The organism is Paenibacillus sp. FSL E2-0177 (assembly GCF_037992975.1).
Lineage (GTDB): Bacteria > Bacillota > Bacilli > Paenibacillales > Paenibacillaceae > Paenibacillus_AQ > Paenibacillus_AQ odorifer.
Genome location: NZ_CP150307.1, coordinates 4,440,707 through 4,498,377, shown reverse-complemented (window position 1 = coordinate 4,498,377; position 57,671 = coordinate 4,440,707). Strand labels below are relative to the sequence as shown.

The 57,671-nt window shown below is 42.7% G+C and carries 54 protein-coding genes (2 of these 54 running past the window's edge); 41 read left to right on the top strand and 13 right to left on the bottom strand.

The features are described from left to right. Positions 1-577, bottom strand: partial view of an ATP-binding protein gene (locus MHI25_RS20085; RefSeq protein ID WP_248548557.1) — the beginning only. 887 nt of this gene lie to the left of the window's left edge; only the first 577 of its 1,464 coding nucleotides appear in the window; it begins with the start codon at positions 575-577; its stop codon lies beyond the left edge, outside the window. A 197-nt stretch (positions 578-774) separates the two neighbouring features. Between MHI25_RS20085 and MHI25_RS20080 the strand changes: the two genes are divergently transcribed. After that, complete coding sequence (locus MHI25_RS20080) at positions 775-1,497, top strand: MOSC domain-containing protein (RefSeq protein ID WP_076276121.1); 723 nt, start codon at positions 775-777, stop codon at positions 1,495-1,497. Between the two features lie 92 nt (positions 1,498-1,589). Continuing rightward, positions 1,590-3,662, top strand: a complete 2,073-nt coding sequence (locus tag MHI25_RS20075; protein ID WP_076182972.1) for a serine hydrolase domain-containing protein — start codon at positions 1,590-1,592, stop codon at positions 3,660-3,662. Between the two features lie 56 nt (positions 3,663-3,718). On the opposite strand, the gene MHI25_RS20070 is transcribed toward MHI25_RS20075, so the two are convergent. Next, positions 3,719-4,150, bottom strand: a complete 432-nt coding sequence (locus MHI25_RS20070) for a flavodoxin domain-containing protein (protein ID WP_076190655.1) — start codon at positions 4,148-4,150, stop codon at positions 3,719-3,721. Between the two features lie 427 nt (positions 4,151-4,577). Between MHI25_RS20070 and MHI25_RS20065 the strand changes: the two genes are divergently transcribed. Further along, positions 4,578-4,919: a DUF4181 domain-containing protein gene (locus tag MHI25_RS20065; RefSeq protein WP_076127294.1), complete on the top strand. Its 342-nt coding sequence runs from the start codon at positions 4,578-4,580 to the stop codon at positions 4,917-4,919. A gap of 302 nt (positions 4,920-5,221) precedes the next feature. Here the strand turns inward: MHI25_RS20065 and MHI25_RS20060 are convergent, their stop codons facing one another. Further along, on the bottom strand, positions 5,222-6,031 hold the full coding sequence (locus MHI25_RS20060; RefSeq protein ID WP_340010605.1) for a lipase family protein: 810 nt from the start codon (positions 6,029-6,031) through the stop codon (positions 5,222-5,224). Positions 6,032-6,164: 133 nt separating this feature from the next. Here MHI25_RS20060 and MHI25_RS20055 point away from each other — a divergent pair, with 133 nt between their 5' ends. The 5 genes from MHI25_RS20055 to nagA all read left to right on the top strand — a co-directional run bounded on the left by MHI25_RS20055 (position 6,165) and on the right by nagA (position 11,773). Continuing rightward, on the top strand, positions 6,165-7,454 hold the full coding sequence (locus MHI25_RS20055; RefSeq protein ID WP_340394073.1) for an L-serine ammonia-lyase, iron-sulfur-dependent, subunit alpha: 1,290 nt from the start codon (positions 6,165-6,167) through the stop codon (positions 7,452-7,454). 199 nt (positions 7,455-7,653) lie between these two features. Next, a complete protein-coding gene (locus tag MHI25_RS20050) occupies positions 7,654-9,120 on the top strand; it encodes a YdiU family protein (RefSeq protein ID WP_340394072.1) in 1,467 nt (488 codons plus the stop codon). Between the two features lie 38 nt (positions 9,121-9,158). Next, positions 9,159-9,641, top strand: a complete 483-nt coding sequence (locus tag MHI25_RS20045) for a DinB family protein (RefSeq protein WP_076190662.1) — start codon at positions 9,159-9,161, stop codon at positions 9,639-9,641. A 175-nt stretch (positions 9,642-9,816) separates the two neighbouring features. Next, positions 9,817-10,602 carry a DeoR/GlpR family DNA-binding transcription regulator gene (locus tag MHI25_RS20040; RefSeq protein WP_340394071.1) on the top strand — a complete coding sequence of 262 codons (786 nt, stop codon included), beginning with the start codon at positions 9,817-9,819 and terminating at the stop codon, positions 10,600-10,602. Between the two features lie 22 nt (positions 10,603-10,624). Beyond that, entirely contained in the window at positions 10,625-11,773 is a 1,149-nt protein-coding gene (gene nagA / locus MHI25_RS20035) for an N-acetylglucosamine-6-phosphate deacetylase (protein ID WP_340394070.1), read from the top strand. Here nagA and MHI25_RS20030 read toward each other — a convergent pair. After that, positions 11,762-12,532 (bottom strand): AraC family transcriptional regulator, encoded by a 771-nt coding sequence (locus tag MHI25_RS20030; RefSeq protein WP_076127284.1) that lies wholly within the window; start codon positions 12,530-12,532, stop codon positions 11,762-11,764. The two genes, nagA and MHI25_RS20030, sit on opposite strands and share 12 nt — an antisense overlap. Before the next feature lie 19 nt (positions 12,533-12,551). Further along, positions 12,552-13,133 (bottom strand): LysE family transporter, encoded by a 582-nt coding sequence (locus tag MHI25_RS20025; RefSeq protein ID WP_038572164.1) that lies wholly within the window; start codon positions 13,131-13,133, stop codon positions 12,552-12,554. Positions 13,134-13,249: 116 nt separating this feature from the next. On the opposite strand from MHI25_RS20025, the gene MHI25_RS20020 reads away from it, so the two are divergent. From MHI25_RS20020 to MHI25_RS19955, 14 genes are all read left to right on the top strand, one after another. Continuing rightward, a complete protein-coding gene (locus MHI25_RS20020) occupies positions 13,250-13,804 on the top strand; it encodes a GNAT family N-acetyltransferase (protein WP_076304893.1) in 555 nt (184 codons plus the stop codon). Positions 13,805-14,009: 205 nt separating this feature from the next. Then, positions 14,010-14,489 (top strand): DUF6530 family protein, encoded by a 480-nt coding sequence (locus MHI25_RS20015; RefSeq protein ID WP_038572158.1) that lies wholly within the window; start codon positions 14,010-14,012, stop codon positions 14,487-14,489. Positions 14,490-14,531: 42 nt separating this feature from the next. Next, positions 14,532-14,891 carry a GIY-YIG nuclease family protein gene (locus tag MHI25_RS20010; RefSeq protein WP_038572157.1) on the top strand — a complete coding sequence of 120 codons (360 nt, stop codon included), beginning with the start codon at positions 14,532-14,534 and terminating at the stop codon, positions 14,889-14,891. Positions 14,892-15,080: 189 nt separating this feature from the next. Then, positions 15,081-16,079: a Gfo/Idh/MocA family oxidoreductase gene (locus MHI25_RS20005; RefSeq protein ID WP_340394067.1), complete on the top strand. Its 999-nt coding sequence runs from the start codon at positions 15,081-15,083 to the stop codon at positions 16,077-16,079. Between the two features lie 2 nt (positions 16,080-16,081). Next, positions 16,082-16,999 (top strand): AraC family transcriptional regulator, encoded by a 918-nt coding sequence (locus MHI25_RS20000; protein WP_340394064.1) that lies wholly within the window; start codon positions 16,082-16,084, stop codon positions 16,997-16,999. A gap of 17 nt (positions 17,000-17,016) precedes the next feature. Then, on the top strand, positions 17,017-18,099 hold the full coding sequence (locus MHI25_RS19995) for a Gfo/Idh/MocA family oxidoreductase (protein ID WP_076127277.1): 1,083 nt from the start codon (positions 17,017-17,019) through the stop codon (positions 18,097-18,099). Positions 18,100-18,236: 137 nt separating this feature from the next. Beyond that, positions 18,237-18,941 carry a response regulator transcription factor gene (locus MHI25_RS19990; RefSeq protein WP_076127275.1) on the top strand — a complete coding sequence of 235 codons (705 nt, stop codon included), beginning with the start codon at positions 18,237-18,239 and terminating at the stop codon, positions 18,939-18,941. Positions 18,942-18,944: 3 nt separating this feature from the next. Then, positions 18,945-20,330 carry a HAMP domain-containing sensor histidine kinase gene (locus MHI25_RS19985; protein WP_340394062.1) on the top strand — a complete coding sequence of 462 codons (1,386 nt, stop codon included), beginning with the start codon at positions 18,945-18,947 and terminating at the stop codon, positions 20,328-20,330. 60 nt (positions 20,331-20,390) lie between these two features. Further along, positions 20,391-20,954, top strand: coding sequence for a hypothetical protein (locus MHI25_RS19980; protein ID WP_339187646.1), 564 nt, complete (start codon positions 20,391-20,393; stop codon positions 20,952-20,954). Between the two features lie 138 nt (positions 20,955-21,092). Continuing rightward, positions 21,093-22,214 carry an FtsW/RodA/SpoVE family cell cycle protein gene (locus MHI25_RS19975; RefSeq protein WP_076127270.1) on the top strand — a complete coding sequence of 374 codons (1,122 nt, stop codon included), beginning with the start codon at positions 21,093-21,095 and terminating at the stop codon, positions 22,212-22,214. Between the two features lie 30 nt (positions 22,215-22,244). Next, on the top strand, positions 22,245-23,264 hold the full coding sequence (locus MHI25_RS19970) for an LCP family protein (RefSeq protein ID WP_076182929.1): 1,020 nt from the start codon (positions 22,245-22,247) through the stop codon (positions 23,262-23,264). Between the two features lie 179 nt (positions 23,265-23,443). Further along, complete coding sequence (locus MHI25_RS19965) at positions 23,444-24,619, top strand: MFS transporter (protein ID WP_076201547.1); 1,176 nt, start codon at positions 23,444-23,446, stop codon at positions 24,617-24,619. Between the two features lie 252 nt (positions 24,620-24,871). After that, positions 24,872-28,042 (top strand): GNAT family N-acetyltransferase, encoded by a 3,171-nt coding sequence (locus tag MHI25_RS19960; protein ID WP_340394061.1) that lies wholly within the window; start codon positions 24,872-24,874, stop codon positions 28,040-28,042. Further along, positions 28,029-28,904: an amidohydrolase family protein gene (locus MHI25_RS19955; protein ID WP_076104960.1), complete on the top strand. Its 876-nt coding sequence runs from the start codon at positions 28,029-28,031 to the stop codon at positions 28,902-28,904. The genes MHI25_RS19960 and MHI25_RS19955 overlap by 14 nt, the downstream gene beginning before the upstream one ends. 136 nt (positions 28,905-29,040) lie before the next feature. On the opposite strand, the gene MHI25_RS19950 is transcribed toward MHI25_RS19955, so the two are convergent. After that, entirely contained in the window at positions 29,041-29,430 is a 390-nt protein-coding gene (locus MHI25_RS19950; RefSeq protein WP_076127262.1) for a hypothetical protein, read from the bottom strand. A gap of 275 nt (positions 29,431-29,705) precedes the next feature. Between MHI25_RS19950 and MHI25_RS19945 the strand changes: the two genes are divergently transcribed. Both MHI25_RS19945 and MHI25_RS19940 read left to right on the top strand, forming a co-directional pair. Beyond that, positions 29,706-30,095, top strand: a complete 390-nt coding sequence (locus MHI25_RS19945; protein WP_076143756.1) for a BlaI/MecI/CopY family transcriptional regulator — start codon at positions 29,706-29,708, stop codon at positions 30,093-30,095. Further along, the gene (locus MHI25_RS19940) at positions 30,095-31,924 is read left to right on the top strand and encodes a M56 family metallopeptidase (RefSeq protein WP_340394059.1); all 1,830 of its coding nucleotides are present in this window, start codon (positions 30,095-30,097) and stop codon (positions 31,922-31,924) included. Before MHI25_RS19945 ends, MHI25_RS19940 begins: the two co-directional genes overlap by 1 nt. Before the next feature lie 671 nt (positions 31,925-32,595). On the opposite strand, the gene MHI25_RS19935 is transcribed toward MHI25_RS19940, so the two are convergent. Further along, positions 32,596-33,222: a glycoside hydrolase domain-containing protein gene (locus MHI25_RS19935; RefSeq protein WP_076190697.1), complete on the bottom strand. Its 627-nt coding sequence runs from the start codon at positions 33,220-33,222 to the stop codon at positions 32,596-32,598. A gap of 254 nt (positions 33,223-33,476) precedes the next feature. Between MHI25_RS19935 and MHI25_RS19930 the strand changes: the two genes are divergently transcribed. Then, positions 33,477-34,595, top strand: coding sequence for a copper amine oxidase N-terminal domain-containing protein (locus tag MHI25_RS19930; protein ID WP_340394058.1), 1,119 nt, complete (start codon positions 33,477-33,479; stop codon positions 34,593-34,595). 77 nt (positions 34,596-34,672) lie between these two features. On the opposite strand, the gene MHI25_RS19925 is transcribed toward MHI25_RS19930, so the two are convergent. Continuing rightward, complete coding sequence (locus tag MHI25_RS19925; RefSeq protein WP_076127257.1) at positions 34,673-35,227, bottom strand: XRE family transcriptional regulator; 555 nt, start codon at positions 35,225-35,227, stop codon at positions 34,673-34,675. 114 nt (positions 35,228-35,341) lie between these two features. Between MHI25_RS19925 and MHI25_RS19920 the strand changes: the two genes are divergently transcribed. After that, positions 35,342-35,923 carry a LysE family transporter gene (locus tag MHI25_RS19920; RefSeq protein ID WP_340394056.1) on the top strand — a complete coding sequence of 194 codons (582 nt, stop codon included), beginning with the start codon at positions 35,342-35,344 and terminating at the stop codon, positions 35,921-35,923. A 17-nt stretch (positions 35,924-35,940) separates the two neighbouring features. On the opposite strand, the gene MHI25_RS19915 is transcribed toward MHI25_RS19920, so the two are convergent. Beyond that, on the bottom strand, positions 35,941-36,930 hold the full coding sequence (locus tag MHI25_RS19915; RefSeq protein WP_076127253.1) for a ketoacyl-ACP synthase III: 990 nt from the start codon (positions 36,928-36,930) through the stop codon (positions 35,941-35,943). Positions 36,931-37,365: 435 nt separating this feature from the next. On the opposite strand from MHI25_RS19915, the gene MHI25_RS19910 reads away from it, so the two are divergent. Next, positions 37,366-38,031 carry a CAP domain-containing protein gene (locus tag MHI25_RS19910; RefSeq protein WP_081383225.1) on the top strand — a complete coding sequence of 222 codons (666 nt, stop codon included), beginning with the start codon at positions 37,366-37,368 and terminating at the stop codon, positions 38,029-38,031. Between the two features lie 424 nt (positions 38,032-38,455). On the opposite strand, the gene MHI25_RS19905 is transcribed toward MHI25_RS19910, so the two are convergent. The 3 genes from MHI25_RS19905 to MHI25_RS19895 form a co-directional block, all read right to left on the bottom strand. Further along, positions 38,456-39,562: an endospore germination permease gene (locus tag MHI25_RS19905; protein ID WP_076217872.1), complete on the bottom strand. Its 1,107-nt coding sequence runs from the start codon at positions 39,560-39,562 to the stop codon at positions 38,456-38,458. 268 nt (positions 39,563-39,830) lie between these two features. Further along, positions 39,831-41,000, bottom strand: a complete 1,170-nt coding sequence (locus tag MHI25_RS19900) for a Ger(x)C family spore germination protein (RefSeq protein ID WP_179088771.1) — start codon at positions 40,998-41,000, stop codon at positions 39,831-39,833. A gap of 5 nt (positions 41,001-41,005) precedes the next feature. Next, the gene (locus MHI25_RS19895) at positions 41,006-42,586 is read right to left on the bottom strand and encodes a spore germination protein (protein WP_340394055.1); all 1,581 of its coding nucleotides are present in this window, start codon (positions 42,584-42,586) and stop codon (positions 41,006-41,008) included. A gap of 336 nt (positions 42,587-42,922) precedes the next feature. On the opposite strand from MHI25_RS19895, the gene MHI25_RS19890 reads away from it, so the two are divergent. From MHI25_RS19890 to hcp, 7 genes are all read left to right on the top strand, one after another. Next, positions 42,923-44,137: an MFS transporter gene (locus MHI25_RS19890; RefSeq protein WP_340394053.1), complete on the top strand. Its 1,215-nt coding sequence runs from the start codon at positions 42,923-42,925 to the stop codon at positions 44,135-44,137. A 129-nt stretch (positions 44,138-44,266) separates the two neighbouring features. After that, positions 44,267-44,992, top strand: coding sequence for a LytTR family DNA-binding domain-containing protein (locus MHI25_RS19885; RefSeq protein ID WP_076190714.1), 726 nt, complete (start codon positions 44,267-44,269; stop codon positions 44,990-44,992). Beyond that, positions 44,993-46,315: a GHKL domain-containing protein gene (locus MHI25_RS19880; protein WP_340394051.1), complete on the top strand. Its 1,323-nt coding sequence runs from the start codon at positions 44,993-44,995 to the stop codon at positions 46,313-46,315. Positions 46,316-46,425: 110 nt separating this feature from the next. Continuing rightward, positions 46,426-47,034, top strand: a complete 609-nt coding sequence (locus MHI25_RS19875) for a CPBP family intramembrane glutamic endopeptidase (RefSeq protein WP_076190720.1) — start codon at positions 46,426-46,428, stop codon at positions 47,032-47,034. Positions 47,035-47,235: 201 nt separating this feature from the next. Next, positions 47,236-47,793, top strand: coding sequence for a cysteine hydrolase family protein (locus tag MHI25_RS19870; RefSeq protein WP_076127240.1), 558 nt, complete (start codon positions 47,236-47,238; stop codon positions 47,791-47,793). A gap of 188 nt (positions 47,794-47,981) precedes the next feature. Further along, complete coding sequence (locus tag MHI25_RS19865) at positions 47,982-49,382, top strand: MFS transporter (protein WP_340394049.1); 1,401 nt, start codon at positions 47,982-47,984, stop codon at positions 49,380-49,382. A 93-nt stretch (positions 49,383-49,475) separates the two neighbouring features. Continuing rightward, the gene (gene hcp, locus MHI25_RS19860; protein WP_340395696.1) at positions 49,476-50,768 is read left to right on the top strand and encodes a hydroxylamine reductase; all 1,293 of its coding nucleotides are present in this window, start codon (positions 49,476-49,478) and stop codon (positions 50,766-50,768) included. A gap of 137 nt (positions 50,769-50,905) precedes the next feature. On the opposite strand, the gene MHI25_RS19855 is transcribed toward hcp, so the two are convergent. After that, a complete protein-coding gene (locus tag MHI25_RS19855; protein WP_340394048.1) occupies positions 50,906-51,664 on the bottom strand; it encodes an SDR family NAD(P)-dependent oxidoreductase in 759 nt (252 codons plus the stop codon). 135 nt (positions 51,665-51,799) lie between these two features. Between MHI25_RS19855 and MHI25_RS19850 the strand changes: the two genes are divergently transcribed. The 7 genes from MHI25_RS19850 to MHI25_RS19820 form a co-directional block, all read left to right on the top strand. Then, positions 51,800-52,171: a MerR family transcriptional regulator gene (locus MHI25_RS19850; protein ID WP_076182898.1), complete on the top strand. Its 372-nt coding sequence runs from the start codon at positions 51,800-51,802 to the stop codon at positions 52,169-52,171. 288 nt (positions 52,172-52,459) lie between these two features. Beyond that, positions 52,460-54,391, top strand: coding sequence for an AraC family transcriptional regulator (locus tag MHI25_RS19845; RefSeq protein ID WP_340394047.1), 1,932 nt, complete (start codon positions 52,460-52,462; stop codon positions 54,389-54,391). A gap of 410 nt (positions 54,392-54,801) precedes the next feature. Then, positions 54,802-55,374: a hypothetical protein gene (locus MHI25_RS19840; RefSeq protein WP_076190730.1), complete on the top strand. Its 573-nt coding sequence runs from the start codon at positions 54,802-54,804 to the stop codon at positions 55,372-55,374. 68 nt (positions 55,375-55,442) lie between these two features. Then, positions 55,443-56,060, top strand: coding sequence for a hypothetical protein (locus tag MHI25_RS19835; protein WP_340394046.1), 618 nt, complete (start codon positions 55,443-55,445; stop codon positions 56,058-56,060). A 180-nt stretch (positions 56,061-56,240) separates the two neighbouring features. Beyond that, positions 56,241-56,990, top strand: coding sequence for a hypothetical protein (locus tag MHI25_RS19830; protein ID WP_076301696.1), 750 nt, complete (start codon positions 56,241-56,243; stop codon positions 56,988-56,990). A gap of 37 nt (positions 56,991-57,027) precedes the next feature. Further along, a complete protein-coding gene (locus MHI25_RS19825; protein WP_076182888.1) occupies positions 57,028-57,594 on the top strand; it encodes a hypothetical protein in 567 nt (188 codons plus the stop codon). Between the two features lie 63 nt (positions 57,595-57,657). Next, positions 57,658-57,671, top strand: partial view of a DUF4303 domain-containing protein gene (locus MHI25_RS19820; RefSeq protein ID WP_340394045.1) — the beginning only. The gene runs 538 nt beyond the window's last position; only the first 14 of its 552 coding nucleotides appear in the window; it begins with the start codon at positions 57,658-57,660; its stop codon lies off the right edge, out of view.

The following is a 57,671-nucleotide window of genomic DNA, read 5'->3' as shown; positions in this document are numbered from 1 at the left end:
AGTAGTCTACAATATCCATAGTCGATAGACCAAGCACTTGATTTAGGCTTTCCGCATGGATTAATTGTAAACCTGCCGAATTTGCATACAGAACAATCCCTCCCCTAGTGATAAGCACGGGCTGAGGCAGTTCCTCCAGCAGCTGTAGAAAAGAGCTCTCTTTTTCAAGTAGATGGGTCTTCACAACCTGAAGCTGAGTCTCCATTTCCCTGATCAGGGTCTTATTCTCGAATTGAGCAAAATAAAGTATGGGTTTACCAATGTCATCCGAAAGGATAGATATGGAGACCTTTAAAGATAACCGGTGTCCGGTTGGATGGAAATAATCTACTTCGAGTCTCTGCGGATCAGTACTCGTAGATGGAAGAGAGCTTCCTAATGAAATGAATTTATGAATCTGATCTAGAAGGGTACGGACGGTTGGAGAGGGTGTCGTTAACTCGTTTTCATCATACCCCAAGAGGTCGCATAATGCTGAATTCAGTTTTAGGAACGTTCCATCAAGCGAAATAAGGGCCATACCCATCACGGCTTGGGTAAAAACAAAGTCAAAACCTTGAAAATCATTTGTCCGCACAACAGGTTACCTCTCTTCTTTATGGGGGAGTGAGTGTTATTTCGAAATGCAATATGTCTAACAGTCATAGTATAAAACATATAACTCAATAAAACATATAAAATTTCTGGGTTATTAGATATTCATACAACAGTTAAATAAAATCAGGTAGAATGGGAAGATACGTTGCATTTTAAGACAAGTGGAGGCGTTGTATTATGTTATCAGTTGTTGGTGAAATTCAAGGAATTAATCGTTATCCGGTCAAGTCATTTGCGGGTGAAAAATTAGAAAGCTGTATGATTGAACCGTATGGAATGCTTGGTGACCGTTTTTGCTCCTTTTACGATGAGTCAAAAGAGGGCTGGCGAAGATATATCACCGCTAGAAATATACCGAATATGCTTACCTATCAAGCGCAATTTATAGATGGACAAATCCATGTAACGGCATCAGACGGGCGAACCTTTGGATGGGATGATAATCTATTGGAAGAAATCCAAAGCCAAACCAAAACTCCAATCACTATGTCTGGTCTAAAAGCTGCACATCCACAGCCAGAACATCCGCAGCTCCTATCCGTGGATGGCGCTAGTATTCTACTCATTACGGATGCCAGCTTAAAAAAACTGGAGGCAACCTGGGGGCATTCCTTGGATCAACGTCGTTTTCGCGGGAATTTTGTTATCGCGCTGAATGATGATTCTCTTTTTGAAGGAGATTGGATTGGACGCCGGCTCAACATTGGGGATGTACAGCTACAGGTAGATAGTTTTTGTGAGAGATGTGTTGTGATTACGATGGACCCGGATAGTCTCCAGAAGGACCCAGTTCTTTTGAAAAAATTACATAAAGAGTTTGATTTGCATTTCGGAGTCTATGCCTCTGTAATCAAAACAGGGGAAATTCGAATCGGAGATAAAGTAGAAATAGTAGATTAGATATATAATCCCAATAGTATAAACTTCCTTTACATTACTCCATGGATAAATTATCCTTTAAAGGATGACGATTTCATATCGGGAGGTTATGTATGAAGAAAAATTTGGCATCCTTATTAGTTGCATTGCTTCTATTGGTGTATGTCCCTACTAGTGTTTTAGCAGCGGATAGCAGCAAAGGGCAAACGTATGTGAACACTCAGAAGGTGGCAGCAGAGAAGGCGGCGTTCTTAACGGAGAAGCTGGGGACGACTAGTCTCCAATATGCTCTTATTGATGGCGATAATATCGTTGTGAGCGGTCAATCTGGATTTAGCCATGTGGAGAGTAAGACAGCACCAAGCGTCACAACGATGTATGGTATTGGCTCGACGAGTAAAATGTATACAACAGCTTCTATTATGAAGCTTGTTGAGCAAGGAAAAGTAGATTTGGACGGTTCAGTCGTATCTTATTTGAATAATTTTACGATGGAAGATTCTCGTTATAAGCAAATCACTGTACGGATGCTGTTGAATCATTCATCAGGTCTTGCTGGCTCGAACTTATCCAATTCTTTCTTATTTAATGATTCCGATCCTATTGCAAAAGATAGTTTGCTAGAGACTTTGTCAACACAACGTCTGAAGGCCGATCCAGGCGCCTACTCAGTATATTGTAATGATGGATTTACGTTGGCTGAGTTGATTGTTGAAAAGGTCAGTGGCACGGACTTTACCACATTCATTCATCAAAATTTCACAGAACCTCTAGGGCTTGAACATACGAAAACGCCTGTAGATTCTGTAGCTTCTTCTCAGCTGGCTAGTGTCTATAATGCTACCTACTCAGCAGCTTTACCTAAAGAAACCATTAACGTGATTGGAACAGGTGGTATCTATTCCACTGCTGAGGATTTGGTGCGTTTTGCAACTATTTTTACAGGCCAATCGACTGGCATTTTGTCAGAAAAGTCTGTAAAAGCGATGGAACAAGAGGAATATAAGCGTGGAATATGGCCTAAAGGAGCCGATAATTCGTTAGCTTATGGATTAGGCTGGGACAGTGTGAACTTATATCCATTTAACCAGTACGAAATCAAGGCTTTGACAAAGGGTGGAGATACAGGTCTGTATCATACCTCATTAGTTGTACTGCCCGAGCAGCAGATGGCAGCAGCAGTAATATCTTCTGGCGGATCAAGTACAACGGACCAGATGCTTGCCAACGAAATTTTACTCAGCGCTTTACAGGAAAAGGGAGTTATTAAGGAACTGAAAGCTACACCTACATTTAAAACTTCGAACAAAGAGGATATGCCGCAAGAATTGCTAAACTATGCGGGTGTCTATGGTGATTCTACGCAACTGATGAAGATAGAGGTTAGTAAAACTGGGGAATTGAGTATATCTTCAATTATAGCTCCTACAATGCCGGCGCAGAAATTTTCCTATAATTCGAACGGAGAATTCTTAGATGCAGAGGGTACAAGTAAAGTTAGCTTTGTGAAGGAGAGCAATGGCCGTATCTATCTTTGGAGTCAAGGGTATGGGGTGATTCCAGGACTTGGTGAAACTGCCGTTACCCAATATGCAGCTGAGAAGCTTGAACCTAATGCCCTATCTCAAGAGGTCACTACTGCATGGCAGCAGCGCCAAGGGAAATTGTATTTTGATGTCAGCGAGAAGTACAGCTCCCAATATTACATGAGTATGCCGGTAGCTGGAATCGCTATGTTCCCTGACGCACCTGGTTATATGGGCTCGAATAAAATAACTGGGCCTAATAAAGCAGAAATGACCGTGCAAATCCCAACCATCGCTGGGCGCGATCTTGCGGATCTTATTTTTGAAGAGAAAAATGGTGTGGAGTATTTAAAGATTGGCAATCAATTGTTTATACATCAAGATGCGGTTAAACCTATTTATGCAGGCCCGCAATCTATGGTAACTATCCAATCAGATGGATATGCTAGATGGTATGGAGTTCCTGAAACGGCAACAGGTAAGATAATGACAGTAGAGCTGCCAACCAAAAGTTCCTTTGCCGTCTATGATGAGAATGGTGTATGTGTGAATTACTTCACCATAAGCGGTCTTAAACAAGTCAAACTTCCTAGCAACGGCAAAATTGTATTTGTAGGTGATGTCGGTGCGAAGTTTGAAGTGACCCTCAAGGCGCAATAAACGTATATAAAAAAAGAATCCTGTTATCAAGATTTTCGTCTTGGTAACAGGATTTTTTATTTGAAATTTTGTGAGAATTCTCTTATTTTATCTACCAAAATCCCTTTTAGCTGATCAGTACCTTCCTTTGGAGCCTTATAGGCCTTATAACCTCCAAAAGATTCAATACAAATCGCAGCTTCTTTCAGATCATCAGGGAAATTTTTCTCTATTAATTCTTCGGTTTTCTTAGGTTTCTCGTTGCAAATGTAGTAGCCCATCTTCTTAGTCAGTAACTCATCTTTATTTTTTTTGATAAAGTCACGAATGGCTTTATATATTTTTTCATCTCTTACTCCTGCTCCTAAAATAATGCTATCAAATGCCTCGATATTCGGCTTCTCTAATTCTATATTGCAAATTTTGCTCTGAGGTAGCTCTTCTGATAATACTTTTGCACATTGTTCTGTTGCTCCAGATTTTGTAGCGTATAGAATAAGTACTGCCATTGTGTTCCCTCTTTTCAGTTAAGATTAATCGTGTTCCCGCATTGAAAAAACTCTCGCATACCAATTATCTTGATTATCAAGATATAGTATATTTTATCGAATATACTGATCATTTGTCAAGCCAACGGCAAGCTCCTGAGTGTTAATTAGATATCCTTATTATGGTATCATGGGAATAATATTAATCTAATGCTAACTATATCTTTAATGAAATATACAAAAATAAGAGGAGTGAACGTAAATTGGGGATCATCGTAATGCTAATCATCTATTTGTTGCTTGGAATATTCGTGATTAAAGTAGGCATCGATAACTCTAGAAGTACGCAACTATCAAAAGAAATATTAAATGAGTTAAAAGAAATCAAAGAACTAATGATCAGAAATAAATACGAATGAATTCTATATAAGAGTGGAGGTGAACGAAAGTGAAAATTGGACTTATACTTATAATCCTTGCTTTTTCTAACCTATTTCTAAGGATATGGATTGTTGGCCCGGATAAAGAAAAACTTCCTGAAGACGGTTATGAGCTTAATATAAAAGGGAAGCTTATACTTGCACTTGTGGGATTAATTACGGGGATTGTGATAATAATTGCCGATGGCCCAGAGGGTACGGTTATGAAGTGGTTTTGGATTGTAGTTATAATAGTAGCAATAGGATTTCAGTCGTTTATCGACTGGAAATTTCTAAAACATACGAAACAGCACATAGTTTCACTTATTCTGTTAGTCCTGGGTGTGGTATTAGTTTATTTTATATTCTGATCTAGTTTCATTCGTACCGGTATCGGACCCAGATGATGTTAATTGCTAAATAATCGCCTTTTGGGCAGCGTTTCGGACTCCAGTGCAGCTATTCGTTAGAAAGTGACTTATATTAGGTGTTTTTTATGCCAATAGTGGCCATGGGGTCCGATGGAATTCTTAAAGTGGAAATATACTGCTGTTAGTGTCAATGGAGTCCGTTAGTGGCTTTGTAACTGCTGATGGCATCGAATCATACGAAGAAAAGAGGTGTTCCGGCAGCCAGCATATGGCTTGTTGGGCACCTCCTTTTTGTGTTCACATTATACTTCTGCTTTCGTAGCCACGAGTGGACAGAATCCAGGGTTCGTTATACATAATTCTTGAGCGAATTCCGGTTGGAGCTTGGAGAGCTCGGCGAAATAGCTGCTGATTACGTGATTACCACTTGTAGATCCATTCTGGAAAGACAGTGAGTTAAAAGTATGGACATGATTGTAATAATACTTTTTTTCCCGTTTGGGGAGCTTATAGACATGTGGAGGTGCGTAGGTTACAACATCAAAAAGATTGGCATACCGGTAACTCTTCTGCACATATTGTTTAAAAATATTAACGAAGTCCGGATCACCTACCCGTGGGGAGCCATAAGTATATAGGTTAGGTGAGGTGTAAGAGGTATTTGCCGCAATATCTAAGGTACATAAGGTGGCGAGCGCTCCACCGAGGCTGTGGCCCGTAATGTATAAGGTCTTGTCAGGAGATAGCTTGGAGAGCGCAGAGAAGATGACGTCCCGAGCTGAAGAATAAATGTTGGTGAAGCCACGATGGGTGAGAGAGTCTTCTTTAAGATATTTGAACCGTTCCTGTGAAGCGAGGACGTTGGATATCCAATTGGTCGTCGTACTGGTTCCCCGAAAGGCAATAATAATCTCTTGTGGAGACTCCAAAATAAAGCCGAAACGTTCCCATACATTATTGAAGGATTGTGCTTCAATGGGATGACATAGCTGATAATCGAATGGAATGACGAAAACTCCATCTATATTTGAAAATTGTGTATAGGTTTGCCCGCAGACTGCAGCTAGAAAGATCGCCCTTTGCTCTTGCTCATCCCTCTTACTCACGTACATCCCGCCTTTCTTTCCTACACTATATTAGGGGGATGAAGGAGTGATTCCTAAGAAAAAGGATTCCCTGAAACATCTCTCTGAGTTACTATATATAAATAAGTCCAACAGCGAGAGAAAAGGGGGAAATGCATACATGAGCAACTTATTGGAAATTTTACACAAGGAAGTCGTGCCGGCAGAAGGCTGTACGGAGCCGATTGCAGTTGCGTATGCCGTCTCCTTGGCGGCAGAGCTTCTCGAGGAAGAAATTACGGGGATTCAGCTGCATCTCAGCGGTAATATTATCAAAAATGCAATGGGAGTGGGCATTCCCGGGACAGGCCAGACAGGCCTGCCCATCGCAGCAGCCCTTGGAGCGGTGGTCGGCCGTTCTCACAAGGAGCTGGAAATTCTGTCAGGTCTGACGCAGGCTGAGTTGAAGATGGCAAATGACCTGCTGGATAGAAAGCTGCTAAAAGTGGAGATAAAGGACACTCCTGAGAAATTATATATTGAAGCCCAGTTGTTTACGCAGAACCATACGGCGACTGCCATTATTGCCAGAGAGCACACCCATATAGAATATTTGGCTCTGGACGGGGAGAAAATAACACCCCGGAATTCAAAAGCCGACTGTGGCAAGCCTGGTCTTTTCGACACGGAAGAGTATGCGGGCTCAGTTGACCAGATATTCGAGTTTATCTGTACCGCTCCTTTTTCAGACCTAAGCTTTCTCTTGGAAGGGGCGCGGATGAACAAAGCGATCTCTGATGAGGGATTGCGAGGCGATTATGGCTTGCAAGTAGGTAAGAAAATGAATCAGCAATCAGCGGTGAATCTGTTCGGCAATGATGTAGCGAACAGAATTATCGCGGCTACCGCAGCGGCTTCAGATGCTCGAATGGATGGCAGTGCAATGCCTGTGATGACAACTGCGGGCAGTGGCAATCAAGGCATCGCCTGTACGCTTCCCGTTATAGCTCTGGCGGAATTGCTGGGCAAAGATGAAGAAATGCTAGCTCGGGCGCTTGCACTGAGCAATCTGGTCACTGTGCACATCAAACATTATATCGGGCGTTTGTCCCCATTATGTGGTTCAGGGATTGCAGGGGGAGTAGGAGCAAATAGCGGGATCATTTATCTCATGGGCGGCAGTCTTGAGCAGATCAAGCATGGGATACAGAATACGATAGCTTCTTTGTCAGGCATGATCTGTGACGGTGCGAATTCTACCTGTGCGCTGAAGATTTCCACCTCCACCAATACGGCGATCCAGGCAGCCACTCTGGCTATGAACAACATTGCTCCTACAACCAAGGATGGTGTGATTTTCGAAGAGGTGGAAGATACCATCCGCAACATGGAGCGTTTGGTTCAGGAAGGGCTGGCGGATACTGACAAGACCATTCTCAATATTATGCTCTCCAAAGGCGGAGCGAATTAGCTTCCAAATAAGTTGAAAACAAGATAGAACATCATAATTAAGACCGCCCGGTTCCCTGCATAAAATGGCAGGAAGCCAGGCGGTCTTTGTAACACTTCGGCAAAAACATAGGTCTGCGAGAAGATTTGCATTAAATTTTAACATAACTTATTCTGAGTTAATAGAGGCATAGAGACTGAGGGTATAAAAAGGAGATAATATGACAGAGAAAATAGATATAGGCTGGAATTTTGCGAACAGTTATACTCATCTGCCGGAATCAATGTTTACAAGGATTAAGCCAACGCCTGTGCGTAAACCGGAACTGATTATTTTTAATGAACCATTGGCTGCTACTCTTGGGCTGAATAGCACAGCACTACAGAGTAAGGAGGGTCTTGGGATTCTTGCCGGCAACGAAGTTCCTGAAGGTACCCTGTCGCTTGCGCAAGCTTATGCTGGACATCAATTCGGACATTTTACCATGTTGGGAGACGGTCGAGCAGTGCTGCTGGGCGAACAGATCACCCCTCAAGGTGATCGTGTAGATATTCAATTGAAGGGTGCGGGAAGAACCCCATACTCTCGTGGTGGCGATGGCCGGGCAGCGCTTGGACCGATGTTACGCGAATATATCATCAGTGAAGCTATGCATGGACTTGGGATTCCTACGACTCGCAGCTTGGCGGTGGTAGCTACAGGGGAGCCGCTAATTCGGGAAACGGAACAGCCGGGGGCGGTTCTGACCCGGATTGCTGCCAGTCATTTGCGTGTTGGAACCTTCCAATATGTTGCTGCATGGGGGACTGTGGAGGATCTGCGTATTCTGGCTGATTACACGTTGCAAAGACATTATCCAGAAGCTCCTGTGGAAGATAATCCATATCTTGTTCTGCTTCGGGAAGTAATGGAACGTCAAGCAGCGCTAATTGCCAAATGGCAGCTTGTAGGTTTTATTCACGGAGTGATGAATACTGATAATATGGCCCTTAGCGGAGAAACGATTGATTATGGTCCATGTGCCTTCATGGATGTGTATAATCCTGAGACAGTATTTAGTTCCATAGACCAGCAGGGTCGTTATGCTTACCACAATCAGCCCGGGATTGGCGCATGGAATCTCTCCAGATTTGCCGAGACTCTCTTACCATTGCTGGCTGACGATCAGGCACAGGCGATTAAGCTGGCTGAGGAGGCAATTTCAGATTTTTCGGAGCGGTCCTATCAATATTGGCTAACGGGAATGAGAGCGAAGCTGGGAATCTTTAACGAAGAGTTAGAGGATGTTGCTCTGATTGATACCCTCCTTGAACTGATGCAAAAATATCGGGCTGACTACACTAATACATTTCGGTCCTTAACTTTAGGCGTAACGGAAGATGCTGATCTGTTTGGCACCCCTGAATTTAAGCAATGGAATGAGCTATGGCAGGCGCGGCTTAGCAGGCAGCAGGAATCACAATCCTCTTCACAGAAGCTGATGCATAGCAGCAATCCTGCGATTATTCCGCGGAACCATCGTGTAGAAGAAGCGCTTGAGGCTGCGGTAGAGCGGGAAGATTACGATGTGATGGAGAGGTTACTTCAAGCTTTGACTAACCCATACGCCTACTCCTCTGAACAAGAGGAATACTCGGCACTTCCTGAGGAATCCGCATGTCCATATCGTACATTCTGCGGTACTTGATTTGCATATAATTTATCTGGAAAATGGGGGAAGGAAGAATGTTTCATGCTTATGATGTTCTAGCCAACCAGTTGCTGGCCAATGCGAATGATCCGAGTTGGTATGTGCCCTTTGAAGTGGCGGTTAAAGACTTAAGTGAAGAAGAAGCTTTTTGGAAGGTAACGGAAGAAAGCAATAGTATTGCTGAGATTGTGCAGCATCTGCTTTACTGGAATGAAACTTGGCAAACAAGGTATAAAGAAGCCAGTGTTCAGGCGGTTCCTCCAGTGGATAGTAATAATAATACCTTTGTCGTTGCAGAAGGGAAAACGTTCGAAGCGCTGCAAAAACAACTTTTAGAGGTTCTTTTACACTGGCAGGAATTGATTAAGAAAGAACAATTGGAAGCTGATGTTCAAGGATTTCCAGACAGTAAATGGTGGGAAGTCCTCGGAAATGTAACAACCCATAATGCTTATCATGTGGGCCAAATTGTTTATATTCGAAAGATACAGAAGAGCTGGAACCGCGATGTGAAGTGACATTGTGAAGTGAATCCTAAAGAATAGACATTTTAAAGGCGTTAGCGGATGCACATTCATCTGGCTTTCGTCTTTTTTTACGCATTAATACTTATATATACTTAATCATTAACTTATAAATGCTTGTAAATACTTATAAAATGACTTATGATGACTTTAGGAGGTGAATTTCATTATGTATCAAGAGGAACGATTATTAAAAATACTCGAATATTTGAAACAACACCAATCGATGAGTGTTCAAGATATCTGTACGCAATTTGAAGTCTCAAGAGATACTGCCCGACGGGATATTGTTAGGTTAGTACAAGAGGGCGTCGTTGTTCGGACGCATGGCGGTCTAGCGTTACCTGAATTGCAAAAAGAATTATTATCTTATCAAGATCGTTTGATCGATGAATCCGAGAGTAAGCAGAGAATAGGGAAGATCGCGGCCGGGCTTATCCAAGATCGTGAGACTGTAATTTTAGACGTATCGACCACTGTACAGTTTGTTGCAGAACAAATTAGTGCGCAGGATATTACGGTTGTCACGCACTCGATAGATAATGTAGGGATTTTATCCCATCGCGAGGATCTGCTAATTTATGTACTTGGTGGTTACTTGAATGTGAAAAACCGCTTGTTATATGGTTCTTCCATTATCGATAAACTTAGTGAAATTCGTGCGGATAAAGCCTTTATTGGAGCATCGGCGATCTGTGCTGATGGACTCTATTATCCTTATGAAGAAGATGCGCGGGTAAAAAGAGAAATGGCTCGAAGATCTGATCAAGTGATTTTAGTAGCGGATCACACCAAATTTAATGCTAAATCCTTTTATCGGCTAGACTTTGATTTCGTTGATATTTTAGTTACAAATCGAGAGCTTCCAATCGAGATCAGAGAAGTTCTAGATCAGAAGAACATCACAGTTATTGAGTGCCAAGATGAAGCTGAAGAGGTTCCAAATCAAGAGTGATAACGACTGGAGGATAATGTTTATGACTTATATTTTGCAAAATATACAAGTAGTGCTTCAGAATAGTATAATTTCAGCGGCCAATGTATGGATTTCTGAAGGAAAAGTGATGAGGATAGACTCAGGAGATATTTCTATCCCAGAGGGTGAGTATGAACGGATTGATGGCGGAGGGCATTTGTTAGTGCCCGGAATGATAGATGTGCATATTCATGGTGCTAACGGGTTTGATATGATGGACGGTACTGAAGAGAGTATTCAAGAAGTATCGAAGGCTTGCGCAGCTTCTGGTTGCACCTCATTTCTGGCTACCTCTGTGAGTTCTACGATGGAGGATCTTTTAGAGATGATTCGTAGTGTCAAACGTGTAATTGGGCATGAAGTGGGAGCAAAGATCGCAGGCATTCACTTAGAGGGACCTTATCTAAACCCCAAGAGAAAAGGAATGCAAAATGAAAAGTATCTGCGGCATCCTAACTTAGAGGAAATGAAGCTCATTTTCCAAGAAGCTGGATCACTCATAAAAATGGTTACGATTGCTCCTGAGCTGCCGGGAGGCATGGAGCTTCTTTCCTTTTTGAAAGAACGGGGAGTGGTGATAGCGATTGCTCATTCGGATGCCACATATGAGGAAGCCAAACAAGCTTTTGCCGCTGGGGCAAGTCATGTTACGCATTGTTTTAATGGCATGCGGCCGATCCATCATCGAGATCCGGGGATTGTGGTTGCCGCTTTCGAAGAGAGGCATGTGAGCCTGCAAGCTATTGTTGATAATGTCCATCTGCATCCTGCAATTATCCGCTTGATGCATACCATGAAAGGACCGGAAGGAATGGTCTTGATCACAGATGCCTTACAGGCAATGGGGTTAGGGGATGGAAATTATATATTTGGAGGACATCAGGTTACGGTATCTGGTGGCATAGCGCGATTGGAAGATGGCACGCTGGCCTCCAGTACAGTTACCATGAATGAAGCCTTACGTTATACTGTCGAAACTGGAATTTCGCTCACAGATGCCGTGCAAATGGCTTCAACTACACCTGCCAATATTCTTGAACTTCAACAAAAGGGGACGATCACCTCTGGCTTGGATGCTGACCTGGTTCTCTTGGATGATGAATTCAAAGTGCTCTGGACAATGGTAGGCGGGCAGATCTTACAGCTGTGACCGGTATTCATGTGCGGTTATTCCGAATACGCTTTTAAAATGCCTGTTCAGATGAGTTAGATCCACAAATCCGCAATCTACAACAGCTGCATAGATATCCTTGGTTCTCTCAATGGACTGCTTGGCACGCTCTACCTTGCAATTTAAGAAAAATTGATAGGGTGATATTCCTGTATGTGTCTTAAACTCGCGAATAAACTGATATTTGGATAGACCAAACTCTGTGCAGAGATCGTCCAGCTTCAGCACATGGTCTAAACTGCAGTACATCATTTCCTTTGCTTTTTTGAGAAATTTATTATTCGTTCTACGATCGGTAACTATTTCAGTATTAGATACTAAATGAACCAGAGTGAATAGCAGTTCACTGCACAAAGACTCCTCTTTGCCATTCTGAATGGCATGGTTTAGGGCTAATATGCACTGCGCCAATTTGTCATCGTATAAGATAGGAGTGGCGAAGCGGAGTTCTTTTTTTCTTAATATCTCTAACATTAGGGTTGGCTTAATATAAAGCATGACATAATCAATGCCACCTTTATCATACGCATTGCCATCATGCGTTTGTTCTGGATTAAACAACATTACGCCATTTTTATGAGAGGATTGCAAACTACCGTCAAGATTATATTGCTGAATGCCACGAAGGGTCACACCGAGTGCATATTCCTCATGGCAATGTTTTTTATAGGTGAAATCAGTAAGGCTGGCGGATAAGGACAGGATCTCTGCTGACTTTTTATAGTTAAATTTCTCCACGTTCTTAACCTCCGCGACTTTATAGGATTCCCGATATCATAATGGCCGAGTATACTAAAAACAGTGCCATCACGGTATTAAGAACTTTTTGATGATTTTTCATAAATGTTCTGAAGATTGTCCCAAATACAACCCATGTCGTAAAGGCAAAAAATCCGATCACAGTTATAATTATAACAAACATAAACAAGGCAAGCGAAGAGGTATAGAATGGCATTACGTAGTTGGGAATGACCGTTAGTGTAAATACTAGCACTTTAGGATTCACAAGCTGCATAAGCACGCCTGAGCGGAAATTGGCATTGGGGTCAGGCTGGTCTTCCATTGAACCCATTTTAAAGATTTTATAAGCAAGGTAGAGCATATATAAACTCCCAATGACTTGCATAATGATCAGGATATTTGGGATGATTTCTACTAGAACACGGTTCAGCAGAGTAGAAAGGATAAGTAATAAGCCAAAAGCCAGCGTGGATCCGTATACATACCCCATTGATTTTTTAGCCCCGGAATGCTGCACGGAAGAAAGAATAACAATATTGGTAGGACCGGGTGTAAATGTAGCGACAACGCAATAGATCAGAAAGGACAATATATTCATGATGACCTCCAGTAAAGTAGTTCTATGAATATAAACCTTTCAGTCTGAATGCTGATAGTATATTATTGCAGGATTTTTAAGAATTCCGGCCGGGAATAGAAGAGGTGTCCGAATCAATGAATAAGAGTAATCAATTGACCATAAGCACGCTTTCTCCAGCTGATTTTGAATCCACATGCTCTGTTTTTGAAACTTCAATCCAAGATGCCTTTGAAAAAGAAGGGCTTGATCATTTACAAGACGATATCCAAAGTGAAATAGATCATAAAAAGCAAATGGTGATGACTTCACTGGATACTACGACTGGGGAGCCTTACTTCCTTCTTGCAAAAATAGAAGAGCAGGTTGTCGGTACGATTTCCTTTGGACCTTGTGGCGAAGATATTCAAACCTGCACGGATCATCAGTTAGATGAAATAGGGGAATTGGGCAGTCTATACATTATGCCAAGTTATCAGGGCCAAGGTGTGGGTTCAGCCTTAATTAAGGAAATGATGATATTTCTAAAAAAGCAAGGGGTAGAGCAGTTTTGTCTGGACAGCGGTTATAAACATGCACAGGTCAGGTGGCAACGTAAATTTGGGCAGCCTTATAAAGTAGTAGAAGACTATTGGGGACCTGATTCTGTCCATATGGTTTGGTTTTGTAATGTGAATGATCATTTAAGCTAGAAATATATTTTACATGAAAATAACAGTCCCTTTGCTGCGCGCAGAGGGATTTTTTGTTTTGTTGGATAAAACGGGTGTAATGTCGTTTGACAGATGATCTTTTGCCGGGTAATATGAATCTTAGATTTAGTAATTTAGTAATTTAGTAATTTAGTAATTTAGTAAATGAGTAAATTAGTAAATCATAAAATGGAGAGTGACTAACATGAAAATTCCAACAACTCTAAAACATAAACCTGTAGTCGTGTCAGAAAATTACGAGCAGGTTGATGGCCGCTACGCCGGGGACACAGATGCAAAAGGTCTATCCCTAGGATTAGCACAATGGAACGATAGAGGAAAGGTCGACATCTCAGCAAAGGTATGGAGACATACAGGGGACAAATGGTCGAGACAGTCCGAAGAGCTGCCAATGCACAGAGTGCTTGACCTGGCAATTTTGATTTGCAGAAGTAGTTTGTATTTTCAAGAGGCCTATCGTTTTCCGAAAATGTATGATCCCGAGAGCCCTATGATTGATCGTATTGGACTGCAGGGAGATGCAATGAGTGTATCTGTATGTGCAGACAATCCCATGATTGATAATGATATTAAGCTGTTCGCTCAGGCGCTTAGTGATGATGGTGAAATGATCGGAGAACGACTTTCGGTATTGTCCCGTTTATTAAAAGAAATGGGGTACTGAAATTTAGCAGAATGGCCTGTGAAAGGAGAATCATAAATCATAATGGACAAAAGTAAACGTAAAGAACTTCAGGAGCAATATAAGCAGCTCAAGACGTACATGGGTGCTATTCAAATTACAAACAAAAGAAGCGGGAAAATATTCGTTGACAGCTATCCCAACCTGAAGAATAAATGGATGACTATACAGATGCAATTAGATATGGGCAGATTTGCAAATGCGGAGCTGCAAAAGGACTGGAAGGAACTTGGAGCAGAAGCTTTCAGCTATGAGGTGTTAGAGCAGAAGGAGTCAGAAGACGTAACCGACGTGCGCTGGGAGCTTAAACTATTGAAAAAGAAGTGGTTCGAGAAATTGCAGCCCTTTGATGACAAAGGATATAATAAGCCACTAACCCATTAAGCCAAGTATAAAGAAACCTTTAGCTTTTATAGCAAGGGTTTCTTTTTTTAGGGATCGTATTTCACTCCGGATTTTATGTGTCGTAATATTATATATGTTTTGTCGCATTTTCCTACTAAAAAAGCTGTTTATTATGTGTTATTTTTATAGCAGATGTCAGAATAACATATATACGGGAGGCACAAGTAAATGACCATTAGAATTGGTAAGCTCAGCTATTGGCATGTGCATGCATGGGATTATACCAAGCAAGCTCAGGAGCATGAAGATACCGTATTAGCTGCAGTTTGGGACGAAAACGTAGAGCGTGGGAACAAAGCTGCGGAAAGCTTGAATATTCCTTTTTTTGAATCACTGGATGATCTGCTTGCGCAAGAGGATATAGATGCCGTTATCGTGGATGCACCAACGAATATGCATAGAGACGTAATCGTGGCTGCGGCCAAGGCGGGCAAACATATTTTCACAGAAAAAGTTATTGCCCCAACGTTAAAAGAAGTTAACGCAATTATCGCAGAAGTTAACGAGAACAAAGTGAAGCTAACGGTCTCCTTGCCTCGTTTAAATGACGGCTATACATTAACTATTCAAGAGATTCTAAGTCAGGAGCTGCTCGGCAAGATTACTTACGTTAGAGTTCGCTTATCCCATAACGGAGCAACGGAAAGCTGGCTTCCCGATCATTTCTTTAGCTTGGAGCAATGTGGAGGCGGAGCTTTGATTGATCTGGGCTGTCATCCCATGTATTTGGCAAAGCTTTTCTTAGATCAAGATGTGACTGGGGTTAGTGCTAATTTTGGGTATGTAACCGGTAAAGAAGTGGAAGATAATGCTGTAGTGACATTATTTACGGATTCAGGAGCAATTGGTGTGGTGGAGGCTGGTTTCGTGAATAGTCATTCGCCGTTTACTATTGAGGTGCATGGAACTGAAGGAACGCTGCTTTACGGAACACCAGAGAATAAGCTTCTTCTTAGAACGAACAAATCCACGGATAAAGAAGAAGGCTGGAAAGAAGTAGCCCTGCAAAGCAATCGTGAAAGCGCCTTCCATCAATGGGTTGATCATATTCAAAATAATACACTCGCCACTCAAAATGTTGAAATGGCAGTTGAGCTTACCAGATTAATGGAGGCGGCGAACCGCTCGGCTAAAGAAGGCTGTGTAATTCCGATTGGGAGGAATTAACGTTGAGCAGCTTTCCCTATGAGATGATGTTTGAGAAGCAGGACATGCTTGAAAGATTGGATATCACGATTCTATGGGGACATTACGAGATTACAGTGTTTAGATTTCATTTGACATCTTTTCCACCGGGCAGAGTAGTCGAGTTCCATAATCATTCTGAATTTGAGTTTCATTTCATTCCGCGCGGGAAGGGAGAAGTCATTCTTGGGGATCAAAGGTATCCTCTGTCAGAGGGAATGTTCTATCTAACCGGACCAGGTGTTATGCATCGTCAAGAGGCAGCTGCAGATGAATCCATGGAAGAGCTATGTCTGCATGTTGACATCAAGAAGAGAATCCGGGATGATGCGGATCTTTGGGAGGTTGCGGAAGCTGAGACCAGTGTGGAGAAGCTGAAGTGTTTACCCTTGGTCCCAGCACAAGATTATCACGGGGCTATGAAGTGTTTTCGAGAAGCGTACGAAGCATGCGATGGGAAGTTGACCGGATATTATACTTCAATTAAGCATCTCGTGATTAGTATTTTATTAAAGGCCGTTAGAGCGTATGATTCAGGCGGGATCCGCACGGAGGCGCCGGTTAGAGATATGCTGACTTACCGGTATCAATACGCAATGCAATATATGGAAGCGAATTATTCAGGAACGGTTACCTTAGAAAATGTTGCGGAAAAGCTGAATATTAGTTCAAGGCAGCTGCAGCGGGTGTTTAAGCAAGTAAATGCAGAACAATCATTCAGTAGGGCGCTTGAGGACATCCGATTGCAAGCGGTCTGCCGCAAGCTTGAAGAAAGCAATTATCCGATAGAACAAATCGCACAGTCGGAAGGGTTTACCAATGCTACCTATTTGCATATTGTCTTCCGCAAGCGGTTAGGCATGACACCGGCAACTTATCGAAACAGCAAACAAATCCATTAGAGGTGAGGGTGAAGGATATGAGTAAGGTTTTTCGTGTAGGGATTATTGGATGTGGTGGTATTGCGAATGGCAAACATCTTCCAAGCTTGAGCAGACAAAGTAAGGTTGAGATCGTGGCTTTTTGTGACATTATTAAAGAACGTGCTGAAGAAGCAGCGGAGAAATACGGAAATAATAAAGCTATTGTCTATACAGATTACACTGAACTATTAAAAGATCAATCCATTGATATTATTCATGTGCTTACGCCTAATGATGTCCATGCGGAAATATCAATCGCTGCACTAGAAGCCGGAAAACATGTGATGTGCGAAAAACCAATGGCTAAGACAGCGGCTGATGCCAAACGAATGGTTGAAGCAGCGAAACGTACAGGCAAGAAGCTGACCATTGGATATGACAACCGATATAGAGAAGACAGCTTATATTTGAAAAAAGCCTGTGAGTCCGGAGAGCTTGGTCATATCTATTTTGCAAAAGCACATGCCATCAGACGGAGAGCCGTACCGACCTGGGGAGTATTTCTTGATGAAGAGAAACAAGGCGGCGGTCCGCTTATCGATATCGGAACTCATGCGCTGGACCTAACCCTTTGGATGATGGATAACTATAAACCTAAAGTCGTGCTTGGCACTAAATATCATGAACTTTCACAAAAAGAAGAAGCCGCCAACGCATGGGGACCGTGGGACCCTAAAAAGTTCACCGTGGAGGACTCAGCCTTTGGAATGGTCGTAATGGAGAATGGCGCAACAATCATGCTGGAAGCGAGCTGGGCTCTGAATTCACTAGACGTACATGAAGCGAAATGCAGCTTAAGTGGGACGGAAGCAGGCGCAGATATGAAGGACGGACTTAGAATTAACGGAGAGAAATTCAGCAAGCTGTACACTAATAAAATTGAGCTTGGGGCAGGCGGCGTTGCCTATTATGAAGGTAAAGCTGAAAGTGCTCCGGATATAGAATTAAGAAAGTGGATTGAAGCGATTGAACAGGATAAGGACCCGGTTGTAACTCCTGAACAGGCTTTTGTGGTTTCGCAAATATTGGAAGCTATTTATGAATCGGCGCAGACCGGCAAGGCTGTGTATCTGGATTAGATTTTGACAACTATAGCGATTTAGAGTAATATCCACTTGTGATTTAATTATAGGGATCTGAGACAAGACTCTCTCTTTACCGGGAGAGTTTTTTTGTTTTTTACTTGTTTAGACTCTGGGTAATAGGGGTGGAAATCGTGGATACTATTGATCGCAATCATGTGCTTATTGTGGAAGATGACGATAATATTAGACGTTTTATATCTATAAATTTAACGAATAACGGGTTTGTGGTTAGTGAAGCTGCTTGTGGAGAAGAAGCCTTGCAGAGCTTTGAGGTGAGCCGTCCAGATGTTCTGGTTCTGGATATCATGTTGCCTGATTCTAATGGGTTCGAAATATGCCGAAAGCTAAGAGAGAAAGACGCTGGGGTCATCATCATTTTCTTAACCGCTCGTGGACAGGATATGGACAAAATCAATGGCCTTGAAATGGGTGCTGACGATTACATTGTTAAACCTTTTAATCCATTAGAATTGGTAGCACGTATTAAAGCGATTTTGCGCCGTACAGAATCAGCTCTCAAGCCGCAAAAAACGATACTTCAAGCTGGACCGATTCGGCTGGATCTGAATGCAAACAAGATGTTTAAGCAGGATGACAGCATTGAATTAACTCCGAAGGAATTTCAGATGATGAAGACCTTTCTGGAGCATCCGGATACAGCACTCTCTAGGAATGAATTAATGAATCTTGTCTGGGGAGAGGATTATATTGGAGATCCTAAGACGGTAGATGTTCATGTGCGTAAGTTAAGAGAGAAAATTGAGGTTGATCCTTCTAATCCGCTTTGGATTGAGACGGTATGGGGGCTCGGATACCGCTTTAGAAAGGATGGTTGAAGAATGGGGATTCAGAAAAGATTAGTAGGAAGCTATTTTGTAGTCATCTGTCTTACTGTGCTCATTCTTGAAATCATTCTTAATGTATCTGTGCGATATTATTATTTTCATAACATAGAGGAAACCCTGATGAATCAAGCAGAGCTATCGGCTTCTTTTTTTCAGCAATACTTTGGGGACCAGGATCTGGAGGAACAATCGGATAGGTTACTGAAGGGTTTTGCGAGTCATTCCGATGCACAGGTACAGATTATTAATGTTGAAGGCCGGCTGTTGCAGGATTCAAATGGACTTCAAGGCGATCTTACTATGACTGAGTACATAGATGTGCAAGCAGCAATAAAAGGGCAGCCCGGCAGTTGGAAAGGTGCGGACCCTAACACAGAGGAAGCGATTTACGCGGTATCCTATCCTTTACAAGCGAATGGAAACATCGTGGGGGGAGTCAGATTTATCACGTCCTTAACGGAAACTATACATACAGTTAAACAGATTACGGTTTTACTGATCGGGGTGGGGATCATCGTCATTGGCATTGTCACCTTACTTGGATTATTACTGTCTTGGACCATAACTAGATCCATTAAAGATTTGAAGCAGGCAGCAGACCAGATGACCGAAGGTGATTTCAGCATCAGAGTGCATAAGCGCTATCAAGATGAGCTTGGTTCATTGGCGGATACGTTAAATATGATGGTAAGCCGAATCTCCAAGAGTGAACAGCTTAAGAATGATTTTATCGCTTCCGTATCCCATGAACTGCGAACGCCCTTGACCTCGATCAAAGGTTGGGCAATTACCTTAAAGGCGAGTGAGGTGAGTAATCAACCTCTGTTTTATGATGGGCTTGATATTATTGAATCCGAAAGTGACAGGTTAACTCATATGGTGGATGAATTATTGGATTTCTCCAAGTTGGATAACGGAAGAATCGCCGTTCACTTCACATCTGTGGATCTAACAGAACTACTGCAGCATATCGGCAGACAACTTACCCCTAGAGCGACCCGACAAGGCATCTCACTAGATGTAAAAATAGAAGAACATCTGCCAGTGATTCAAGCTGACGAGAATCGTGTGAAGCAAGTCATGATTAATCTCATTGATAATTCGCTCAAATTTACTGGTTCATCAGGTCGAATCTTTATCACCGCTCATACGGTTCCAGGGAAAGTCGTGATTTCTGTAGAGGATACAGGCTCAGGCATCGCTGAGACGGATTTAGAGAATGTGCGGCAAAAATTCTACAAAGGGGATCAACAGGCTTCGGGTAGCGGCTTGGGATTATCCATCTCGGAACAGATCATTAAATTGCATCATGGAGAGCTGCGAATAAGTAGCACTTTAGGCAAAGGAACGATTGTCCAATTTGACTTACCGATAGAATAAGAATTCAAATTTAACTATTTCATAACCACTTTCATCTCTTTCACAGATAAAATACTATATATGCGGACAAGCGAGGAGTCGATGATCCAAATGCCGAGCAAATTCATAAAAATAGGTACCCTGTTGACAACTTTATTTTTGCTCGGAGGATGCGGAGTCCCGGCGACACCCGGAGAGCTGATTAAACCTCCATCATCAGAAGCAAATCTGCAGCGAGACAAAACGAGCCAGGAATTTATTAAGTGGCTTCCAGACAAAGCTCAATTGATAACTCCGATGAAGGGACAAGAAGATAATGCCATCTCCTTTGGCGATATGGATGGAGACGGAATCGACGAAGCTGTAGTTGTGTATGAGTACAGTAAAAACAAAGGATACACTATAAAAGCAATGTTGTTGAGGCAGGAAAATGAAGCTTGGCAGAAGATTTCCGAGGTTGAGGGGTTTGGGTATGGTCTAGATTATGCCGGATTCTTTGATGTTGATGAAGATGGCCATAACGAGCTTGCACTGGGCTGGTCATTGGGTGAGGCTGGAAATGGTATGGATATTTATACGCTAAGTGAAGATAAACTTAAGCTGTTATCGAAGAAGGCGTATCAGGGCAAATATGATCTGAGGTAATCATTTAACCTAATCATCCGTAGCGCTTCATTGAGAAAAAAGAAGTAAAAGTGCTCAGCGGATTATTTGTAATGCCCATTTTCATGCATATATCCCCTACACAACAAGAAAACTACAGAAATTAAATAGAGGTTGTAAATGCTTATCTCTACCAAAATTGCAAAGCTGGACAGATCCGTACTTTTTCTCACCACCTGCTTAGTTGGCATGGGTACTGTTGCTATTTATGAAGCGACTACGGATACGCGGTTAGACGGTCTTTACATAAGTTATTTGTATTTATTTGCTTTATTTTGCCTACCCATGTTATTCATTGCTTTGGTAGATTATAAGATTCTATTAGGCAGGTTAGCCTATCTCTTTTATGGCGTGGGCATAGGTTTACTAGTACTAGTCAAGCTGGTTGGAGAAAACCTCAATGGTGCCGTGCGTTGGTTAAGTATTGGGAGCTTTCAGCTTCAGCCCTCCGAGCTGGCTAAAATATGTACGGTGCTGCTCATTGCTCATCTATTAGGTACACGAGAGGGCCAGCGGCTGCGGTTTTTTCAAGATTTAGTGCCGGTCGGTTTTGTTTTTTTAATTCCTTTCATTTTAATAATGGATCAGCCCGATTTGGGTACAGCACTCGTATTTGCTGGCATATTACTTAGTATGCTGTGGATTGGTAACATCCGTGCTCTATATATGATTCTGATCCTTGGTGTTGTGATTATTTCGATCGGCACGATACTATGGCTGTATTATGCTAACTTCGACCTGTTATCCAAGATTGTCGAGCCCCATCAACTGTCACGAATCCAAGCTTTTTTGGACCCGCAGAGCGATCCAGATAAGTCTTGGCATGTAAAAAACGCAATGATAGCCATTGGCTCCGGGGGATTATCGGGCAGTGAAGGTATTTTTTTGCGAAAAGGATATATTCCATATGCGTATTCCGATTCGATCTACGTAGTCATCGGGGGAAAATACGGTTTTATAGGTTCATCCGTGCTGCTGATGCTTTATTTGCTGCTCGTGTACCGAATGATCTTTATTGCGCTGGATAGTAGGGACCGTGCAGGTACCTATATTGTCACCGGGTTTATCGCTATGTTCATCTTTCAAGTTTCCGTTAATCTTGGGATGCATATTGGGTTACTGCCCCTAACGGGGATTTCATTACCTTTTATTAGTTATGGAGGCAGCTCGTTGCTAACTAATATGATAGCGATTGGCATAGTGCTAAGTGTTAAAGTTCATAAGGATGAAAGCGCTGATTGAATAAGCTATTGGAACTGAGTGGAGGAAATTATGTCTAACAAACGCAAGTGGACAACAACCCGTAAAATTCTGACGAGCATTGGTCTTGTCTTAGGCGCAACTATTATAGGGATTGGAGTATATGCAGGGTATTTATACAAAAAGACGGATGATGCGATACAGCGTATGGCAGCTCCAGTCACCGTACAACCCACTGCTGCTCCAGAGGAAAAAAAGGAGACGGTATCGGTTGAACCTATGATTTTTCTGCTTGCCGGGGTAGATAGCCGGGACGGTGGCGGTGGGGTAATGAATACCGATGTTCTGATGCTTGTCAGCTTCAATCCGGACACGAAATCGACGAGTTTCTTATCTTTACCCAGGGATTTGTTGCTAAAACCTAAATCGTTACCTTCCCGTAAAGCCAATTATTATTATGCATATCATTACATAAAAGACAAAACAGAGGCTATTCCGAATACAAAAGAGTTTTTCAGCAATTTACTCGGTCTGCCGATTGATCACATGGTTGTGGTGAATTTTGATGTGTTGCAGGAGACCGTGGATTTGCTTGGCGGACTGACTATAGATGTAGATATGGATATGAAATATACCGATACGGCAGATGGTACACACATCGATTTAAAGAAAGGCTTGCAGAAGTTGGATGGCCAACAAGTTCTTGATTTTGTGCGGTACCGTAAATCGAATCAAGGAACGGCTGAATCCTCCGATTTCCAGCGTAATGATCGGCAGCAGCAAGTAATCAAGCAGATTCTGGATAAGCTAGGAAACTTCCAAGGTGTGTCCCAATGGGGAAATGTATTGGATATCATTGGTGAAAATGTGAAGACGGATATTCCTCAAGCAGATCTGCAGCAGTGGTTATTCAACTTCCCTAAACTTAAACCAGAGCATATTAATTCCTTACATGTGGAATCTCTTTGGAAGAGTCCGTATGTCTATGTGAATAAAGAGGATCTAAAACAAGCACTTACTACTCTGAGTACGGAAGCAGGCGTCAGCTCCGAAAGCTCATTACACTTGGAGAATGTTGGAACGGTGGATTAACATCTATAACCCTGCTCTTAAGAGCAGGGTTTTTTGTTTGTTCTACTATAAATCCCGCTAACCAGTAAAGTAATCCGCCAAGAGGTAGAGGCCTGACTTCCATGCATAGTACCATAAACACAGCGATTATGACGAATCGTATATTGTTTCTGGTTTACTTGAGAGGAGAAGGGGATTTTATGAAATACAGACGGGGTATTATGTTTCTAATCGTACTTACAGGAATGATCTCAATAGCTGCTTTTAATCCGATTATTGGTCCGCTTGCGCGAAATTTGGGGCTGAGTGATTTTCAATCAGGATGTTTAGTATCGGTGGCGGGGTTATGTTGGCTGCTCGGAGGATATTTCTGGGAAAAACAAACGTTTATGAGCCGAAAGTGGCTGCTTGCTTCGATTATGTTCGTCTATATGGCCACACTCATCATTTTTGCACTATTGGCTGATTATGCAGTAAATGCACAGAGTAAAGAGAGTTTGTTTTGGAGTTTCTTTTTACTTCGCGCAATCGCTGGCTTTTTCTTTGGAGGAATTCCGGCATTAGCACAAGCTTATGTTATGGGCTGGAGTACAAAAGAAACCCGTACACAAGGAATGGCATTATTCGGAGCGGCCAACGGTCTTGGTTTCGTAGTAGGACCCGCAATGAGTGGAGGAATGGCTTCACTGGGCCTGACCTCACCAATGTACGCGGCAGCTATTTTATTGTTCACCTTGGCTATATTGTTTCTGGTGTTTATTCCTAAAGAAAAGAATATTGAGATTGAGCGGCAGGCGATTTCACTTTCCCCCAATGATCGACGTATACGCCTCTATTTGTGGATTGGACTTTTGCTTTCGTTTGCTCTGAATATCGTGCAGGTTACTATCGGATTTTTTGTGCAGGATAGCTTGGGTTACAGTACTCAGCAAGCCACTCAGTTAATTGGAATGGGGCTGGCGATCTCGGGAATAATGGTAGTGCTCTCGCAAATTGTAATCAGTAAGTATCTCAAATGGCATCCTAAAAAAGTGCTGCTCGTAGGACTCTTATTTGTTGCCTTAGGCTTGCTGGGATTGTTATTGTTCATCAGATTTGCGTATGTAGACTTTACATTCTTGGGTATTGGCATCGGCTTTACACTGCTCGGCTACAGTGCGGGTGCTTCAATGGCGGTTCAAGACCATGAGCAAAGAAGCGTTGCTTCCTTTATTGCGGCCCTGCAAGGTGGCGGGTCATTCATAGGGCCAGTTATAGGTACGGCCTTATACACCGTTAATATGGCGCTTCCTTATTCTATCTGCGTACTGTTGATATGTATTGTAGGTCTCGCTAATATGAAGAAAAGAGCGGCGGATCGTGTGGAGAGTTGTTAAAGAAGAAAGGCTGCTCCTAATAGCAGCTTCAGGCTGTCGAGGGTGACTCGACAGCTTTTTTTGTAGCTTTCTGCTGGCAGTGAGTTTATGTAGAAAATAAGGAGAAAGAGTTTTTTACCTCGTATTGAGCTTCCAGTTAATAGTATAATAAGAACTCGTAGGAGTTATTTCAATATGTTGTAGAGAGGGTATCCACAATAACTGTATACGAATACATACTCATATTTTTTTGAGGAATAAGGAGATGAAAGCATGACTGTAAAAACTACAGCGGAACAAATCCGCATTATCGAATACGATTCTTCTTATGCTGGGGCGGTCGCAGAAATGTGGAACCGCAGCAACGAAAGCTGGGGCGGAGGCACCAATCAAAGAACTGAGGACAGTGTGCGCCGTGAGATGGAGATCTCGTCCAATCTTAATGCCTTTCTTGCCGTTGATGGCAAAGAGGTAGTCGGCTTCTGCAGCTTCGCCCACTACCGTCAAGATGAAGGGGCTTTGTATGTCCCGCTATTGAATGTACGCCCCGATTATCACGGATACAAGGTTGGCCGCAATCTGATTCTGAACGCTGTTCGCCAAACAATAGAAGCGGGCTGGCCACGTCTTGATCTGTTCACTTGGGCAGGTAATACGAAAGCCGTACCGATGTATAAGAAATGCGGATTTTTTTGGGAGAAAAATGAAGATTACGTCCATCTGATGAACTTCATTCCAACAGTACTGCAAACGGAAGCACTTGCTCCTTATTTTGAAGAACTGGATTGGTATGCAGACAGTACCCGTGAACTTCCCATCCAGCCAGATGGCCGCCAGGAGCGTGGCTTTGATTTCTTTGATTACACTTGGCAAAAGGGAGAACTCTCCTTGCGGGCGGAATTCGAGAAGACTGGCCGTGGTCTGACCGCTCTTGATACACCAGACTATGAGATCTCTACAGAGATTGATGATCATGATCTAGTGTTTGGTTCGACCTACAAGATCCGCTATCGCATCAAGAATCGTTCGACGTCTGAGCTGGCCATTGAGATCGAAGGCCAGAACGATAAAAATATCCGTTTTGCTCTATCTGCTGCGCGAATACTCGCTCCAGGTGAAACGGTTATCGTGGAAGGTGATTTTGAGCTTGATTCAGTTCGGGAAGAGCAGAACGATAAGAAGACACACCCCGTTGTTTTCAGCAAATGGATCATCGGTGGCAAGCGTGCGGAATTCCGCATTGGCGTTGCTCCTAAATTTCCACTCAAAATGAAGATAGCGCTGCCACACCGGGAACTGTATCTGGGTCTTCCTTCGGAACTGTACCTTAATGTGGAGAATAATTTTGCTGCAGAAGCAGAATTTTCTTTTGATTTGCCAGAAGACGAATTCCTCGTATGGGCGGACCGTACAGTAAGCTTTACTGTTCCAGCTAAGAGTAAGGCTTCTATTCAAGTACCCTTTACCCTAAATTCATACGGTCTTTATTCACAGGCTATTGAGGTAACGGCCGTTCCGGTTGGAGAGAAGGCAGTCACCTTCATAAGCAAGCTATCCGTTCTAATGAAGGGAACGCATGGCCGCTTTGGCGGGGAAAACGGGGATCAGTGGGTGGCTGTGAATGGCGCCTACTCTATTCATCTTAATAATACCGACAATGGAATGTGGATTGAATATCCCGGCTCGAGCCATAATTTCTGGTTGACCCATCCGAAGTTAGGCAAGCCATTCGCAGAAGAATTCTCTAAGAAACAGGCCAAAGAAGTAAAGATCTATTCTGAAGGGGAGAGCCAGGTTCTCGAATCTCTTTACGAGTCGGAAGAATTCCCGGGTCTTGAGATAAAAAGAGTGGCTAAGCTATTTGCCAACGGAATCGCTGAGTTTTATAGTGAGGTCTGCAATACCAATAGTGATATCCTGGAAGAAGACATGTATCTGTTGACGAATTTCGGCTTTTTCGGTAAACAGCTCATCTTGCCATATCAGGGCCAATACGTGGACATGGGCGATGCTTACTCAGGCGATCCAAGTCTTTGGGACAGTGCACAAATTACGGAGAACTGGTTGTTCTGCAAGGAAGAGAACGTCACATGCGGAATCTGCTGGGATCCTTCGCTAAAATTGCTTCGTCCGGAATACCCGCTTGGGCTGGAGCATAATCTTGGCCGAATCTCAGCTGGAGATGTCGTACGGACAAAAACTATGATGTTTGCTCTTAACACCTTCCTTAAGTGGTCGGAATTCCGCGCCTTTGCCCTAAAACAGCAGAATTCGGTCATACCGGTATTGGATGATCATCTTGAGCTAACGCTCGGCGGTGGAAATCCTTTTGCGGCAGGGGCACTTCATGCCGAGCTAATCGAACGAAAGATGACACCGCTTGATGGAAGCCTTGAATTGTATGTACAGGCTGATGGAGAAGAGGAGCAAAGTGTCGCTGAGATGGAGTTGCAAAGAGGACAAAATTTGCACTCCGCTGGTTTTGAACTCTCTACTGAGGATACAGAATCACCAGAACACAACGAATCTGGCCGTAAGGTCCGGGTCGTCTATCGTGGTGAGGATCGCATTCAAGAGCGAACAGGCCTCTGGTTTCCACAAACGGAAACAAGCGTTGTTTGTGGGATAGAAGAAGGACCTGCGGGTCCCATTTACACAGTGAGCAACGGAGTTCTATCTATTGCAGCTGCTCCTGATTTCGGCAGCGTTGTGCATTCCTTGAAGCACCAAGGAGAAGAGTGGCTGGACAGCACTTTTCCGAAAGCTGAACCACGTTCCTGGTGGAATCCTTGGCATGGTGGACTCGGTGTGGGTATTTCTGGCATAGGCGGATTTAGCCGGTTGCAGGAGCCAAGAAGTGCAGCTTGGACGGAGCAGATGGATGATCACGGCAACGTCTGGAAGGGATTAAGACTGACCACTTCGATGGAGAAGCAGGAAGCAAACCGGGGGATCACGATCAATCAGCATTACCTTATGCTGCCCGGAGTTCCTGTGCTCTGTGTGTTGATTTCAGTAACCAATGAAAGTGGAATGACGCTACCGCATTATTCGCTATCCGAGGATAGTTACTTTAAGCCTTCACCAATCTATTCGGAAGGCTGGATGGAGCTCCCAGAGGAAGGCAACTTCCCTATCGGGAAGGTCGAAGCCCATCTGGAATCCAAGGGGCTTATCCGAATCGGTGCAAGTTCACGTAAAGACATGCTGCATGTGGTGCATAGTTATCCTAATCAGAGAGCTATGTCTTACGTGAACAATAAGGTATTCACATATGGTGTGAATCACCATCTACTACTACTGAACGGAGAAACCGCTTGGACACAGCCGACCTTCATGATCATGGGAGAGCTCATTCTGGATCCAGAGGCAGTTCGTAATCTTATGAAGGTGACCTTTGCTAGTGCTTCTGACAAAAAGGAGACTATAAATGCCAATCATTGATATTCACATTCATCTGTCGGACATCGATAGCTTTCATCAGACAGCACTGGACCTCTCCAAAGTTGATTACACAGCTGCTGGGCTCAAAGCGGAGTTTGACAAGAACGACGTTGTTCTCGGCATTGGAATGGGGGTCACGGAGCAGACGAAGGGAGCCTTTCCTGACTCTGCCTCTCCCAATCCGATGGGTCTCGACTTGGAAGCCAGTGTACCGCCGTTCTTAATGGAATGCGTGGGCATTAATCCGAATATGCTCGGAGGAAAGGATGCTTTGGATGAGCTGGACCGAATTGAGGCACGGCTGCAAGCTCCTGAGGTAGCTGGTATTAAGCTCTATGCCGGGTACTATCATCATTACGTTTATGACAAAATCTACTCGCCGATCTATGAGCTGGCAGCCAAGTACGGCACGCCTGTGGTTATTCATACCGGTGATACGTATTCGATGAATGGATTGCTTAAGTATGCGCATCCGCTTACCGTGGACGAACTGGCGTTCCAACGGCGCGACGTGAACTTTATGATCTGCCATCTAGGCGATCCCTGGGTGATGGATGCTGCCGAAGTGGTCGCCAAGAATCCGAACGTCTATGCCGATTTGTCTGGTCTCGTTGTTGGTGATCGGCCTCATTTTGAGCGGTTCATGAATGAACCCCTGTTTATGGATCATTTTCGCCGGGCGTTGGTGTACTCTGATCACTATGAAAAAATGTTGTTCGGTACCGATTGGCCACTCGCGCCTATTGACCTGTATGCGGAGTTCGTCCGCCGGCTTGTGCCTGAGCAGCACCACGAGAAAGTATTTTATGAGAATGCCTTTGCATTATTCCCACGCATCCAGCAGAGAATTGCAGCGCTCTGAGCGGAGCGGACAGTATATCTGAAGCGCAGGAAAATAATATAATTACGAACAAGCCATCCTTAGTTAGTACTAAAGGATGGCTTGTTTTTACATTTGTATGATGACCATGCCTATTTTTAGATTGAGTTTCCAAATTTTAATCTTCCTTTTCTTTACTTAACAGATCAGCTAGCTCAACCGAATTCTTATTTCTTAAATCCAGCATCTTTTCGCTATTGCTAGCTTTAATCAGGAAACCATCTTTCGTTTTAAAATCCATATAAAGGCTGAATCCGGCCACCTTTGAATTAGCGTAAGTAACAGTCATTCGATAAGTCGGTTCACCCACATCAACAGACCCGCGTACTTTTTTTACAGTTCTTATAGCATCTTCGAAGATTTGAAGGCTTTCACGGTCAGTATAAGTAATTTCTGTTGTTTCGGATGCAAGATTGACACTTACGATCTTTTGCGTGGGTCTGACTAATACAAATAATAAAATTAGTAAAATTATCAGTGAAAATGATAGAATACTAAATTTTTTCATAACCTGCCTCCTTACTTAAGAATAATGCAGACCAATCACTTAGTTTCCAAAATAGTTATAAATTTCAGCTGAGTGTGCGTTGGTTATCTCATTGTTGGAATCTTATAAAAATTCCTAGGGTTCTATTTATTATTTGCTACTGGACTTGTGAAACCTTTATTAAAATAATAAACGTCTAAGAATGTATACATATTTTAGAAATAATGTGCTTGATTTTTAATTACACATTTGTATAATGAATGTATTACACAAATGTATAACAAGGAGAAATATGGATGAATAACAAAATCAAACGCTTGCCAGATGCTGAACTGGAAATTATGCTGGTGATTTGGAGAGCCGAGAGTTGGGTTAGCTCCTCTTATATTTTGAATCAACTGGGGGATAAACGTAAGTGGGCGCTTGCTACTTTGATGACAGTGCTGTCACGGCTGGTTGAAAAGGGCTTTCTATCTTGCGAAAAAGAAGGGCGGAGCAACCGTTATCTCGCTGCAATTTCTGAGACAGATTATAAAGAGAGCGAAGGGAAGTCTACGCTTGAAAAGCTGTTTGGCAACTCTGTGCAGGATATGGTGATGTCCTTATACAACGGGAAGGCGATTGATAAAAGCGATCTTGCTGAGTTGCGGGAACTGCTCGATAGAGTAGATAAGGAGGAATCCTGATGATAACAGGTCTTTTTACAGATTTTCTGGTTATTTCTGTGACCCTTAGTTTAGTTATTATCGGCTTAATCACATTAACTCCCTTGTTAAGAAAACATTATTCGGCTAAGTTGAGCTATTGGATATGGTTGATCCTAACCTTGCGATTATTGTTGCCATTCAACTTTTCCTTTACCAATCCTCCTGTGGCGATTCAGCTACCCGAAGGTCAGGCCATAGCAACTGTCTTTCAAAGCTCAGTGTCCCAGAATTTGCAGGCGGATACGCCAGTAATCTCTCAGCCGGTCCAGACAGGGGATGTAAGCCATATCCCTTCTAGAATTAATATTTTAGCTTACATCTGGGTTACTGGCGCTGTGCTTTTTTTAGGGTATCATTTGCTGAGTTATTTCTTTTTCAGGAAACAGGTGTTACGTTGGAGCAGCCCTCTTCAGAGAGAGGATATGTTCTCCAAGCTCAAACAAGTCGCTAAAGAAATGCATGTAACAACCGCCATTCCGGTTCTGATAAGCAGTAAAGTTCCGAATCCGATGCTAATGGGTTTTTACAAGCCAACACTATTCTTGCCGCATGATCAATATAGTGACGAAGAGCTGGAGTTTATCTTAAAACATGAGCTGGTCCATTACAAAAGGCATGACATCATATATAAGCTACTGCTACTGATTGTGCAGGCACTGCATTGGTTTAATCCATTGGTCTGGTTCATGGCACGCGAAGCTGTCCGCGAAATTGAAATTTATTGTGATGACACCGTTGTACGTAAGCAAAATGCGGCATATCGAAAGAAATACTGCGAAGCCATTTTATCGGTTATGCAAAGTAATGCTACTCGGCATGTAGCTTTATCAACGAATTTTGCAGGAGGAAAACACTCGATGAAGCAGCGATTTGGCAGTATTTTAAATATGAAAGAAAAACGAAATGGAGTAGGCGCATTTCTTGCGGTCTTAATGGTGGTTGGTGTAACAGCAGTGCTAGCAGCCTGTACCAACCTAACCGGTCAATCTACAGATACGGCGGCGCTCAAACCAGGTACTATCTATTCCTACAGCTCTAGTGGCGAACAAGTGGTTGTGCATGACGCTGGGAATGCGTATTCCATGGACGAGGATGGTAATGTCTCTGTCTCCTATCTGAAAGGGGAGATCCAAGCGCAAACGCCTTTAAAACTTGATACGACTGGAACAGAAATGGGGATGGGGAGAGCGGATACCGGATTTTATATCTCCGAGGACAAAACTGCAATTGTATATGGATTTGCGGATGGTAAAGAATCCCCTCTACATGTATTAATCAGTGATGACATGGGGAAATCGTGGAATAACTACAACATTGCAGGTGCAAAGGGTTATGACGCCAAGTTCATCGGGTTTACCGACAAACAAAATGGATGGATCGTCTCCGGAGGTTCTGCAGGCGTGGGACGCTCATTAAATTATGTATACCAGACCTCTGACGGCGGGAAGACATGGACGGAGCTTGGAAATCCTAACGATTTATACGCGGAAAGTTTAGCCGGGGCAGGGTTTTCTAACAAGGATATCGGATTCTTAGGGTTCAGATATTATGAAGATAATGGGCCAGTTATTTATTGGACCAAAGATAAGGGACAGTCATGGGAAAAGCTCGTGGTATCCCTTCCGGAAACCTTTAATGAATATCAAAAAACGCCGCTTTCACCTATTTTTAATGGAAAAGAAGGATTGTATCCTATTCTGCTCAGCAAAGAGGGCAACACTGTAGGTACCATCTATCTGTCGAGTAAGGACAACGGCCTGAAGTGGACGTATGATCCAGCATATGATCAAATGAGCGATTCTAAATAGGAGCAAGTGGAGCAGGGGGGGATCTACAAAGATCTCGCCCCTTTTTTATACGGAGAGCGGAGGAATTTAATATGTAGCGGCTTTTAATTGTATTTTGTACAGCTATTTTCGCTCGAAAAACTCGCTCATGAAGATAGTTGTATTTTGTACAGCTATTTTTTAGTTTTTTGCCGCTAAAGCTGATAACTGTGATTTTTAATTGTATAGAATACAGTTAAAGTGAGAAGTTAGCCTTTTACAGACGAAATAAGTGTATAGAGTGCAGTTATCTCATAGGTTGCATAAAGTTACAGCGATAAAATATACAGGGAGAGGATAGCGGAAGCAAGCTGCTGTCAGTGAAGAAAGCAAGCTGCTATCAGTGAGGAAAGCGAGTTGCTGTCAGTGTGGAATGGATGCTCGATCGTAATTCGGCTGGGAATTGGAAAATTCTGCGTATTTTTCTCCGAGGGTTGCCCAAAGAAGACATTAAAATCGGATAGCTACGATTTATGATTATCTGCTTAAACAAACCGCTACAAACCAAAAACACCAGGCAGAGCTTCTCCATTAATCGGATAATCCATGCCTGGTTGTCTTTTTACTATTTTTATAATAACGAGATTTTATTTAAATCTATCATCATCTGCTTTTGTATAACGCCGCCTCGTCACCGATAAAAGTCGAATAAATTACTTTTTCCAGCCTCCACCGCTATGTGAGGAGGACTCTACATAGTCTACGTTGATTTTGCCAGTGCTTGTTCCTACCTCAGTGTTGAAATTATATTGTCGCAGGTTCCAATCCTCGAAGGTTCCCTGCCAGTCATTATCTACGATGAAGGTGTAACGTGTTGTGGCGGAATTAGTGCCTCGAATATGAGAGCAGACTGCTCGTGATCCGTAGATACCCATTTTATAACCTTTGGAATTTTTAGTACTGCTGTCTAGCACTGATTTTATGCCTTGAAAATAAGGTACTATATTGTTTGTGATTTCGGTAGAGGTCATATCGCGGTCTATCGCAAAATAAATCGGAGTGCTGCTGGTTTGTCCCAAATCACTTGCTAATCCTACAGCCGTTTCAGCATCTTTAACCCCATTGGCTTTCGTAAAATGATCGAGCGATTTGCTGATTTGATAAAGGGATATGATATATAATCCCCCATCTGAAATCCGTGTAATCTCAGCTGAGGTGAGACCATCCTGGTATCCTTCGACGCGATTCAAATATCGGCAAACGAATGTGAATTTATTATTTTTAAGTGTAGTTAATCTTGCTGCTGTTACATTTGTAGCTGTATCACAACCTAAAGCCATTGTAATTGCCTTCTTTCAATTTTTTTGTTTAAGGTTTGGCGCCAACCTTCCTATCAATTTATGAGAAAACTTTCACAGATTCTTGGGGGAACAACGAAATGAGAGAAAAAGAGGCAGATGAGAGGATGAATAGAAGGAGAGACTTTGATCTTATAATTTACTATTATTGTTAACTTCTAGGAACCTTTGGAATTAAACTGCGTCTATACCCTATGAAGAATTTATGATTTTCTAACATGGAGGTTGATCAAGATATGGATAAAAGATGGTTGCTAGCGCCAATACTTGTTGCATCATTGCTTGCTGCTCCAGTTGCGAATGCGGCATTGCCCGCTTACTTCACTTTCATTATGGATGGAGGCGGGAAAGGTACGAGCGCTGCACTAGTAAAGGATGGGATTACTTATGTTTCAGCCAGTCACTGGGAAGCGGCAGGACTTAAGGTTGTATGGGATAAATCGCATCAAAGAGCGGAGTTTACTGGATGGGGAAAAAAGATAGCCGTTCGTATTGGAAGTAAACAGGGGGTCCTTGATGGTAAATTGGTAAGTGTAGAAGGTGTTCCTTTTGAAATTAATGGTCAACTCTATGTACCTGCCCGTTTTCTTGTAAATTCATTAGGAGGAACAACGGTCAGCTGGGATGCGACGAAGAGGATATATACAGCAACTGGGCTATTGAACTATGCTGATGCCAGCGCACAATTTGCTGGATCTACTTATACAGTGGATAAAAAAACAGGGGGGTTATATCTAACAGATTCCGCAGGACAAACTCGCTTGCTAACGAACCTTGGTTCGCAGTTATTCGATGCTGTTCAATTCGATTTTCAGAAGACGCCGAAAGGTCTAATCTATCTAACCGTAACAGATGTTTACGGAGAACCACATATCAATAATAAATGGTATACGATGATTATTAAGGATGGAATGGTCATTCGCCACGCAAGTGTAGGATATCATCTTCGTTATGGTGACAATGTGAAAATAGCTGGCGATCAGCTCCTGCTTACCGATGGGAAAATATTACGATTAATTGAAGATGGAACAGGGAACGTAACGGAGACGATTAATCTGAACACCCTAGGTGGTAATTCGGATAATTATTTAGTGGAGGGAATGGACGAGGATTTTCTGCTGATTCGGTCCAATCAGCAAGGTTTCCTCATGATGATAGATCGTAAAACAGGTGCCAAAACATTGTTGTACAAGGCACTTCTTGACGTAGAGCAGCAAAAATATGCCGAAACAAACGACCTTCCTTTTTTTGGAGACAATCTGAAATTCCTGAAAAGAGAAGGGGATGCCCTGCTTTTTAATAATGAATATGCAAAAGACGGTAAGGTTTATAAGTTAATGCTGGACGGTTCATAATGGGGAGGCTGAGCGTTATCTCCGCAGGTTATCATAGTAAGATTTGATCCCAAGGTTTAAGAACCTTGGTTTTTTTGCTAACTAGAATAATATAAGATCATGCTTAAACGGGTCAATGATTGTCCTGGATTATAATATACATGGGGTTTGTCTGCGTTAAACGTGATAGAATCACCAGATTTTAATAGATATTCATTATCATTGACACGCAAAGACAATTCACCATCAAATACAGTGATTAATTCTTCAGTTCCTTCCATATGTGGATTGGCATCAAGGTATCCACCTTTGTCTATCTCAACTGTATAACCCTCAAATCGTTTGCTTTCATCAAATGGGAAAGATGGGTACACCCGATATTTTCCGTTGTCTTCAAGCAGTGGTTGAATTTCATTTCTTAATACGACTCTTGTGTCAGGCTTTGGGTAATCTATCAGCGCAGAAAATGAAGTTTTTAATCCATTGGCGATTTTCCAAATGGTTGTAATGGTAGGTGCCGATTCGCCTCTTTCGATTTGACCAATCATTGTTTTGCTTACTCCTGTTAATTCAGCCACCTTTTCCAGGCTTAAATCTTTACTTCTTCTAATCTTTTTTATATTCTCCGCAATGATTTGATTTATCTCTTCCACGGTAATTCTCCTAATCCTATTTACTTTATAACGACCAGGATATACAATAAAACGCACATAAGGACGTTATAGCGTCTGATTAATACATTATAACATACAACGAGGTGGAATTCAGTGATTGTTTCTTTGTTTTTATATGCATTTGTGGCTAGCTTTACTCCGGGACCCAATAACATTATGGCAATGACTTTTGCAAACCAGTTTGGTTTACGAAAAACAATGAGATTTTGTTTAGGAGTGGGCACAGGTTTTTTCGTGATTATATTGTTATGTTGCTATTTTAATATACTTCTGATCAATTTTATCCCTAAGATTGAATCTATTATGGCTGTGATAGGCGGAGTCTACATGTTTTATTTAGCATTTAAAATTATTACAAGTAAACATCAAGAAAGTGATGGAAGTGGCGATAAACACAACAGTTTTATTGCGGGTATGCTTTTACAATTTATTAATCCTAAAGGGATATTATATGGAATCACAGTTACATCTACATTTATTCTTACCTCTCATTCTTCCTATTTTAGCTTATTGAGTTACCCTATAGTCTTAGCATTCATCGGTTTTATGGGCACTTTTAGTTGGTGTTTATGTGGTTCTCTTTTCAAAAAAATGATATCTAAATATAGAAGTCAATTTAATATACTGATGGGATTGTTGTTGGTGTATTGTGGAGTTTCGATAGTGATAGGATGAATGAATGGAGCCTCATGTCAATAACGCCATAACATTGAACCGGCTTGATAACCTGACCCCAATGTCCAAAATAATAAGTTGTCGCCACGTTTGATCAAACCATGTTCAATAGCACAATATAAGGCCAGAAAGGGACTGCTTGTGCCTGTATAGCCATATTCGTCGGCTACATAAATAATTTTATGTTGATCCAGGTTCAGCTTAGCTTGAAGTAATTTAATATTAGCCAATGTAAATTGTGAAAAACAAAAAACTTGTATATCCTCGAATGTTAGGTGATGTTTGTTTAATAATTCAACAATAGATGCTTCCGCAAATCGTACACTGTCTATTCCGCTGAATCTCCCCCAGTGTAAGTAGCGGTGTTCAGCCCCATCACGCAAAGACTTAGCCAATCCTTGAGCGGGGTACACAATTTCTTCTGTAAAACGGCTGTCCGAAAGATACCTTACGTCAATTAATCCACTCTCTGAATGATCTTTTTCTAAAATGAGGGCTACGGCGGCATCGCCAAAAATTGAATATGTTATTGGATGTGAAGGATCAGCCCATAAATTTAAAAAATCCGAACCGATAACCAACGCTCTATCTCTATCAGGATCATCGTATAAAGTACGAGCAGCCTGTTCAACCGCAATAAACATTCCTATACAATTACCATTTAAGTCATAGCAAAGCGTATCATCTTTACCTTTGATAGCTTTGTGAATAAGCAATGAATTCGTAGGTGATAAATATTCCGGAGTTGAGCTGGAAAAAAGAATCAGGTCTATATCTGCAGATTTCAATGATGCAGCATCAATTGCCTGTTGAGCGGCATTAATCGCCATCGTCAACGAGTTCTCCTTCGTTCCTTCAATAACATGGCGGTTTTTTCTGCCTGTCTTTTTAAGAATCCGCTTAATATCTATACCTTGCTTTTGAAAATGGTCAATAAAATATTGGTTGTTAATCACTCTTTCAGGACAATAAATGGAGACTTGTTTTATCGAGATACCTTCTAACATAGCATGATCACTCCTTGTAATAATTTTGCAATCACATTACATTAAGTAATCTAAAAGTATCTATTTACCTAACAAAGCCTGCTTATTTCTATAAGCTTGTTTGTCCAAATCTTATTTGATGTTATACTTTATGATCTTAACAAAGCATAACATTAATTAGTAAAAAATTCTATAAATTACTATAAATGTAACTATATCGACGCATCTAAAATATCCACTAAGATTAAGTCCACAGCAACCATGTTGCGAGTGGACTTTTTTGCTTTTTATATTTTTGAATTAGAGATGAATAAATCAGGGGTACTTTACAAAAACTTTATTCGATTAAGTCACTACTTTGCCAAATCAGGAGGGGTTCTAATTAAACCATTTATCGTAATAGTAGCGCTATTACTCGTTACTGCTTGTTCGGGTAATAACTCGGCCAACAACCAAATGACAACTCAACAAACGAAGGTTGACAATCATGCTCGTAAAACTGCCTCAAGTTCAACTTTAACGCAAGCATCTTCCATTTCCACGGAGAATGCAGGGAATACAACAATTAAGACTAAACAAGTTCCTGGCGATGTAACGAAATGGCTGGATGGGTTCATCCGTACCAATCCACCTACAGGAAGCACAACAGATCAAACAACGTATCCGCAGCAGTCGGCGAAACCACAATATTCTGCAAATCCGCAACATTCTGCTGTCCCACAGAAGTCTGCAAATCCACAACCATCCACCAATACATCCCAATCGGTACAGCAAGTATTGGATTTGGTGAATAAAGAAAGAACGAATGCAGGCTTGAAGCCTCTTAGCTTAAATAGCGAACTTTCGAAAATGGCTTTGGCTAAAGCGCAGGATATGTATGACAATAACTATTTTGACCATCAGTCTCCTACGTATGGATCTCCGTTTGATATGATGAAAGCATTCGGGATCTCATACAATTCAGCAGGGGAAAATATCGCCAAAGGTCAGTCGAGCGCAGAAGAAGTAATGAACCAATGGATGAACAGTCCTGGTCATCGTGCCAATATCCTGAATAGTAGCTTTACAGAAATTGGAATAGGTTACTATAACAGCGAGTGGGTTCAAGAATTTATTGGTTAGAGCGAGTAACGTAATAAACTTAACAGGGGTGTCCTAATAAGCTAAAAGTGGCTGTTGGGCATCCCTACTTTGCTTCGTTTGATCCAATAACACTTGCACAGACCAAGCCCATCGGACACAGCTGACCTTAAACGTGTCATGGGTCTACATTTTGCATCCTAGCGGACTGTATAGCAGCTATTCCCATAAAAAAACACTCAATATGAGTCTTTTTATATGAGATAGCGTCAGTGGAGTCCTAAACTCTGCTCCACAGGCCAAAAAATTGCAAATAACGTCCTCTGGGTCCAGAAATCTCAGAATCTTCAATCGCGATGGCAAGCAATTATGTTGAGCAATACTTTTGCTGGCGGGCTGGATCCAAGAAAAGAAGAAGCTGAAGTCTGCGAAATGAGATAGGGGAATTGAATCCGTTTAGAACGGGTTATTTTTTGTGTTGATTTATATGATAACGAATAAAAGTGACCAATAGAATCAGAAGAAACGGCAGGATGTAAGCTAGGTTAGTGAGCAAGGGCCATGTAGTATTCACGATTTTCTCAAGCTCAGACTCCTGTGTGTAAGTCGTTACAGATAACAGCAGGCAGACAAAAGCAAGTGGGAAAACAATTAAACGTTCATCCTTCAATCTCAGAAGCTCCTTTAGTACTTTAATAAGAATAAGCAGCAGGATAGAAGCCTTGAAATAGAACCCGATAATGAGTGAAAAACCAATCACGGATTCGATTCTTTCAATGGTTTCCTGAAAATAAATGAGTCTCGCCAACTGATATAATGAATATTTCAAGCTGCCGGACAGTGGTCCCAATACCATAATACTGCTAATGACAGAAGCAATTAACGTCAGGGCATTGATGATGAGTGCAAGATACATCTGTTTTCCCAGTTTAGAATTGTCTTCTTTACGTACGAACGGTAAAATCATCGAAAAAACGATAAGCTCGGAATAGGGAAAGCCATAGACTACATATGCAGCACTTAGGATAGGCCTAAATCCATCAGGCATGATGGGCAGTAGGTACTCGGGATGATACAACCCTGCTACGAGTATCCAGACTAAGATGATAAATCCGAACATTAGTGACATTAGGACGGCTGCCATGCGGGCAATCACTTCAATTCCAGCTAGAGCTGTCATCGCAATCGTTATAAAAAACATGGTGTTTACTGCGTAAGTGGGCGTTTCTTTTAACATCGTGCTTTTGAAAAAGGTTCCGATCTCAATTACAATTCCAGCGACATTCCAAAACAGTACACAAGTGAAAGGAATCAGGAGGACGAGGGTCAGTCCGTTTCCAAGTACGGAGCGGCTTTGCTCCACAAGCGAAAGATCTGGCGCTCGTCGGTTCAAATATAGAATACCGGAAAGCAGAGCCATTCCTATGGCCGAGGCGATTAAGAGGGATATCCAGGCTCCGTTGCCAGCAAAGTTAGTTAGTGACGCAGGGACGATAACGATTGAGGAACCGGTCATAAAGAAGAGAAACAGCATGGACATTTGGATCGAACTAACACGTTCTTGCTTATTCATACGTTCCTCCTCATTCTTTAAGCTTATGAAATGGCAGGGTTGATCCAATGGACGATGTGCTCAGCTGGAGCCGTGAATAAATTGAAGATGGAATCTAAATTGGGCCATGGCTTAGCTGCAATAAAGATAAATCCGAGATAAAGTACGGGTAGTAATAATACTCCATAAACTACTCGATCGCGGATGGAGGCTTGTCTAAACCTTGGGATGTCATGGGCTAGCATAGCGGAAGCTAATAAGAGAACGCAGATTATTTTTCCCACCATAGCTACTTCTCCTTTGTTCCAAATATTGTGCCTGAGTTCATTCCAGTGCTTAACACTTTGACATCAACGTTGATATCGAACTGAGTCTGGGCGAATGTATCCTTCCATTGAGGCTCTAGTTGTTTCCACAGCTGCGGATTTTTCCGGTAAATCTGATTGCCAATTCCGAGTGCGTCGATCTTTTTTGTTTTCAAAAACTTGGTTGCGTGCTCAACCTGTTGTTCAACCTGAGTTATGATACGCTGCTCAAAAAGCTTCATGTCCTTATTGTTTTTTAAATGTGAGCAACGTAATTCTCCGATCATTCCTTCAATAGCAATTTTTACACCGACGGACACAGAACCATTTTTTACGATTGGAGTAAGCGTACTGTTGAAGGTAAGCACTTCAAGCGTTTCTTTTTTCCGAAGCGGTACTTCGGTCTCATCCGGGCAAGGAAATTCTAGTACTCCATAGATATATCTATCCGTCAGCATCATGAATGCTTCGGTATCCTTCTCCTTTAGAATGTCAATCATTTTACCGTCATGAATTACAGCCAGCCCAGATATCAATGGTTTATGATCCAAACTGGTCTTATGCAGGTAAGGGATGATGGAAGTATTGGAGGGGCTACACATTTGTATAGCCAGCTCATAGAGAGGAATCTTGGAAGTTTTTGCGGCATATAGAGCACCGCTCGTCTCCATTCTCTTATACTGTTGACCAATGGTCTGCTCGATAAACGGGTTGATATCTAAAAATGGTGCCGCAGATTGCTCAGCGATGAGAGGAAGAACGGTACCACGCGGTTCTTGATCCCTGGAGAAAAAATCAAGTACCTCCCGGATGTTCGTGGTTCTGGCTAGTTGCTCCCCGATTAATATGACACGCATATGATCCCATTTGGCTTTTCGACCAAATTTTGCCGGGATCTCCCTTATTGCTTCAAAAAAGGTTTCTCCACTCGTAACGATATTAATTCCCTTGGACGCTGGATCCCCTGCTTGTCCCATTTCTATTTTGGTGGAAGGATTATAGAAATGTGTCGTGATTACAATCCGATTGTCTTCGCTTTGGTCAATGGCGACCGCCTGCACATACCCATACTCGTCCAATTCTTTATTATCCCAGCATCCGCTAGTTAGAGTGAGTACAAGAAGGGAAATTAGTATGGTAGTAAGCCGCTTCACTATATCTACTTCCTTCCCGAAGTCTTTTTATATAGGTGTCGATTCCGTGGTGAATGAAGCAGCAGTCTTCTCGGAAGTAGAAAAATAGAATCACGTACTCTTTTAAGATCTAACGGAGCTAACGAGTCTAAATACGGTTCTCCTAAAGAGCGCAAGGTAGCCAGATGGAGATAAATTAGAATAAAACCGACCATGATGCCAAGTCCTCCGAATGTTGCCGCGAGAATCATTAAGGGAAACCGTAAAATCCGCAGCGCAATTGCCATATTGTATTGTGGTAGCGCAAATGAGGCAATGCCCGTCAAAGCGACGACAATGACCATGACCGGAGAGGCAATCTGCGATTGAATAGCAGCTTGTCCAATGACCAAAGCCCCAACGATACTGACGGCCGATCCAATCGGTCTGGGTAAGCGTATGCCCGCCTCTCTCAATAGCTCAAAGAAAAACTCCATGATCAAAGCTTCAACCATAGCCGGAAAGGGGATTCCTTCGCGTGTGTTTAGAATAGCAAGCAGCAGAACCGTGGGAATTAGTTCGGAATGGAAGTTGGATAAGGCAATATAGGTACTGGGTAACAGCAGGGCGATGATGAAGGCAGCGACCCTAATCAGTCTTATCAATGATGAAAAAATAGTCCGGTAGTAATAATCTTCGCTATTCGTAAAAAACTCCATGAAATTCCCGGGACAGATCAGAATGGAAGGACTTCCGTTAACCATAGCAATAATCTTTCCGTCTAGCAGTGCTGTTATAGCTGTATCCGGTCGTTCTGTATAGCGGACTTGTGGAAATGGTGAGTAGAGCGAATCACCGATCCACTCTTCGAGATAGGAGACGTCAAGAATTTCTTCCTGATCAATACTTGCTATCCGTTGTTTGAATTGATTTAATGTTTCTGGTTTGACTACTCCATCCAGATAACCATAGGACAACGTTCTTTGAACCTGCTTACCAGAGGTAAAGAACTCGAACTTAAGATTAGTAGATTTCAGCAAACTACGAATAACACCTACATTACGCTCCAAGCTTTCTATAAAGCTGACGTGGGGACCTTGAACAGTAGGCTCTGAAATGGGCTCAGAGGTTTGGCGCTGTTCTACATCGAAGGCATAATAGGCAACGGCTTTTTGCCAACCTGTAAAGAAAAGGACAACTTTCCCATCAAGAATCCCCTTAATGGCTTGACCGATATTGTCCATTAATTCAAGCAGCGGTGATGAAACACCATTTTTTTCAAAATAGGAGATGACATCTTCAACGGTCACGTCCAAGGTGGGACCCAGCTCATGCGGAACTAAATTCTGCAAGACATCTTTAAAATAATTTGTAGGGTCAGACTTAGTAAGTGTATTGAAATAGACGGATGAGGCTTCATACTTAAGATCCGGGCCATAATGCCATGGAATAACCTTTAGGTCCGAACAATTCGCAAAACAATTATTAATAATCTGTAAGTTGTCTTCGAGAGACGCAGAGATAGCATGGGAAAAAAGATCCTTCATTGAAAGCTCATTTTCGGCTTCCAATTGAGGGTGCACCTTAGGATTAGACGGAGGTGTCTTGGCGTTAAAAAATTTCCGCATGCAATTCTCCTTAAATAAATGAGATGTTAAGTGATTTTTATCTTCTCCCTTATTTAGGAATTTATTCGGAAGATAGAGATAGATCAAATTTTTCGTAAAAAGAACAATTGGAACTGGCTCAGGGAAGAGATGCGATGTTATAATGAACATAATTTTTTCCAGGAGGTGCTCCTTGTGACCCATTCCATTCGTTTATGGTAATCAGTGGTGCAAGACAAGTGGACTCATTCATTTTTTTGAGATATGGAAATGAGTTTATTTGTGATGTGCCTGTTTCAGTGTGCCTATGCTCATGGAATGAGTTTATTTAAGTTTTTAATCAAAGGAGATGACCTTATGCAAATACAATGGGAAAAAGCCTTCGCCCTTATTTTTAGCGGACAGATTTTCTCGATTCTCACGAGTTCGATGGTTCAATTCGCGGTGATCTGGCACTTGACGGAATCGACAGGGTCAGCGGCAGTTTTGATGATTGCTGGGTTGGCAGCGTTTTTGCCGCAAGCGGTCTTGGGTCCTTTTGTAGGGGTCTGGCTGGACCGTTGGAATCGTAAAATAACGATGATTATTGCTGATAGCGCAATTGCGCTCTTCAGTCTGATATTAGGTATTTATTTCATGTGGGGGGAACCGGGACTTGGCTTTGTGTATGTCATTCTGAGCTTGCGTTCGGCGGCATCAGCCTTTCATGCTCCGGCTTTTCAGGCGGCTGTACCGTTGATTGCACCTGAAGAAGAATTGACAAGAGTCGCGGGCTGGCAGCAGATGGTGTTCTCTTTCTCGAATGTAATGGGTCCTGCACTTGGGATAGCGGTTTACTCGGCAACTTCGCTCGGGGCAGTATTACTACTCGATGTGGCCGGGGCTTTGATTGCGAATCTGATGCTGTTCATGGTGAAGATCCATCAGCCTAAAGTGCAGTCTTCAGCTGCGCCGTCTTTCGTTCAAGAATTCCGTTTGGGTTGGAACGCACTCATTCAAGCGAAACCCATTGTGTTGATTACGGGGGCTACTGCGGTGTTTAGTATCGCATTTATGCCGTTAGCGACACTGTTTCCTTATATGACATTGTCTCATTTTGGCCGTGGAGGATACAGTGCCAGCCTGGTGGAAGCGGTGTTCAGCATCGGGATGATTTTAGGTGGTCTGCTATTGTCGATGTTCTCATCTAAATGGAGCGACATTAGCTATATGAGCGTAGGTCTGCTAGTCATCGGTCTTACCTGTGTGATCAGTGGTTTGATTGGTCCGAATGCATTTGTGATCTTTGCCATTCTCTCGTTCTTGATGGGCAGTGCGGCACCCTTCTTCAACGGTCCCTTCATGGCGATGATCCAACGTTCTTTTGAACCCGAGATGCTTGGGCGTGTCATTTCACTCGTGACCAGCATTATGATGTTGTCTTCGCCAATTGGGCTGCTGTTGGCAGGACCTGTGGTGGATCGATACGGTGTGCAGCTATGGTTCCTCGGTTCAGGAATTGTGGTGATGCTGACCGCTCTGTTTATTTTCATCCAGTTTCGGCGGCTGGCGTCCGCTCTTCCGATGAATTGACTAGGGTAGAAACTTCCCTGTAAAAAAGAGTTTATAGGCCGGTCCGAGAGGATCGGCTTATTGGCGGTTCTTCATATTTTTTCAAATTATAATATGATAGAATTACGTTCACTTGGAGGGATACATAATATGAATCTTCACATTGCAATCTGTGACGATCAGAGGCAAGATGCCTCGCGATTGGAAGAATTACTCATGAAGCAGATAACCAGCCTGCAAGGGATGACTGCCTCTATTGAGATTTTTGAATCAGGCCAAACCCTGCTTCAGGCAATGACGACTACCGCATACGATATAGTTTATCTGGATATGGAGATGCCCGAGTATAACGGTATAGAAGTCGCAGAGAAGATCCGGCTCAAAGATGCCAGGGTATTAATTATCTATGTCACCAGCCATACAAGTTATATGAGAAGAAGCTTTGCGGTTCATCCCTTTCGCTATTTACTGAAACCCATTGATGAACATGAACTGCAGACCGCCACAGTCAAAGCCATTCAGCAATGCATGCAAAGAAACAACGTGCTGTCATTCTCAATCCATCATATGAGCTATAATTTAAGGGTAGATGATATTATGTATATCACGGTAGAACGAGGCAAAAAATTGGTCCTTTGTACTGAACAAGGGACTTACTCGTATTATGGCAAACTGAGAGAGTTGGAAGGACAGCTGGGATCACATGATTTTTGTCGCGTACATACGGGATTCCTGGTAAATTGGCTGTATGTTCGTTCTTTAAGCAAAGAACTTATTCAGCTGAAGAACGGGGTGGAGCTTCCCGTCAGCCGCAGTAGAAGCTCTGATTCTTTACGGTCATACCATGCCTTTATAGAAAAGAGGCTCTTAAGATAAATGTCTTTCATCCGGGAGATTAGTCCTTACTTTTTTGGTGTATTTATGCTCGTCCTTATATATGTCCCGCAAGGGGTCACATTTTATATTTTTCTCAAGAAATTCCTGATCCTGAGCAGGAGCAAACAGTCATTTATAGGTTGTCTTATTATCTTTTATATAATTAAATCGCTTACCGCTGCTAGCTTACCTCTAGTTGATTCGGTCATCCTTCACCTGCTTGTGTATAGTCTGATTACTATTTTTTATTTCCGCGGCAGTGTGCTACAAAAGCTGTTCTTTAGCAGTTTCTATACAGTGTTTACGGTGGTTATTGAGATGCTGGTATGGTCTGGGATTCAGCATATCCCACTCAATGCCGAGGGAATAGATACAGTTAATTTCTGGTGGTTATCTTTTGCTTTCCTATTTGTTGTTTTGCTAAGCATCATGTTATGTCTGCTATTGCTGCGATTGTTCAAAGTGGATACCACAACGTTACTGTCGAATCAGGATTGGGCTGTGCTGAATCTTGTTTCGGCGGGTTCTTTGCTTATTATTATTGTGAATCTGAGACATTCCAGTGATAAACCTTTTGATATTCCGTTTGATTTTGTATTCATCCTGCTTGGGATTCTTGTAATTAATGTGGCTGTAATGTTTATATATCAAAAGTTAATGAAACGGATGCAAATAGAATTGCATAATCATGTGCTTCAGCAGCAAGTGAAGGATTACACGAGTAAACTGAAAGATAATCAGGAAGCACAGCGTTTGCGGCATGATCTGAACCATGTGTTGATCCTTATTCATTCTCTGCTGGATGAAGGAGCTGTACAAGAAGCCAAGCGATATATTGCGGAGCTTGCTTCGACACAGGAGGCAGGAGAAAAGTATATTTCTTCTGGAAATATAGCTATTGATGCCATCTATAATGAGAAGTTCGCCAAAGCCGAGCTACATCAAGTTACAATGCAATCTCATTTTCGCATCCCGCAGGACCTGTCACTTGCAGGCAAAGAGGTTGAAATTGCAATTATTTTAGGCAATGCATTAGATAATGCAATCGAAGGGGTTCAGAGATTACCAGAGTCAGAGCAGAATGTTATTGAGCTGGAAGTGATTTATAGCGACGGGTTATTGGTGATTTCTTTAAAGAATCAAGCATCTCTGCTTACAGAGGACGGGCAGGGCTCTTTTTTGTCCAGCAAGCGGAACTTTGGGCGTAGAGGGTTCGGAATCGAAAGCATTGAGTATGCGGTTCAACAGCTTCAAGGAAGCGTCAGTTTCAGATATGAGAATGGGCAGTTCATGATGTTGGCGGTATTACCACTGCCTGAGTAGCAATCCGCAACCAACTACTCCACCTAACCTGCAAGTTACGGTCTCTTTCCGCTGGTAAGCAGCGGTCCATGATATATTGAGGCTGTTCTTATTAAAGGGAGGGTATTCCGTTGACATTGTCATTGCTCATCAGTGCAGTCCTTCAGCTCATCTTATTCAGCATCATTCCTTATACATACTGGTTTTTTACAAGCAGAACAACTTCATCCTTTGCCATGTGGATTGGCTGGAAGAAACCCCAATTGCTTTCTAGGAAGCAGTTCATACTATGGTTTATACTTACCATGACTATATTCACCAGCCTGGGAATGCTTACAGCAATCTATATGCTGGATAAGAATACTTTGGCCAGCTCACAGTTTTATGGTACAGGTCTTAAAGGTTTGATTCCGGCATTGATTTATTCTTGGTTGCAGACTAGCTTGTCCGAAGAGATTCTGTTCCGCGGTTTCATTGGTAAACGGTTAAGTTCGAAATTCGGATTCGGAATTGGAAACTGTGCTCAAGCTTTATTATTTGGTGTCGTACATGCTGTGCTGTTATACAGCAGTTCCGGATTATTGAATTCTGCTGTTGTAATGATTCTTACAGGTTTTGTGGGTTGGAGCATCGGAATGTTGGATGAGAAATTATCCGGCGGTTCGATCATTCCAGGTTGGGTTCTGCACGGGCTGACTAATCTGATTTCCACCATTTTTATGATGTATCAATGGATGTAGCAATCAAAGTTTTTAGAGAGTACATTTTAAAAATATGGTAAACTAAAAAAGTCTTAAATTATAAGATTAAAGTTTATATACCATTTTTATTGGGAGGTAGATATTATGAAAAACAATGTCAGCTTGCAAAATGATATGGGGATAACGTTTAACTGATCAAGCGTGTTGACGTTTCCCCACCATTCGAAAGGGGAAAATCATTTGAATCAGGTATTATTAATCATCGATGCACAACAAGAATTAATGGATGGAAACGAAAAGGAAAGTGCAGTATTCAATAAAGAGCAGCTTATCCGGAATATTAATAAAGTGATTGAACAAGCAAAAGAAGCCGATGTCGAAGTTGTGTTCGTTAGGGATCTAGATGTCGCTGAAGGAACAGGTACAGGCTTTCAAGTTCACAATGAAATCAACAGGTCTGCAAATGCCAAAATCTTTGATAAGCTGGCAACGAATTCTTTTCACGGAACTGAGCTGCTACAATATCTGAAAGATCAGCAGATTGAGCATGTGGTGATTATGGGATGTAAAACTCAACACTGCATCGATACTGCGGTTCGGACGGCTACGGTTAGCGGCATGGATGTTACATTGGTCGGAGATGGTCATTCTACAACGGACAATGATGTTTTAAGTGCAGAACAAATCATCAAGCATCACAATAAAACATTACATGGGCACTACAATGTCGAACATTTTTCTATGGTCAGAAGTTCCGAAGAAGATTTGTTTCGCCCAACGCATGACTCTTATAGATAATAATTCAGTGGCGGCACTTAAATGTGCCGCTTTTTGCTGTTTCGCAGGACCTCTGATTTTCCTCACCTATACTGATAGACATATTCGCCTAAACCATTTCCATCCCATCTTTATGGGATTGTTCTTGCAAGGGATCTACTTATAATTGTTAGTAATTCTTAAACAATATGAGTAGGGACGGGATCAACATGATGGCAGCAAAAGATATAGAGTTTAAAAGCACACACGGGCAGCGGCTGGGAATGATGGCGGCTATTTGTATGGGGGCGTTTATTTCCCATTTTACAGCTGGAATTGTGAATGTGTCGCTTCCTTTTATTGTGAATTATTTTCAGACAGAGCTTGGGAAGGGATTATGGATCACAACAGGTTATCTGCTAGTGATTACGGCTCTTCTTCCTGTTATGGGGAAACTAGGCGACCGTTATGGTTTTCGCCGGATTCACAATCTTGGATTTATTATTTTTACTGTTGGTTCTGTCCTAGTCGCTTTTTCACCTAATCTGCCAATATTGCTAACGCTCAGAGTTGTACAAGGAGTAGGAGCTGCAATGTTTCAAGCAACTAATATTGCACTCATTACCATTCATATGCCGAAAGAGCAAAGAGGTCGTGCACTCGGAATTTTAAGTACAGCTGTCGCGCTGGGCGGGATGACGGGACCTATAGCGGGAGGTTTGATTGCAGAGTGGCTGAGCTGGAAATGGTTGTTTTTAATCCATGTTCCTGTGGCGATTGTGGCTACAATTATGGCATATCGGTACATACCGAACCGTGTGCAAGAGCGCAAGCCGGGTGCTGTCAGCTTCGTGGGGGCCAGCTTGTTTATGGCATTCATCACCTTGGTTCTTCTCGTAATAACAAATGGGAGCAAATGGGGCTGGGTGTCCGTGCGGACAATGACAAGTTTGGTGGGGGTTTCCTTGTTGTTGATTACTTTTCTATTCTGGGAGCGGAAGCAAAAGAATCCTTTTCTACCCTTACAAGCATTGGAAATTCCAACTGTAGCGGGAGGCTTGATCGTTAGCTGTGCCTCTTTTATTTTATCTAATACATTGCTTGTCCTCATTCCATTTTATTTGATGGGGGCGTCGGCTCCGTTCTCGTCATCTACGACAGGATATATTATGGCGGCTTATCCCATTGCCTTGGCGTTTGCAGGTCCTCTCGCAGGCTACTGCTCCGACCGTTATGGCTCTCATCGTCTGATGCTTATGGGACTGAGCTGCATGGGAAGCGGGTTTATCTTGTTACTGGTGTATTTAGATCATATACCGATTTATGGAATCGCGGCGATTCTATCTCTTATTGGCCTTGGTATGGGGCTCATTGCCTCTCCTAATAATAGCTTCATTATGCAGCAGACACCTCGGGAACACGTGGGTTCGATTGGCGGATTAATTGCTTTAACAAGAAATGCGGGTATGGTCTTTGGCTCAGCACTTGGACTTGGTGTGATGAGTGGAGAGACAGGACAAGGGAGTCAGTTGCAGGCGTTCAAATTGGTTTTTGAGATTAATATTTTCATTTGTTTAAGCGTTATTGTATTAATGGTTGTTATAAATAGAAGGACATTTAAATCTGCTTGATCTAAAAAAATGTGTGTGTAATCACAACTCAAGCTTTGGTGTTCTGTTACGTTGGAAGTAACGAATGATTATCTAGATATGGAGGATAACGATATGTTTTGTTACCAATGTGAACAGACACCGAATGGCGGATGCACCGTTGTAGGGGTATGTGGCAAAAATGAAACCATTGCGAGTTTGCAGGATACGATGATTTTTGCATTAAAAGGAATTGCAGCGTATGCGACACATGCCCGGCAGCTAGGATATAGCGATCCCGAGGTGGATCGTATCACCCACGAAGCTTTGTATATGACGTTGACCAATTCCAACTTTAATACACAGGAACATTTGGAGATGGCGATGAAGGTCGGGGATGCGGCGGTTCGCATCATGGATGTACTGGATCGTGCGCATACGGACCGCTTTGGCATTCCGCAACCGATCACAGTCAGTCAGAACAAAATTGAAGGTCAATGTATTGTTGTAACAGGACATAATTTATATGCGCTGGAGGAATTACTGCGGCAGACAGAGGGGAAAGGCATCAACATTTATACCCACTCAGAAATGCTGCCTGCGCATGGATATCCTGCACTCAAAAAGTATAAGCATCTGAAAGGCAACATCGGCAAAGCATGGTATGATCAGCGTAGATTGTTCGAGAAGTTTCCCGGTGCAATTCTTGCTACCACAAACTGTGTAATGCCGATTAAAGGCACGTATGCAGACCGCTTTTTCTCATATGAAGTAGCGGGGCTGGAAGGTGTAGAGAAAATAACGGGCGACGATTTCTCCCCATTAATTAATCGTGCGTTGTCCCTACCTGCGGCTGATGTAGAGTCAGATCTGGTACTTACGACCGGATATCATCATGAAACTGTAATCGGGTTAGCACCAGAGATCATTCAAGCTGTCAAAGACGGGCATATCCGCCGGTTTTTCGTCATTGCTGGCTGTGATGCGCCAGGTACTGGCGGGAATTACTACCGTGAGTTGGCGACTTCCTTACCGAACGATACTGTCATTTTAACGACTTCTTGCGGAAAGTTCCGCTTTAATGACGTAGATTATGGCACCGTTGGAGACACCGGTATTCCGCGTTACATTGACCTTGGGCAATGTAATAATTCCGGTTCTACAGTGAAGATTGCCATGGCTCTGGCTGAGGCATTTGAGTGTACGGTGAACGAACTGCCTGTCAGCATCGTGCTATCTTGGTTTGAGCAAAAAGCAGTAGCCATTCTGCTAGGCTTGTTCAGTCTCGGCATTCAGGACATTCGCATCGGACCAAAGCCACCCGAGTTCATTTCAGCAGGTGTACTGGATGTTCTGGTAGAGCTTTTTGGATTGAAGCTAATTACTACTGCTGAAGAAGATATGAACGCGATGTTGGCGTTGTCGTAGAGTGAAAATCAAAGGTTGCCGCCCGGAAGGGATTGGCAGCCTTTTTTTGATAGGGGATTTAGGGGATACATCATTGTCGAAGCATAGCGATCCGTAATGGATGGTAATGCTTCTTAACTTGCCATTACAAGATGAGCTTATCGCGTGCTCGCCACATAATTATAGAGGGTGTCTCTCAACTCGAACTCGTACGTCAAACCATTAACAATCCCCACAACATGATCGTTATCATACAGGTCAAGCATGAATCCAGCCATTTCCTTCGCGGTATGATATTTCGGCACAGTCCCATGATATTCGAATTCGGGGATATCGAAAGAAAGCTTCGCGAATTCTGTTTCTGTTGCGGCAGGTGCTAGCACTTTAGCCTGCATAAGTGCACCTTGACTCTTCAACTCATGAGAGAGTCCTTCAGTAAAGGCACTCACATAGAACTTAGTCGCACAGTACGTAATGGCATTTCCAACAATCGTATAGCCGCCACCGGATGAAACGTTGATTAATTGTGTTCCTTCAACATTGGAATAATCACGAACGAATAGAGAGGAAAGGATCGTCAACGATTCAATGTTCAGATGCAGCATTGCAGAAATTTTATCTAAATCTTGCTTGGCCACTGAAGCGAAATTTCCAAACCCCGCATTGTTGATCCAAGTTTCGATTTCGAACCCTTGTAGATCCTCATAAAGCTTATAAGCATTACTAGAAACGGATAAGTCAGTTACTCGAATAACGACATCTACATCGGGGTAGTTATGATTGATTTCAGATTTTAGCTCCTCCAGTTGCTCCCTTCTGCGGGCTGTAACAATTAAGTTTTTACCGTGAGCCGCAAAGGCTAGAGCGGTTTCATAACCTATACCTGAACTGGCGCCTGTAATTACAGTATATTTCATGTGAATTCCTCCGTTTTTACAAGAATATTTAGTGTTTCAACAACGATGTAATCATAAAGCTTAGAGTTTACTCTAAGTCAAATATTTTTTATAATTATGGGGACTCTTAAAATCAACATAGATTCGGGGGCTTGTATGTATACGATCAGCGATGTAGCCAAATTACTAGGGATTACCGCATATACACTGAGATATTATGAAAAGGAAAAGATTATTGCTCCGATGCGGAATGCGAATGGAGAAAGAATATATGATGACTCCAATCTTGCTTGGCTGCGATTTGTGATGAGGTTGAAACAAACCCAAATGCCGATCTCACAAATTAGAGAATATGCGCAGTTATATTTAGAAGGAGAGCATACGGCCCAAGCCCGCTTGAACCTTCTTGAGAATCATAGTAACTCTATACAGAGCCAAATCAGAAACTTAACAGCCACAGAGAAGATGTTGAAAGACAAAATTGCAGCCTACAAAAATTCCCTTGCGAAAGAGACAGGCATTTACTAAGCAGGCGACATTAAAGTATGCCAATGATTACGATAATTGTGAGATCAAAAAAAGGGCCCTCACGATTCATTGATAGACGCTAGTTCCGCACGTATGTTTGCGGATCAGCGTCTTTTGCTTTTGGGCTAGGCTCCGGCAAAATAGCCGTATGCCTCGCTATTCGCATCCTCGTCTCATTCGGCAACACCTTATTGACAGCGCTAGACGTATTCGTTATTGTGTTTAGAAACATGATTCAATTGAGAATGATTATCTCTTGAGAATTTAAAGGGAGTTTGCGAATCAGTTATGGATGTTCTGAAACTTATACAAATATGGAACCAGGTGATTATGAGTGTACTGGACGTACGGCTAAAGCAGGCCGGAATCGACAACGATTTGAATCAATACCGTTTGCCGGCAAGCGCATTTTTATTCGCTTTTCAAGGACAAGGCGAGTTGTGGGTTGACGATGAGGTATGGCTGTGCGATCGTTTCCATGTACTGCACGCCGGCAAAGGCTCTCTGGTGACGGTTCGGAGCCGAGAAGCGCTGAATGTATATATCGTACTCTACAAAGCGTTTCTCCCCGCTTCGGCCTCGTGCGAATTTCATATGATGATGGAGGAATCCGACCCGTTTCTGGAAAGCTGGGGGTTCCCGCCTGGCGAACCGCTGGCCATGCTTGAGCTGCTTCAAACGATACGCGACGGTTGGCTTAAATCTGACGACGGATTGACCCGGCTGTCGGCCAAGGGAGACTTTATCCGCTTCGTTCACGCTGTCCTGAGGGAGCGTCTGTTCGGAGCCGGCGAGCCATCTTTATCGGAGCAAGTTATTCGACATTTGTCCAGGAATTATCGCCAGTCGATCTCGTTTGAGGAGCTTGCTCGGCAATTGAATTACAGCCAACAATATATATCGCGAAAATTTAAAGAACAGACAGGGCTCAGTCCGCTGGACTACGTCATTCGTTTCCGAATGGAAGATGCGAAGGCTCTGCTGGCCGGCACGATAGCAACACAACAGGAAATAGCATCACATGTCGGTTATCCGGACCTCATTTATTTCAGCCGCATGTTCAAAAAGCATGCCGGCATGACGCCAGGTCAATATCGTAAACGATACGGCCAGTTCGTTTCAGATTATGCAAGGAATATGTCACAATCGTCCGTTGTTCTAAGCCGGTCATTAAGCTATCCTTTTTATGTGAGTGATATTGATTATCAATTTCAACAGGATGGGGCGAATAAAATGACTAGAGCAACCAGAAGTTTTTATGCAGTGATGCTGTTATGTTTGACCGTGATGTTAACAGCTTGTGGTGGGTCGGTGAACAACGGAGGTGCAACGAACAGCCAGGTTGCCGTCAGCGCTTCTCCAACCATGATTACTCAAGAGTCAGAGGTTTTGGCATCTTCTGAGATCAAGGTAGTCAAGACCGCTTTCGGCGATGTCGAAGTTCCTGCACACCCTCAGCGCGTAGCGGCAATTTCTTATCTCGGCACCGTACTTGCTCTGGAAGTCCAGCCGATCGCAGCCGAATCGTTCTTGATGTCGAGTCCTTATCTCGAGGGAATGCTGGACGTCGTGACGGATGTAGGCGACTCGTTAGAGAAGCTGCTGGAACTCAATCCGGATTTAATCATAACGCATAATCCACAGCCTGAGGTAGTCGAGAAATATCAGATGATCGCACCTACGGTATCGGTTCCTTACAATCAGTTTGTATCCATTCAGGAAGAAATGCTGTATTTTGGCGAGTTGCTGGATAGACGTGAGGAAGCGGAGAAATGGAACGAACAATTCGAGAAGGACATTGCAGACATTCGGGAGAAAGTCCAACAAGCCGTTCCCGAAGGAGAGACGCTTTCGATTATGCAAGAGTACGATGGAAACGTGAGCCTTTTTGGTCCGAAGTCGGGACGAGGCGGCCGGCTGATGTATGAAATAATGGGGCTGAAGCCGCCGACGACGGTTCCAGAATTTATGCTGAAGGAATCCTACTATGAATTTTCGCTGGAGAAACTTTCGGAGTACATGGGTGATTATTTGATTCTGACGACGGAAGCCAGCTTGGAATCGCTGCAGGCTGATCCAATCTGGGGGTCGCTAGAGCCGATTCGCAACAATCGGGTATTTTTATGGACGGAGAACCAATCCTGGTACCGCGACCCAATCGCCGTGAAAAGACAAATCAACGATTTGACCGACTGGATCATCGAGGCAGCGAGTCGGTAACTGCCTAGAGTAAGGATTGATCGAACGGTAATATAAAATCAGAACTTGCCGTTACAGCCAGCGCGCTGAACCTTACGTAAAGTGACGACGAAAAAATTTTGTTTTGGAAAGATGAAGAGTGTTGTGGGGGTACGGAATAGTTCGACAGAGGGTGTCCTAAACGTCATAAAATGGCAGAGGGATACCCTCCTTTTTTTAAGAGCGGAGTGGGGAAGGGACTAGAGATTGTGCTGACTGGTCAAGGTTATAACTCTTTCTGTGCAAAGGTTATTTCTAAAATCCAGGTGAAAAGTAGGTAGACTCAGGACAAGCGATCACTATAATGGAAATATGAGACATTCATAGACCCGATCAATAGGATATAAATAAGAATCCGGCTGATTAAAAAAGCGATTAGAGGAGGCCATTTCGTGGGAAGATCATTCGCAAATTTGCATATCAAGTCGAACAACCTTGAGAAGACTGTCGAAGCATTAAGAGAGCTAAGCGAAGGGCATGCCAAAGTATTAGGCAAGAAAAATCATGAAGCTCCAGAGAACAAGGTTGTAATGTATGTAAGCAAAAGCAACGAAAACTGGATCAGCGTGCTCCACGATTATTTTGTATGGGGTACGGTGAAGAAGGCCGGTAAAACGTTGTCCCAGCTTACCGGGGAGCCAGTGATGACCGCCGGATATATGAATGAGGAGATATTCGAGTTGTCGTTGTTCGAGAATGGAGACATTCAAGCCGAAAAGATCTTTTGTGAGCAGTGGACGAGGGATGAATATGAACTACTCCGGGAAGAGCGTCTCAATGATGATTACTTGCGAAAAGCGTTGGATATCCGTAATGAGGATTTTGACGGCTTCATTGGCATTACGAGTCCGGGACAAGCCGTAGATAAGCTGTCAGAAATCGTAAGCATGTCTTTATGGAGTGACTGGGAGTGGATCCCGTACGAAGAAGCTCTCAAAAATCGATTTGTGAAATATGAATTTTGAAAATACACGAGTAAATGGCTAAGGACCTCTGAGATGACATTTTAATACATGGCGGTGAGCGAAAAGAAATGGATAAATTAAAGAACAGCGGATTTTATAAACTTAGATTCTTCATCAGGCCGGAAGAGTTTGAAAGCGTTTTGAAGCGTTTTGAACATAAGCAAGCGCAATTTCATCTAACCAATTATGCCCAGACAGAGCATGATCTGAAACAGGTGTATGAAGCATATCAGACCTTTTATCATTATTTTACGGCAGAGAAAAAAAGGAATGAGGGTCCCCCTTTCTTTGTTTATTCCATTTCTGTTACGTCTGATAATGAAAGCTCCGGATTTTTCGCGAGAAATGAGAGTGTCTATTTTCCATATAACGGACAATGGGCAGAGGATGAACTGCCGTGTATCTTGCTATCATTTCCTAAAGGCTTTCAAATAGATTTGGAAGATGAAAAAGGGAAGTATTATATCTATGAGGATATTCGGGATCATAAGCCGTTAACATATACGTTTTTCGATGAAATAACGGGTGCTATTAAAAAAATGACAAAGCCGCTTCGCTTCTCGGCGCATGATGCAGATGCTATGAAGGAGCAAAAGCCTTCTGTGCGTATAAGCCATGGTGCGATTCACGATTTGAGCAAATCGTGGATTTTCAATAAATATGGGCTTGTGATGGGTGGCAAATAGTTCAGGGCAAATTACACCGAGGCATTGGCCAAGCTGGAGAATTCAAAAATTGGGATTGATATGTTGCACTCTCTAAAATTTCAGTATTATCTTAGATAAAAAAGCTGCTCAACCTGCAATATTTTAAAGAATTCTCTTATCTGGAAGAGTTGCATGTTGGGGGCAGCAGGAGGAGTATTTATGTACATCGTATCTCGGCCAAAACCGCTGTCTGATGGTCAAAACCAAGCACTTGCAAAGGAAGACGCCACTGTTTATCCACCGGGCTACCTCCGGTTTTTGCGGCGATTCGGCGAAGGGACTTACAGAGGGTGGTTGAATGTTCAGTTTCCGGATGCGGAGGTGCTCAAACCTTTTGCAGAATACGGATTATGGGAGCATGACGAGTATAGCCCCATTACTGAACAACAGATCGGTGAGTGTATCGTTATAGGTACAACGGTGGACGGTGATTTTCTGGCAATACATCCCCAGACAGCTGGGCTGCTTTGGCTACCTCGGCATGCGGAGCACGTAAAGGCGATTTCCCTGCAGGCAGGGGATCAGGAAGACGAAGGGTTGTACGCCTTGGTGCTGGACGAAATTTATCGTCAGGTGTATGGAATCAGTCAAGGGGAGAGCGTCTATTATGAACCGTGGACGGGCACTCGCAGCCATCGCTTTTTGCGTTTGCCACAAGGGCAGGACCAGCTTACGCTACCCGAACTGGCTGGATTGTGCCAACATGAATTTCCGCCGGATTTGTTTATTGAGAATGCCTATGTTTGTTTCCTGTTCTACCGGCAGCTGGGAGGCTATGTACGGTTGAATTATGCCTACCAGCAAGAGGTGGCCATCTTCTATGAACAGGATATGGGGCAAGCGTTTGCCGTAATGGAGCAGTGGCTCTTGTTGAAAGGCTGCGAAGCGATTTCAGAAAATAACAGCTAATCTGGGTGCTCCGTAAGTCTGGGAGAGGGAGGTAGGCATGAAACTAGTTTTTACTTTGGATACACATGGAACGTGTGTGGGTCAATTGAGAGATGAACTGCTGCCCTTAGAGGAATTAGCAAATACATGGGAGTTTCCCTATGATATCTTTTTTGTATTGCGTATTTTACCTGAAGGTTATGGCCGAAAAACATCCAGACGGTTTGATAGCAGGGATCATACCCTCGAATTAGATATCAGCATAAGTTATGAGCAGTACCAACGGATGTCCAAGCATGAGCAACGTGAGGGATTAGGTATTCACCTTTTTAACTATTTGTCAGAGTCAGTTGCTAAATATAATAAGCATGCAGTTAAGGAAAACCAAAATCAACTACTGGACCTAGTGAAAAAATGGATGCTCGAAAACAATTGGCTAAATGGAAAGTTAAATCAAGCACGGGACCTACTTTCGCAAGACATGGATCTTTATGAAGTCAGCCAGAAATTGCAGATGCCATTAGAAGAGATTGAGTATATCCTTCTCCGTATGAATGACTATGAGCCAACTGATGTTCATCCTGATAACCTTGTAGTAGAAAAAGCACCGCCATATCATTTCTAGAAGGCTGGAGCAAATAGAAGACATCCTGCCTGAACGGATCCACTAACGGAAAGGAGGAAGCCGATGCAAGAAATAGA

Bases quoted from the DNA above. Each gene is read 5' to 3' on its own strand.
- MHI25_RS20045 (WP_076190662.1), top strand. From the start codon at position 9,159: ATGTTTCATGCTTATGATGTTCTAGCCAACCAGTTGCTGGCCAATGCG.
- MHI25_RS19985 (WP_340394062.1), top strand. From the start codon at position 18,945: ATGGGGATTCAGAAAAGATTAGTAGGAAGCTATTTTGTAGTCATCTGT.
- MHI25_RS19945 (WP_076143756.1), top strand. From the start codon at position 29,706: ATGAATAACAAAATCAAACGCTTGCCAGATGCTGAACTGGAAATTATG.
- MHI25_RS19950 (WP_076127262.1), bottom strand. From the start codon at position 29,430: ATGAAAAAATTTAGTATTCTATCATTTTCACTGATAATTTTACTAATT.
- MHI25_RS19970 (WP_076182929.1), top strand. From the start codon at position 22,245: ATGTCTAACAAACGCAAGTGGACAACAACCCGTAAAATTCTGACGAGC.
- MHI25_RS19850 (WP_076182898.1), top strand. From the start codon at position 51,800: ATGTATACGATCAGCGATGTAGCCAAATTACTAGGGATTACCGCATAT.
- nagA (WP_340394070.1), top strand. From the start codon at position 10,625: ATGACTTATATTTTGCAAAATATACAAGTAGTGCTTCAGAATAGTATA.
- MHI25_RS20050 (WP_340394072.1), top strand. From the start codon at position 7,654: ATGACAGAGAAAATAGATATAGGCTGGAATTTTGCGAACAGTTATACT.
- MHI25_RS19855 (WP_340394048.1), bottom strand. From the start codon at position 51,664: ATGAAATATACTGTAATTACAGGCGCCAGTTCAGGTATAGGTTATGAA.
- MHI25_RS19965 (WP_076201547.1), top strand. From the start codon at position 23,444: ATGAAATACAGACGGGGTATTATGTTTCTAATCGTACTTACAGGAATG.
- MHI25_RS20075 (WP_076182972.1), top strand. From the start codon at position 1,590: ATGAAGAAAAATTTGGCATCCTTATTAGTTGCATTGCTTCTATTGGTG.
- MHI25_RS20055 (WP_340394073.1), top strand. From the start codon at position 6,165: ATGAGCAACTTATTGGAAATTTTACACAAGGAAGTCGTGCCGGCAGAA.
- MHI25_RS19960 (WP_340394061.1), top strand. From the start codon at position 24,872: ATGACTGTAAAAACTACAGCGGAACAAATCCGCATTATCGAATACGAT.
- MHI25_RS19885 (WP_076190714.1), top strand. From the start codon at position 44,267: ATGAATCTTCACATTGCAATCTGTGACGATCAGAGGCAAGATGCCTCG.
- MHI25_RS19955 (WP_076104960.1), top strand. From the start codon at position 28,029: ATGCCAATCATTGATATTCACATTCATCTGTCGGACATCGATAGCTTT.
- hcp (WP_340395696.1), top strand. From the start codon at position 49,476: ATGTTTTGTTACCAATGTGAACAGACACCGAATGGCGGATGCACCGTT.
- MHI25_RS19930 (WP_340394058.1), top strand. From the start codon at position 33,477: ATGGATAAAAGATGGTTGCTAGCGCCAATACTTGTTGCATCATTGCTT.
- MHI25_RS19905 (WP_076217872.1), bottom strand. From the start codon at position 39,562: ATGAATAAGCAAGAACGTGTTAGTTCGATCCAAATGTCCATGCTGTTT.
- MHI25_RS19830 (WP_076301696.1), top strand. From the start codon at position 56,241: ATGTACATCGTATCTCGGCCAAAACCGCTGTCTGATGGTCAAAACCAA.
- MHI25_RS19980 (WP_339187646.1), top strand. From the start codon at position 20,391: ATGCGGACAAGCGAGGAGTCGATGATCCAAATGCCGAGCAAATTCATA.
- MHI25_RS19890 (WP_340394053.1), top strand. From the start codon at position 42,923: ATGCAAATACAATGGGAAAAAGCCTTCGCCCTTATTTTTAGCGGACAG.
- MHI25_RS19910 (WP_081383225.1), top strand. From the start codon at position 37,366: ATGACAACTCAACAAACGAAGGTTGACAATCATGCTCGTAAAACTGCC.
- MHI25_RS19915 (WP_076127253.1), bottom strand. From the start codon at position 36,930: ATGTTAGAAGGTATCTCGATAAAACAAGTCTCCATTTATTGTCCTGAA.
- MHI25_RS19935 (WP_076190697.1), bottom strand. From the start codon at position 33,222: ATGGCTTTAGGTTGTGATACAGCTACAAATGTAACAGCAGCAAGATTA.
- MHI25_RS19835 (WP_340394046.1), top strand. From the start codon at position 55,443: ATGGATAAATTAAAGAACAGCGGATTTTATAAACTTAGATTCTTCATC.
- MHI25_RS20025 (WP_038572164.1), bottom strand. From the start codon at position 13,133: ATGAATATATTGTCCTTTCTGATCTATTGCGTTGTCGCTACATTTACA.
- MHI25_RS19845 (WP_340394047.1), top strand. From the start codon at position 52,460: ATGGATGTTCTGAAACTTATACAAATATGGAACCAGGTGATTATGAGT.
- MHI25_RS20060 (WP_340010605.1), bottom strand. From the start codon at position 6,031: ATGTACGTGAGTAAGAGGGATGAGCAAGAGCAAAGGGCGATCTTTCTA.
- MHI25_RS19975 (WP_076127270.1), top strand. From the start codon at position 21,093: ATGCTTATCTCTACCAAAATTGCAAAGCTGGACAGATCCGTACTTTTT.
- MHI25_RS19865 (WP_340394049.1), top strand. From the start codon at position 47,982: ATGATGGCAGCAAAAGATATAGAGTTTAAAAGCACACACGGGCAGCGG.
- MHI25_RS19940 (WP_340394059.1), top strand. From the start codon at position 30,095: ATGATAACAGGTCTTTTTACAGATTTTCTGGTTATTTCTGTGACCCTT.
- MHI25_RS20040 (WP_340394071.1), top strand. From the start codon at position 9,817: ATGTATCAAGAGGAACGATTATTAAAAATACTCGAATATTTGAAACAA.
- MHI25_RS19995 (WP_076127277.1), top strand. From the start codon at position 17,017: ATGAGTAAGGTTTTTCGTGTAGGGATTATTGGATGTGGTGGTATTGCG.
- MHI25_RS20070 (WP_076190655.1), bottom strand. From the start codon at position 4,150: ATGGCAGTACTTATTCTATACGCTACAAAATCTGGAGCAACAGAACAA.
- MHI25_RS20080 (WP_076276121.1), top strand. From the start codon at position 775: ATGTTATCAGTTGTTGGTGAAATTCAAGGAATTAATCGTTATCCGGTC.
- MHI25_RS20015 (WP_038572158.1), top strand. From the start codon at position 14,010: ATGAAAATTCCAACAACTCTAAAACATAAACCTGTAGTCGTGTCAGAA.
- MHI25_RS19880 (WP_340394051.1), top strand. From the start codon at position 44,993: ATGTCTTTCATCCGGGAGATTAGTCCTTACTTTTTTGGTGTATTTATG.
- MHI25_RS19895 (WP_340394055.1), bottom strand. From the start codon at position 42,586: ATGCGGAAATTTTTTAACGCCAAGACACCTCCGTCTAATCCTAAGGTG.
- MHI25_RS20005 (WP_340394067.1), top strand. From the start codon at position 15,081: ATGACCATTAGAATTGGTAAGCTCAGCTATTGGCATGTGCATGCATGG.
- MHI25_RS19825 (WP_076182888.1), top strand. From the start codon at position 57,028: ATGAAACTAGTTTTTACTTTGGATACACATGGAACGTGTGTGGGTCAA.
- MHI25_RS20020 (WP_076304893.1), top strand. From the start codon at position 13,250: ATGAATAAGAGTAATCAATTGACCATAAGCACGCTTTCTCCAGCTGAT.
- MHI25_RS20010 (WP_038572157.1), top strand. From the start codon at position 14,532: ATGGACAAAAGTAAACGTAAAGAACTTCAGGAGCAATATAAGCAGCTC.